The organism is Mesobacterium hydrothermale, assembly GCF_035818635.1.
Lineage (GTDB): Bacteria > Pseudomonadota > Alphaproteobacteria > Rhodobacterales > Rhodobacteraceae > Mesobacterium_A > Mesobacterium_A hydrothermale.
Genome location: NZ_JAYLLH010000002.1, coordinates 109,065 through 165,516, shown reverse-complemented (window position 1 = coordinate 165,516; position 56,452 = coordinate 109,065). Strand labels below are relative to the sequence as shown.

The window sequence follows — 56,452 nt, the reverse complement described above, 5'->3', positions numbered from 1 at the left end:
CAAAGCACGGATCCAAAGATGTTTGAGAGTGACTGATCCTCAATTCCTGCAATAAGGTCCGCCGTCACGATCGGTGCGGGGCCATTGTTGTGGGCGTCCACAAGCCGCTGCACGACGCGCAACCTCTGTTCTCCCGATATGTCGATGGATCCCTTTCCTGGCACAAACAGCTTTCCGGAATTTTCGCCGGTGAGTTCAAGCTGTACGGTGAGACCGCCTCGCGCCAGAGATTGGTCGCGTCGGAAGATCGCCTTGAGCTTGTCCGCAACCAGGGTGATTTCCGGTCCTTCGGTTTCGATGTGATCAGCGAGAGGCGTCAAGACATTCGCAGCGAGACACGCGCCCGCCGTGTTTCCAGCCTGAAGCACCAGTCCAATCCCAAGGTCGCTACGCGCCCTCAACTCACTGTCGACCGAAGCCCTGGCTTTTTCCTGGTCCAGACTGCGAGCCAGATAGATCGGGACATCCCGATCGTTGATCTCGAGCGTGCCGAGATACAGCAGGTGTTTGTTCAATTCCTCGATCGCAGATGCATCCAGCACATCTGACAATCGGGCGCGAAGATGCTCCTCGACCCAGCCATCGCGCACTCGATAGATTCTATAGCGGTCTGGACTGCCGCCACTGGGAGCAACATGGCCCTCCGCGACTTTGAGATCGACTTTGTCTGGTTGCGCGACGACATCGGCCGCTACCGGGCCAATTCCGTCTTCGTCGTCGATCAGGTCATCGCCTTCCCAGCCCGCTGGCACAAGGAAACCCAACTCTGTCAGAAGAGCCGGATCGATTCCGCGATCGAGAAGCCATGCACCTGCAATCCTGTCTGTACCGATATCCCAGATGGAGAGCAGCGCAGGCACAATGGTCATGCCTTCAGCAGCACCCGGGGCACGCCCCTCTTGCAAGATGTTCCAATGCCGAAGCAATTTATGACCGAGCACGCGCTCGAAATGGTCGTCCACGCTGAGAAGGCTGCTCGTATTGCGGTCGGTCAAAGTGAAGTTGAGCGTTTTCTCAGCGGCAGAGTCTACGCGGCGATACCTGACTGCAATCTCGACGAAACGGATCGCGACGGCGCGAGAGAAAATGCGGTCCAGACCGGGTTGAGAACCGATAACGGCCGATATGTCCTGATTGATGGTCGTCGAAAGCGACAGGCGGTTTGCCAAATTGCCAACGCTGATCTCAGCTCGGATCACCTGGGCACGCAGGATTGCCGCATCATCCAATTCGGGCGAATCTAGATCAAAACCCGACAGGAATCGCGAAATATCGTAGGCCTGAAAATCGACCGGTTGGTTCGAGTACGTCTGATCCAATGCGGTCTCGATGAATCGCTCGGCGATGGTGTGTCGCAGCGTTCTGGTACCAGCCCGAACATGAACCCGGCCAGTCGACGGCGTATAGACGATCATCGCCTCTCCAGGTGGTCGAAAGTAAATGCGTGACCGATTGCCAGAATCGTCAATCTCCCGAACGCTGGTTGGAGGGTCAGGATGAAACAGCAGATACATCTCTGCGTCCGGTTCATCCCCATCCTCCGGAATATCGAAACGGTCGATGCTGTAACCGTCGCCTCGATCCAACTCGGTGCTTAATTGAGCAAGCAGCGCGTCGAGAATTTCGCCACCTGAGTCTGGACCGCCATCTGTGGACGGGTCTGCCATAAACGTTTGATAATGCTTGTCGTACCGACGGTACATGCGGAGGTGTAGGCTGTTTTCGGCCGCCTCAAAAACGCTGTGTTCGCGTGCGTAGGCCCAAAGGCTGCGCGCAAGCTGGTCCCGCTGGTTCATAAGTTCCCGGCAGCGCTCCGGTTCGAGCTTTGTCCTTGCCAAGCCTTCGAGAACGAATTGACCACGGTCGGATGTCAAAGTGACAATGCGCGAAGCCTCCGCCTCGAGCGGGTTAAGGCGGTCCTTGTTTTCTTGATGCAACATATCGGCCGCTGATGCTGGACCTTCATGATCGTCAGGCTCGAACTGATAATTCGCCAGCCAATTCAGCCTTCCGAAGGACCTGCTTTGCAAAAACGCCGATAGCAACGAAGGCTCCGCCTCGTTGAGCAGACGAAAAAGGTTTGAACAGGTCTTGGCTGGGGTGCGAACCATTTAAATCTCCAAAAGAATTATGTGATCTCAAATCTATGAGCGCGGCGCCCTATTTTGAATTCGAAATTGGTTGTCCTGTTGGGCAATAGGAAACAGGACCGCCGAATTGTAATGCTGGATCCGATCGCATTTGCTATCCGCGCCAAGATACCACCTCAATGAACGCTTGTTATGTGCCCGACTCAACTCCTGATAGTCGCTGACGCTTCTTTCGTTCGCAAGAGATGATGTTCTCTACTTGTTCACCTGCGGAAGTATGATAGAGGCGCTGCATGTCCCACAAGGGGCTACCAGGTGGCTTTTGGTTGGTAACGACACCAGCAAGCACGGCCACCCAAGACATGAAACGACCCAACCCTCTGCCACCCGACCAGATGACGCCCGCAGAACGCCGCGCCGAGCTATGCGGCCTGCTGGCTCTCGGGCTGGTTCGGTTGCGGATGCGTGATCGGGCGGAAGTATCTGACGATACTGGAGAAAGTGGACTACACTATCAGGCCGACGAATGGCGTCATGCAACTCCAACTCACCGGAGAAATGCATGACCAAACAAGATCCTATTCCGGCCCGCCTGGCCGCACTCAAGACGACCTCGACGCCTGAGCTGAAGGCTCAGTGGCGCGATCTGTTCGACAGCGAACCGCCCCCGTTCAACCGCCGCTATCTTGAGAGCCGACTGGCCTACCGCATCCAGGAGCTGGCCTATGGCGGCCTGAAGCCGGAAACGGTGAAAAGGCTGGAGGCCTTGGGCGAGCAGCTTGATGGCGGTGATCGCAAAAAGAGCCGCGTCCGCGCTGACTTGACGCCCATTGTCGGTACGCGGCTGATCCGTGAATGGAAGGGCGTTGAGCATGTTGTCACCGTCACCGCCGACGGTTTTGACTGGCAGGGCCGCCCCTACAAATCGCTCTCCGCGATTGCTCGCGCCATCACTGGCACACGCTGGAACGGCTGGGTCTTCTTTGGACTGAAAAAACACCGGAGGGGCGCATGACCAAGCCGATTGTCCGGAAGCTCCGCTGCGCGATCTACACGCGCAAATCCTCCGAGGAAGGGCTGGAGCAGGAGTTCAACTCGCTGCATGCCCAGCGTGAGGCCTGCGAGGCGTTCATCGCCAGCCAGCGCTCTGAGGGCTGGGTGCTGATCCGCGATCAGTATGACGACGGTGGTATCTCCGGCGGCACGCTGGAACGACCCGGATTACAACTGCTGATGGCGGACATTGAGGACGGCCTCGTCGACGTGGTGGTAGTTTACAAAATCGACCGCCTCAGCCGCTCGCTGGCCGATTTTGCCAAGCTGGTCGAGGTGTTCGACCGCAATGAAGTGACCTTTGTCTCGGTGACGCAGTCGTTCAACACGACCACGTCGATGGGGCGGCTGACGCTCAACATCCTGCTCTCCTTCGCCCAGTTCGAGCGTGAGGTCACCGCCGAACGCATCCGCGACAAGGTCGCGGCCAGCCGGAAGAAGGGCATGTGGATGGGTGGCGTCCCACCTTTCGGCTACCGAGTTGAAAATCGCAAACTGATCATCGACGACGAGCGCGCCCCACATGTCCGCTGGATCTTCGCCCGCTTCCTCGAGATCGGCTCTGGGACGGAGCTGGCGCGGGAGGTGGCCAAACGCGGCATCCGAACGCCACGCGGCAACCGGATCGACAAGAAGTACCTGTACCGGATGCTGAACAACCGCGCCTACATCGGCGAGGCGGTGCACAAGGGCGAGAGCTATCCCGGCGAGCATGACGCGATCATCGACAGAGACGTCTGGGACAAAGTCCACGCGATTTTGAAAGAGAGCCCGCGCAAGCGGGCCGCCCGCACCCGCGCCGATACGCCCGCGCTGCTGAAAGGGCTGCTCTATGGCCCGGATGGCGCGGCGTTCTCGCCGACCCACACTCGGAAAGGCGGCAAGCTCTACCGCTACTATGTCAGCCAGACGGTACTGAAGCATGGCGCCGGATCGTGTTCCGTCGGTCGTGTGCCAGCAGGTGAAATAGAAGTCGCCGTCGTCGACCAGCTGCGCACTGTGTTCCGCCAGCCCGAAATCGTAGCAGGCACATGGAAGGCGGCGCGTGCCCACGCCGACGAAATCACCGAGGCCGACGCCCGCTCGGCCCTGCAGCAACTCGACCCGCTGTGGGACGAACTCTTCCCCGCCGAGCAGGCGCGCATCGTGGCGCTGCTGATCGAGCGCGTCGACATCGGCACGGACGGGCTCAACGTCCGCCTGCGCGTCGACGGCCTCAGTGGCATTGTGCGTGAGATGCTTGCAGGCGGCATTGAGGCGGCAGCATGACCAGCAGGACGCCGATCCCGGACATCGTGACACTGCATGTGCCATTCCGCGTCGTGAAACGCGGCGGCCGGAAGGAGATGCAGTTATCGGACGGCGTCAAGCAACCGCACCGGACCGACAGCACACTGGTCAAGGCGCTGGCTCGTGCGTTCCGCTGGAAGCGGATGCTGGAATCAGGGAAATTCATGACAATGGCGGAACTAGCGGAACACGAGGGGATTGCGTCGTCCTACATGACGCGGGTGCTCCGGCTCACGCTGCTTGCGCCTGATATCGTGGAGTCGATCCTTGACGGGACACAGGGGCCAGAGGTGACGCTGGCGGGATTATTGAAGGGCATGCCGTTGGTGTGGGATCGCCGGGAGGGGAGGTTAGACTGAACGGCGACAAAGGCCAAATCAAGCCAGTCGGCTTCGCCCATCGCCGCGTAGCAGCTCACTTGCGGCAGGACCAAGGGGCCCCCTGATGATCCTCGAAAACTCAAGCTCCGGGCGACCGAGTTACAAATCTAAGATCAAATGCAAGCCCCGTTACGAGCGGAGCGCAACAGCCGAGTAAATCAGTAGCATCAGTGCTGCGCGCGCCTACTATATATTGCGCCCTACTCGCCGTATGTGCAATGCTGGCGTAGTAGACCAATCTAAGCCCATGCCACCCAATCAGACCGAATAAATCACTACTGTTAACGCCTGAACAGTCTGCATGAGCTAAGAAACGATCCATGCCACCCGCTCATTTCCCGGCATGGCAACAAAAAAACTAAGCAGGCAGGGAGACCGCACGCATGTCATTCCGTTACATTGGCTCCAAGGCGCGTATTGTGGAAGCCATTATTGATCACATTGGCGCGCCTGACGGCGGTGTGTTCGTGGATGGCTTCTCAGGGACAGGAGCAGTTGCCGAAGCAGCGTCTCGCGCTGGCTGGCCCGTTCATGTTAACGATCATTTGGCTTCCTCGGCCATCATGTCCTACGCGCGCGTGACGTCCAACGCCGATATCCCTTTTAAGGGGCTTTCGGGCTACGACAACGCAATTGCTGCTCTTAATGAAGCAGAGCCCGTACGCGGCTTCATTTGGCGAGAATACAGCCCAGCATCATCAGGTCATTGCGACGTCTCCCGGATGTATTTCACCGAACAGAACGCCCAAAAAATCGATGGCATGCGGGAGAGGATCCGCGCCTGGCGGCAAGGCGATGTAATCACGCCACATGAAGAGCGCGTTCTCATTGCCGATTTGATGCGCGCTTCAAACCGTGTCGCAAATACTGCCGGAACCTATGGCTGCTTCCTGTCCAAATGGCAGAGGCAATCGCTAGATGCCTTGGTAATCGAGCCTGGCGAATATCTCGAAGCCTCTCCGCATGCGACCATGAGCACTCGGGACGTTCTTCAGGTGCCGTGCGCGGCGGAGGATACGGTCTATCTAGACCCCCCCTACACCAAACGCCAATACGCAGCGTATTATCATATCCTTGAAACCATCGCCCTTGGTGATGAGCCTCAAGTTGAAGGGGTGTGCGGCATTCGTCCATGGCGAGAAAAAGCATCTGACTTTTGCTATAAAGTCAGAGCCGCGAAGGCTATCGAGCGCCTTGTTTCAGAACTCCCGGCTCGCCGCATTTTCCTATCCTATAGCACCGAAGGTCACGTCCCGATCAAATCGCTTTCCGATTCTCTAGCTGGCATCGGAGAACTCAGCGTTCATTCGCTCCAGAATATTGGTCGCTATCGCCCCAACAAAGCCGCCAGCAAAGCCGCCTCCGACGTCGGAGAGCTGCTTTTCTGCATCGAGAAGACCAAGGAAGCAAAGCGCGACGCCGCATGAAACCATCCAGTACAGTCGAGGGCAAACGCCTTGCAAAGGCCGATGCCTACATAACTCAATACCTGAGACGCTATCGCGGGAACAACGACGAGTTGCGCTTCCAGCTATTGGAAGCGGTATCTGCCCGCCTTGGTGGATTTGATTTTCAAGCATTTTGCTCGAAGTTCGCTATCAAACCCTTGATGGCCCCTGAACGCCTGCTTGATGACGCGAAAGCGCTTGTTCTGCTGTTAAATGATACTGGCATCCACCCCTCGCTTTGCTTAAGCGCGCTGGCTCGGGAAGCACTTGATCACAGTGAACAACGAAATAACGGCGCGTATCACACGGACTTTCGGCTAGCCCTGCATCTCGCTCACAGTGTGGAGGTGCATTTCACGAAAGGGGCTAAGGTTCTCGATCCAGCCTGCGGTGCCGGGATATTGCTGACTGCAGTTTCCATCGTAGCCTGTGGACCGGATCGTCTACTAGCCAGCGAATGGCTTCGCGAGTCCGTTTATGCCGCCGATCTTTCACCGCTGGCTTTGCGCGGCACTCGGTTGTCACTCGCGTCGCTGACCGATGACCTGGATGCCATCGCAACGATGTGCGCCCGCTGGCGAGCACAGGACAGCCTGCTTGTACCTGACGCCACTTGGCTTGAGCTAAGCGAAGACGGTTTTGACGTCGTGATCGCAAACCCTCCTTGGGAAAAGGTCAAACTGACACGGCATGAATACGCCAAAGCGAACGGCGAAACCCGCGACTACGGAGCGAGCTACCGCCTCCAATCACTTGCTGGGTACGAAAAAGCAAAAACCGAGCGCGCCGCAATGGCGGGATCACTTATTGAGCGCTACCCGGTCCTGGCGAAAGGCGAGCCTGATCTCTACGTCGCCTTTACCGAGCTTCTCTACAAGCTGACGCGCGTAGGCGGACATGGCGCTCTCTTGGTTCCGGCAGGCCTGATCCGCTCGCTCAGCACTGAAACTCTGCGCCGGGCGCTGGTAGAAGGTACGGATGATCTTGCTTTCACCATAATGGAGAATCGTGCAAGGCATTTCGCTATTGACACGCGTTTTAAGTTTCTAGTTGTGAATTATCGCCGCAAGGCTAGTTCCAGCAAGGCACTCACGACAGTGAAGATTGGCCATGCAAGTGCCAATACCGAGCGCGTCATACCCGCACCGCAGGTACGTCTTGCGCTAAAGGATATCGGGCATTTGCGCTCCGACCTTACTCTTCCCGAAGTGCGCTCGGCAGAGGAATGGCATCTGTTCAAGAAAATGCAGTACAACGGATCGGTGATCTCATCGGGGGATTCACCTTGGTATCCTGAGTTTTGCCGTGAGATCGATATGACTCACGGCCGCCGCTATTTCGTGAAACGGCCAGAAAAAGGATGCCTTCCCGTCATTGAGGGCCGAATGGTCCAACCTCACCGTCTGGGGTGCAAGTCTTATGTCTCTGGTGAAGGAAGAAGCGCCGTTTGGTACAATCTCCCGCCAGGACAAAGCAGGGTCGCACCACAGTTCTGGCTGCCGTTGAGAGTAGCGTCCGCAGAAGCTTCGCGGCGCTCTCGGCGTATGCGCGTAGGTTTTTGTGACATTACAGGGCAAACCAACGAACGATCAATGATGGCAGCGTTGATCCCGCCAGAGGTCGTCTGCGGGAACAAGGTTCCGACGATTTCTTTCCCCAATGACCCATCGGATGATCGGCTTTTCCTTTGGCTCGCCATTGTCAACTCGCTTCCCTTCGATTGGCTGCTTCGGCGGATCGTTACGACGACAGTGAATTACTTCGTCCTGCTCTCCCTTCGACTACCCAACCTTGATATCAGTTCACTCCCCGCACAGCGCCTGATTGGCCTCGCCCAAAAATTGCATGAGCTTGACCAGTCAAAAAATTCGAGCTTTGAGAATGTTTGGCGCATTGCCGAACTGCGCTGCGAAGCGGACGTTCTGGTCGCACGCGCCTATGGTTGTTCCGAGGATGACCTACGGCTCATGTTGCAGGACTTCCCCCTGTTGGATCGCGGCCAGCCCGCAATACAGGGAGAGACATCGTCCACCGTCACAGAAGATGTCCTGCTTTCGGCTTGGCTCCGAAACGCAGAAGCGGGAAGTGAACCAAGTGCCCAACGGGTGGAATGCGCGCGCAAACTGGGCGCGATACCCTATGTCAGCTCCGAGTTCGTCAGCAGCATCCAAGAAAAATCCAACGAGGTTGTACGATGAGCAGTAGCTCGCAGACCATTGAACGGGTTCTCCTTCAAAATATCGAAGACGGAGATCGTCGAAAGTTTATCGCCAAGTCAAATGACGCCGACAGCGGGGGGGGCGCTCGCGATCTGCGTTTTCGACCGGAAACCGAGTTCTTACCATTATTTCGACGCATGTTCCCGAACAAGACAATCAAGACACGCAAGGCAAAAGGGGTTACGTCTCAAATCGAAGTTCTGAGTGGCACGGTCACTTGGAATGAACCGACTGGCGATAAGAGCGCCACGATGGAGATATGGCCTGCCACTGATGCGCGCCCGAATGAATGCCGAATAGCACGCATCTCTGAGTTTGCGCTTGATGGCTTGATCCAAAACGATCCCAATGGAGGTCGTTCGGTTTTCATGATGTTCCAGCAAGCCAACGGAGATATTTGGCTGTATTTCACGACCGAAACGAGTCTTCTTACCCAAAATTGGGACCCGAAAATCAAGAAGTTTGCGCAGGATTGGTTCGACGACGGCTGCAAGTCAGCGTTTCTAGACCTTGTAACAAAAGAACAATACCCACATGTCTGACGCCAACGACATTCTGGATCTGCTGGAAAACCGCCGCAACGTCCTGCTTGCCGGGCCGCCGGGCACGGGCAAGTCCATGCTGCTAAGTGAGGTTGCCAGCCTCTTTGAAGCTAAGGGGCACTCCAGCACGCCGATTCATAAGCCAGGTGCACCAGTCCCAATCCCGCCCACGCCTACGACAAGCCTGCCGGGGTCAATCGGGACGTCCACCAACCGGAAGGTCTTTCGCTGCGTTCTTCATCAGTCCAGCAAGTACCGTGATTTCCTGACAGGCGTGATGCCTGACGTCCGCACAGGTACACCGCCGGGTACGTTCAGAATTACCGAAGGTATTCTCTACCGTGCCAGTGAGTATGCAAAGCAGCCGGACAGCGCGGCGCTGCTTATCATAGATGAAATCAACCGCGGCCCCACCGTACAAGTTTTCGGTGGAGCTATCGTCGCCATCGAATCCGACAAGCGCCTTGCACCGGACGGCAAGTCAACGCCCGCAACACAGTTCTTCGATTTGATCAATCCGGCGGACGGCGATCTGATCGAGTATGCTTTTCCATCGAGGCTGTACATACTAGCAGCAATGAACCAGGCGGATGTCTCGGTCGAGCCGCTGGATGTAGCCTTCCTTCGGCGTTGGGCTCCTTTCAATCTGGAACCCAAGTCTTCGGTTTTGAGGGCGCATTTCGGAGTTGCCGCGACACCGATGGCAAGTTTGCCGCCGAGCCCAAGTTCCGCAGACGATGTGAGCGAGGCTGCGATTCAGGCTTTTGATGCGGTAAACCAGAGAATTGCGCTCGGACGAGGGCCAGAATTCAGGATTGGTCACGGCGTGCTCATGGCCAACAATGCCAAGCCCTCAAACGTGGCTGACGCTCTTGCCCATTTTGCGACAGCATGGCGGACGGTCAAAAATCACATCGATGAAGCGTTCTTCGGTGATGTACGCGGAACCGCCATCGCGTTGAACGCAGATCGCGGCATTGCCGGAAACCCCTACAGCTTGGAAGAGACGTCCTTCGGGGATGCACCCCGTGCCATGATCAATGGTCCGGTGAGCATTGATGCTTCGCAGGTTTATGATCTGTTCGTCGCCCTGTCCCAAAAGGCTGTTTAATCGTCATGCGCCCATGGCAGCGTTTCACAGCTGTTGAGTATGCGAAGCCTTCGGCTCTCCACGAGGAAATTGCCAAGCGTAGCGTTGTTTCGGCGTCCACCGCGCGCGAACTTTTGCTCCGTGCCGGAGACCGTTTGCGCGGGCTCCTCGGACTGGAGAGCGTTCCGCTATCCATTAATGCCGACCGCTATCAGTTTCAGAACGTGGCGGGTTTGCTTGTCCTTGCATCAGGTCTGGAACTCGAAATTGCGCCAAAATTTCTCGGCAATGCACCCGGATGGCGTGAAGATTTCTTCCTTCTGGCCACGCTTTCACATCATGGGCGACTCCTCGACAACGAGGGACTGAAATCATCGGCCCGCGCGACATCTGATCTTGCGACGCTGATCGGGCGCTCTCTGATCGAGATGTACTGGAAGAACCAGCGTAGACCGCTGCGAACCTATCGCCGCTTGTCCCACAGCGAGTTTGCCATTGAAGGGGATTTTGACCCCGAGGATTTGTCTGTTCCAACAGAGGAAGGCTTTCCGCAATCTGTTACGTCGTTCACCCGTGAAAATCCCTACAACGCGGTAGTCAGGGCGGCTGCGGCAGGTCTCGCGCCCATCGTTCCCGACGTCGAAACCCGCGTGCGTCTTGAGCGTCTTGCGCAACATCTGCCGCATCAACAGAGGCCATCACGTCTACAGGATCGCCGGTTGCCGAGCCGTTCGCGCGCTTGGCAACCAACATTTGATCTTTCTCTCGACATCCTGCGGGGTCTTGGTGGCGCCTATGATCCCAAGAATGCTCTTGCGCCAGGCTACGTCATGCAGACATGGCAGGTTTGGGAGCAGCTCGTGTCGCTATCTCTCCGCAACGCACTCTTACCCAAGAATGTGCTGCTACAGTCACCAAATAGGCTTGGGACGCGAACGCAGGATGGGGCAGTCAGGGTGCTCAACGTCGTTCCCGACGCGATTGTAACGATTCCCAATGCCACTGGTTCGCGCCGGGTCATCGTGGATGCAAAATACAAAGGGCATGTGGCTCGCTCTTCTACCTCGATTTCCAATGCCGATATCTATGAATCGTTGGCGTTCTCGCGCGCAACGGGGATTTCCGAGGTGGTGCTGGTCTATCCGCGGACAGTGGACGACGCGCCTTCCTCTCACTACGAGGTCGGACATGCAGCAGAATTTGCAAGGGCTGTAGCAGACGGTGTACTCATCCGGGCAGTTGAACTTGGTGTTTGTCGTATCTCAGAGCGTCGCGGCTTGAAGCGCTTTGCTGATGCGCTTGCCAAGAGCCTTTAGCGGTTTCTGAGGAACACTCTTCCTCGCGAAGATAGGCATTCGTCAAAGGAATTTGACGGAGCAGTCCATTCTTTCACTTGCCGATTTTTTTTGGCGAGTGTTCGATTTCTGTCCCGTTCGACCAAACGCCGCTGGCGTCGAAGTGCTCAGGTGCCGGGCACAAAATCTGTTTCGATACAGTATCTTGCAAGCTAATCACCAAAAGGGCGAAGTCATGAGGTCCGGAGAAAATCGCCCCTTAGAGACCGCTTTTGGGCCACCTGGCGCTACTGCTAGTGCTCAGCCCGACCCGCATAACCCTCGAAAACAACGGAAAAATTCGGCCGCAGCCGGCTCGGGAGAACGCTTTCGCGAGGGCAAGTGGCGGAGGAGGTGGGATTCGAACCCACGGAACGCTCTCACGCTCAACGGTTTTCAAGACCGCCGCAATCGACCACTCTGCCACCCCTCCGGTTCACTTGCTTTAGCGGGCCTCTGGCGATTCTAGAAGCAGGCTCCGGGGAAAATCCGCCGAAACCCTTGCAGCGGCTTTTCATGATGGGTTCAAACGGGTATCCTTTGGCTAAATCGTCCGCACAAAACGTGGACATGGCAGGAAAATCCGGAAAATACCGGGCCCTGCGGGGCGGACGACAGGCAGGCTAAGGGGCGAGAATGAGCGGAAAACACATTTTTCGGCAGCGGTTTGTATCGGTACCAGTGCTGCTTGCCGCAGCGTTTGCGCTGTCTGGATGCGAAGACGGCCAAATGCCCGGCTTCCTCCAACCCAAGACCGAAAGCGGGGAAAGCACCGCAGCGGCCCCGCGGCCGGGAAAGCCTGTTGAACGCGATGTCGAAGCCCCCGAGATATTCCAGACCAAGGAATCCGGGCTTTGGGACGGTCGCCCGTCGCTGGGCGGTGTCTGGACCGCGCATCCCGATGTGAAGGACCCCGAGCGCGTGATCATCCGCAACGAGGAAAACGGCAAATACGTGATTGGGGCCTTGTTCCGCAAGGAACGCGAAACCCCCGGGCCGCGTTTGCAGATCTCTTCGGATGCCGCCGCCGCGCTTGGAATGCTGGCCGGTCAGCCCGCGAAGCTCTCGGTCGTGGCGCTGCGCCGCGAAACCGCGATCGAGGAAGAGCCGATGCCGGAACCGGCAGAAGCACCGGCAACCGGTGCGCTGGATGCGCCGTCAACCGTGGCAACATCGGAAATCGACCCGGTCGCAGCCACGGCCGCCGCCGCGCTGAACGATCCCGCCCCTGCCCCGGCCGCCGCGCCGAAACCTGCGGCCAAGCCGAAGCCGAAACCTGCTGCGTCGTCGTCGATGTCGAAACCTTATCTGCAAATCGGCATCTTCAGCGTCGAACAAAATGCCAGCAATACCGCGACCGCCCTGCGCCAAAGCGGTATGGTGCCGACAGTCAAGAAACAAAGCTCCAGCGGCAAGACCTTCTGGCGTGTTCTGGTCGGCCCGGCACAAAGCAAATCCGAACAGGACACCCTGTTGAAAACCATCAAGGGCATGGGCTTTGCTGATGCCTATGCCGTGACCAACTAAGACCGATCTGCAAGGAACGCTGCCCATGTCCCTGCGCCTGACCCGATTTCTTGCCAGCTGCGCAACTGCGCTGGCTCTGGCTTTGCCCGCCCATGCGTTCGACACCCGCGCCTCTGCGGCGTTTGTGCTGGACCAGACCACGGGCACGGTGCTGCTTGCCAAACGCGCTGACGAACGGCTTCCCCCGGCGTCGATGTCCAAGCTCATGACGCTTTACATCGCCTTCGAGGCGGTGCGCGACGGCCGCCTGCGCCTGAACGAAGAACTGCGCGTATCGCAGCACGCGATGGACTACGGCGGCTCGACACTGTTCCTGAAAGCCGGAGAGCGCGTCCGGGTCGAGGACCTTCTTCGCGGCATCATCGTCCTGTCTGGCAATGACGCCTGCGCCGTGATCGCGGAGGCGCTGAGCCCGGACGGAACCGAGGCGGGCTTTGCCCGGCTGATGACACAACGCGCCCAGCAGTTGGGCATGACCAATTCGACTTTTCAGAATTCCAACGGCTGGCCCGCCACGGGCCACCTGATGTCGATGCGCGATCTTGTGCTTCTGGGCAGCCATATCATCGCGGATTTCCCGGAATTCTATCCGATGTTCGCCGAAAAAGAGTTCCTTTTCGATGAAAAGGAAAGCCAGAACCGCATGAACCGCAACCCGTTGCTGGGGCTTGGGATCGGCGCGGACGGGATGAAAACCGGCCACACGCAGGAAGCGGGCTATGGTCTTGTCGGTTCCGCCAAACAGGGCAACCGCCGGGTGATCTTTGCGATCACCGGTCTGGACAGCGCCAAGGCACGAGCCGAGGAATCGGAAGCCATCGTCAACTGGGCGTTCCGCCAGTTCGCCGAAAAAACCGTTGTCGAGGGCGGCAAGCGCGTCGCCGAGGCAGAGGTCTGGATGGGCGATGCCCCCGGCGTCGGGCTGGTGACACGGAAAGACCTGAACATGCTGCTGCCGGTCACCGGGCAGGGCGAAGTGGCGGCAGAGGTGGTCTATACCGGCCCGATCCAGGCGCCGATCAGCGCCGGCCAGCAGATCGCGGAACTGGTCATCCGCCCCGAAGGCCTGCCCGAACAGCGCGTGCCACTGGTGGCGGAAACGGCCGTCGGCAAAGGTGGCGTGCTCAAGCGCGTCACCACCGCGGCACAGGCCATTCTGCGCCAGTTCGGCATGACCCCGGACCAGGGGACGATGTGACCGGGGGTCTGTTCGTCAGCTTCGAAGGCATTGACGGCTCGGGCAAGTCCACGCAGGCCCGGCTGCTGGCCGACGCGCTGCGCGCCGAGGGATACGAGGTTGTCCTGACCCGTGAACCGGGCGGCAGTCCCGGGGCCGAGGAGATCCGCGCGTTGGTGTTGCAGGGCGATCCCGACCGCTGGTCGGCGGAAACCGAACTTCTGTTGTTCACCGCTGCCCGGCGCGACCATCTGGAACGCACGATCCGCCCGGCGCTGGCGGCTGGCAAGATCGTGATCTGCGACCGCTTCGCGGATTCCACCCGGATGTACCAAGGTCTGTCGCGCGGCAATCTGCGCGCCAAGGTCGATGCACTGCACGACCTGATGATCGGGGTTGAACCCGATCTGACCCTTCTGGTCGATATGGACCCCTCCGAGGGGCTGAAACGCGCCAAGGCGCGCAAGACCGCCGAAGAGCGGTTCGAGGATTTCGGGCTGGAGCTGCAACAGCGGATGCGGGACGGGTTTCTGGATCTGGCACGCGAATATGCGGCGCGATTCCGGGTGATCGACGGCGCCCGAACCCCGGAAACCGTTGCGCAGGACATCCGCGCCGCCCTTCACGGCCGCCTGCCATGAGCGACGACCTGCCCGAACCCGATCGCGTGTCGGGCGCGCCGCACCCGCGCGAAACCCCCCGGCTGATCGGGCAAGACCATGCCGAGCGCGAATTCCTCGAAGCTTTTGCCGGCGACCGGCTGCACCATGCCTGGCTGCTGACCGGCCCCTTGGGCGTTGGCAAGGCCACGCTGGCCTGGCGCATCGCGCGCTTTCTGCTGGCGACGCCACCGGCACAGGACGACGGGCTGTTCGGTGCCCCGCCGCCACCCGCGACACTCGACATCGGCCCCGACCATCCGGTCGTCCACCGCATCCATGCGGGCTCTGAACCCGGGCTGTTTGCCCTGCGTCGTCCCTACGACGAAAAAACCAAGCGGCTGAAGGCGCAAATCACCGTGGACGAGGTGCGCCGGCTGAAGAATTTCTTTGCCCTGTCCTCGGCCGACGGTGGCCGCCGCGTCGTGATCGTCGACAGCGCCGACGAAATGAACGTGAACGCGGCCAATGCGTTGCTGAAACTGCTTGAAGAACCGCCGGCCCGCACCACGCTGTTGCTGATCAGCCACCAGCCATCGCGCCTACTGCCGACGATCCGATCACGCTGCCGCACTCTGCGTCTGTCGCCGCTCTCGCCGCAGGATATGACCGCCGCGCTGACCCTTGCCGGGGTCGAGGTCGCGCCAGAGGCCGCGCTGGCGCTGGCCGAGCTCGCCGCCGGGTCGGTGGGTGAAGCGATCCGCCTTGAAAACCTGCACGGCCTGAAACTCTATGCCGAGTTGATCGCCCTTCTCGGCACCCTGCCCCGCATGGACCGGCCGCGCGCGCTGGCGCTGGCCGAAACCGGCGGTGCCCGGGGCAAACCCGAGGTGCTGGACCTGATGCTGTGGCTGCTGGACACCGCCCTGTCGCGAATGGCCCGCACCGGCGCCACCGGCGCGCCCCCCGCGCAGCAGGCCGCCCCGGGGGAATCCACCGTGCTTGCCCGGCTGGCCCCGCACCCGCAGCACGGCCGGCTTTGGGCCCAGATGGCGCAGGACACCGCGGAACGCACCCGCCACGCCAGGGCGGTCAACGTCGACCCGGCCAGCCTGTTGCTGGACGCCTTCCTGCGGCTTCAGGATGCGGCCGCGGCGATGGCTTGACCCTGCCTGCCCGCTCCCCCATACCGGGGCGCAAGGACAGACGGACGCACGCATGACCACGCCGCAGATCACAGACAGCCATTGCCACCTGGATTTCCCCGACTTCGACGACACCCGCGCCGAGATCATCGACCGCGCCGTGCAATCGGGCGTGCACCGCATGGTCACGATCTGCACCCGCCTGCGCAATGAACCCAAGGTGCGCGCCATCGCCGAGGCACATGACGCGGTGTTCTATGCCGCCGGCACCCACCCGATGAGCGCCGCCGAAGAACCGATGGCCACGGTGGACGACCTGGTCGCCCTGGCCCAGCATCCGAAATTCGTCGGCATCGGCGAAACCGGGCTCGATTATCATTACACCGCCGACAGCGCCGAGGTGCAGAAACAAAGCCTGCGCATCCACATCGCCGCCGCCCAGGAAACCGGCTTGCCGCTGATCATCCACGCCCGCGCCGCCGATGACGACATGGCCGCGATCCTGACGGAAGGCTATCGCACGAAACCCTATTCGTGCGTCATGCATTGTTTCAGCTCCTCGGCAGAGCTCGCCCGCGCCGCGCTCGATCTCGGTTTCTACCTGTCGATGTCGGGCATCGCCGCCTTCCCCAAAAGCCAGGACCTGCGCGATATCTTCGCCGCCGCCCCGGTCGACCGGATCCTGCTGGAAACCGACAGCCCCTACCTCGCCCCGCCGCCCTATCGCGGCAAGCGCAACGAACCGGGCTACACGGTCCATACCGCTCAGGTCGGCGCAGACCTCTACGGCCTCGACTATGCCGCCTTCGCCCGGCAGACCGAGGCGAATTTCGACCGGCTGTTTTCCAAGGTTTCCGCATGGCGGGCCGCCGCATGAGCGGAGAGCTGCGCTTCACCATCCTGGGCTGCGGATCGTCGGGGGGCGTGCCGCGGCTTGGCGGACACTGGGGCGACTGTGACCCGACGAACCCGAAAAACATCCGCCGCCGCTGCTCGATGCTGGTCGAACGCGAAACGCCCGACGGCACGACCCGCGTGCTGATCGACACCACGCCCGACATGCGCGCGCAACTTCTGGATGCCGGGGTCGGCACGCTCGACGCGGTGGTCTTCACGCATGCCCATGCCGACCACGTGCACGGCATCGACGACCTGCGCCAGATCGTCTTCAACACCCGCAAGCGTCTGCCGGTCTGGGCCGATGGCGACACCCAGAACAGCCTCTATTCACGCTTCGGCTATGCCTTCATCCAGCCCGAGGGCAGCCCCTACCCGCCGATCCTCGATATGCATACGATCGACGGCGACGTGACCGTCACCGGCGGCGGCGGCGCCGTCACGCTGCGCCCCTTCCGGGTGAACCATGGCGCCATCGACGCGCTTGGCTTCCGCGTGCAAGACCTTGCCTACCTGCCCGACGTGGCCCGCATCTACGACGACGCCTGGCCCGCGCTCGCAGATCTCGACTGTTTCATCATCGACGCGCTGCGCCGCAGCCCGCACCCGACCCATTCCCATCTCGACCAGGCGCTGGCCTGGATCGCGCAGCTGAAACCGCGCCGCGCGGTGCTGACCAACATGCACATCGACCTCGACTATGCCACGGTCGCCGCCGAAACCCCCGACAACGTCACCCCCGCCTACGACGGCATGGTGATCCGCTACCCGTTCTAGCCCGTTCCGAACAGGGCACGCCCCCCTTTTCATCTTTCTCCAAATACTCGAATTCCCCCGCCCATCCCGCAAAACCCCGGTCTGCCATGCAAGCGCTGCTCGACGTCATCATGCCCGTCTTCCTCGTGATCGGGGCGGGCTATGTCGCGGTCTGGCGCAAGTGGTTCTCCGATGACGCGGTCGACGGGCTGATGAAATTCACCCAGACCTTCGCCTTTCCGACGCTGCTGTTCCGGGCGATCTGGACGCTGGACATCGGCGCGCATTTCGACCCGGCCTTGCTGGTCAGCTTCTACACCGGTTCCGTCACCTGTTTCTTCGTCGGCCTGTTCGGCGCGCGCGTCCTGTTCGGCCGCGACTGGGAGGATGCGGTCGCCATCGGCTTTTGCTGCCTGTTCGCCAACTCGCTGATGCTGGGGCTGGCGATCACCGAACGCGCCTATGGTGCCGATGCGCTGGAAGCGAACTATGCCATCGTCGCGATCCACGCGCCGATCTGCTATGGCATCGGCATCACCGCAATGGAAATCGCCCGCGCCCACGGCACCGGGCTGCGCCGTCTGCCGCTGACCGTGGGGCGCGCGATGTTCCGCAATTCCCTGGTGATCGGCATCGGGCTGGGTGTCATCTTCAACGTGCTGAACATCCCTCTGCCCGGCCCGGCGGTCGATGCGCTGGACATGATGATCCGCGCGGCGCTGCCCGCCGCGCTGTTCGGCATGGGCGGCGTGCTGTTCCGCTACAAGCCGCAGGGCGACCTGCGCGTCATCGCCTATGTCTGCGCTGTCACCCTGGTGTTGCACCCGACGATCACCTGGACACTCGGATCGCTGTTCGGACTGCCCAAGGCGGCGTTCCGGTCCGCGGTGCTGACCGCATCGATGGCACCGGGGATCAATATCTATGTCTTTGCCAACATGTATGGCCGGGCGCGGCGGGTCGCGGCCTCGTCGGTGCTGATCGCCACGACGCTCAGCATCGGCACGATCTGGGTCTGGCTGGCAATCCTGCCGTAAGCGCGGCAGACAGGAAAGCCGGGGCACATCGCGCCCCGCCTGGCCCAAAGTTTGCAGCGGCAGGCCGGCTCAGTAGACGTCACCGTCCTTCACCCGCTTGGCAAATTCGGTTTCGCCGCCTTCGGCCAGAACCTTGGCCTGTTCGACCCAGCCGTCGCGGCTGACGCGGCCCTTGAACCCTTCGAGGTTGGCATCGACCCAGGCGACTTCATCCGCGCTCCAGGCCGCGATCTGATCGAAATGATAAAACCCCAGCCGGTTGCACAGCTGCTCCAGCTTGGGGCCAATCCCCTTGATCTGCTTCAGATCGTCGGGCTGGCCGTCGCGGGCCGCCTCCAGCGTGCTGGGCTTGATGCCTTCGTCCGTACCTTCGCGCAGGCCATCCCCGTCAAAATCCGGGGTGGGCTCGGGATCTGCCACCGGCGCAGGCTCTGCCGCCGGCGCAGGTGCAGGCGCTTTCAGCGCCGCAGCCCTTTCCATTTCCACCACCGCACGCCCTGCGGCGGGTACAGACGCCGCCGCGGTTGCCGCGACCTTGCGCGCCGCGTCGCGTTCTTCGCGCAGACTGGCCAGTTGGGTGTCCTTTTCCTCGTGCTGGCGGCGGCAGATCTCCAGATCCACACGCAGCCGGTCACGCTCGGATTCAACCTCCGGGTCGGCCTCGATCACCTTGACCTTTCCGCGCCCGGCCCAGATCAGCCAGCCCACGAACAGCCCCAGAAGCGCGGCCAGAACGATCAGGCCCATCATCTCGGACAGAAGGAATCCCCATTCACGAAACATGTTGTCGTCTCCTTCGACGGTTCAGCGGACGTCTGTCCATTCGATAGTGGTCCGGCGGTTGGCGGCACGGCCGGCCTCGGTCGCATTGTCGGCGATCGGCCGGGTTTCGCCATAGCCTTCGGCCTCGACCGCCTCCCCGGGGATGCCGCGCGCGATCAGCGCCTGCCGCACCGCCCACGCCCGGTCGAGGCTCAGCAACTGGTTGGCCTGGTCCGAGCCGACGTCGTCGGTATGGCCGCCGACGATGGCCCGCAGCCCGCCTTGCACCACGCACACCCGCATCAACGAAGTGATGCGGTTGATGTCATCGAGCGAGGCCGCGTCCAGTGTCGCCGACCCGGTGACGAAATTGATCTGCACCGCCTGCATCATCGCGTTGCCGCGCGCTTCGCAATTCGCCGGTGTCGGGTCGAACGGCTCCAGCACCGGCAGCCAGAAGCCCCCGGCAAACCTTTCGTCCTGCCCGGTCGCGGCGTTGTTGCGCAGCGTGTCGTCAGGCGGCAATTCGCTGGCATTGGCATAGCGCAGTTTCACGATCGCGCCCGGCAGCCGATCCTGCATCTGGGCGGTGATCTGGGTCACGTCGGCGCCGGGGCCGAAAACCGCGTCCAGCACCAGCACCCCGTCCTGCCATCCCAGTTTCGCGGTTTCGGTCTGCGGCAGCCAGCGGCCCAGCTCGGCCAGCGCGGCGGTCACCGCCCCGGCCTGCCCGTTGTCGACCAGCGCGGTCTGTGGCGTGCCCTGGGCATTGGTCAGCCCCAGGGCGCGGGCCACGGCGGCGGCATCCATGCCGAACGGCAGCTTGCCCGCCACCACAGCGCCATTGGCGGCGGTGTAGGTCAGGTCGAACGCGGGGGGCGCGCCGTCATCCAGCATTTGCAGGTTCGTGGTCAGGTCAAATCCGTCGGGCAGCTTGCCCAGCGCCGCCAACACGGCGTTGCGGGCAGCAGGGTCCAGCACCGTGCCGCGAAGCGTCAGCGCGGTGTCCGACAATTGCCAGTCGCCGTCGATCATCCTTGACAGCGCACCATTGGCCAGTGCCACGGCGTCGATCCAGCCAGCCGGCGCGCCGGTGGCAAGGTCCAGCCCCGCGGCGGCATCGCCAACAAGGCCACGCGCCAGTTCCGACGGGACATGGCCCCGCATCGAAAGCCCGCCGTCGGACTTCAGCGCAGATGTCGTAAAGGGCGAAATCCGGTCCAGCACGCGCAAATCGTCAATCACCGTGCCCACCCGGCCGATCCCCTGCAAGGCGGCAATCAGCGCGTCGCGCTCGTCCGGTGATCCGGCAAGTCCCGTGATCGTCACATCGCGGCCATTTACCGTGACGGTCGCGCCATGGTCTGCCCCGGCAACAATCCTTTCCGCAGCAGCGCGGATCAGCGCCGACAGCGCGGCATCGTCCAGCACAAGCGCGATATCGGTGTCCACCGTCACCCCGTCCGGCAGGCTGTCCAGCACCGCCAGCGTTTGCGCGCGTTCATCGCTGGTGGCGGCGGTGCCCATCATCCGCAGGTTGGTGTCACTCAGTTCCCAGCGGGCTTCGTTCAGCGGGGCCATGGCGGCATTGGCACGGGTCACGATCAGCGCCCAGTCCACAGGCGCGCCCGATGCCAGCGCAAGGTTTCGGGCCCCTGTAACTCCGTCCAGGTCGCGGCGCGCAGCGTCAGAGGGGGCAAAGCCCGCCATCGCCACGCTGCCATCGCTCTGGCGTTCGCCGAAACTGGTGAACGGGGATTCCACCGGCAGGATCCGGATGTTGTCATTGACCACGCGACGCCCGGGAATGCCGTTCAGCGCGGTCAGGATCTGGTCACGCTCGTTAGAACTGTCGGCCAGGCCGCTGACGGTGATATCGCGGCCCGAAACGCGCACCTGCAAACCGTGCGTGGACATGCCGGCAACGGTCACGGCCCCCTCGGCGATCTTGTGTTCCGCTCGTACAGCCTGGTGATGGGCGCCCCAATAGCCCAGACCGCCAACCCCAAGGACAAGCAAAAAGCCCCCAACAAGCCCTCGCATATTCCCCCCAAAATTTACTCAACCCGCCGGGCTGAAGCCCGCGTAGACAAGACAGCCAAATCCGCCGCGAAAGGACAGCGCAAGGGGAAAAACGCGTTGAAGACGACGCAGCGCGCACGGCCAGAGCGCGTGTTGCAGCAAAGCGGCAAAACAGATCGCGCCAAAAAAGCGGCCCGGACAAACCGGGCCGTGAAAGTCAGGCTGGGCATCGCGAAATGGGGATGTCTGGGCCCAGCCGGGTGACTGCCAGGCACCTGGGTGCCTGGCCTTTTCCGGTTATCCGGCCTTACGCAAGGTCATAGCGGTCGGCGGTCATCACCTTGGTCCAGGCGGCAACGAAGTCCTTGACGAACTTCTCCTTGTTGTCGTCCTGGGCATAAACCTCGGCATAGGCGCGCAGGATCGAGTTCGAACCGAACACCAGATCCACACGGGTCGCAGTGAACTTTGCCGCGCCGGTCTTGCGGTCCCGGATTTCATAGGTGCCATCGCCCATCGGGACCCACTTGTAGGCCATGTCCGTCAGGGTAACGAAGAAATCCGTGGTCAGCGCGCCAACGGTGTCGGTAAAGACGCCATGCGCCGTGCCGCCATGGTTGGTTCCCATCACGCGCATCCCGCCGATCAGAACGGTCATTTCGCGCGCGGTCAGCCCCATAAGCTGCGTACGATCCAGCATCAGCTCTTCCGGCGTGACGGCATAGTCCTTCTTGACCCAGTTGCGATAGCCGTCGGCGAGCGGCTCGAGCACGTCGAACGACGCGGCATCGGTCATCTCGTCGGTGGCATCGCCACGACCGGGGGCGAAGGGAACCGCCACGTCGAACCCGGCGGCCTTGATCGCCTGTTCCACGCCCACGTTGCCCGCCAGTACGATCACGTCCGCGACGCTTGCGCCATGCTTGGCCGCGATCGGTTCCAGCGCCGCCAGAACCTTGGCCAGGCGGGCAGGCTCGTTGCCGTCCCAGTCCTTCTGCGGGGCCAGCCGGATACGCGCACCATTGGCACCGCCACGGTAATCCGACTGGCGGAAGGTCCGGGCACTGTCCCAGGCGGTTGCGACCATGTCGGCCACGCTCAGGCCCGCGGCGGCGATGTCGGCCTTGACCGCATCGACATCATAGCCGGTGCTGCCGGCCGGAACCGGGTCTTGCCAGACCAGAACCTCGGTCGGGGCATCGGGGCCGACATAGCGCGTGTTCGGCCCCATGTCGCGGTGGGTCAGCTTGAACCAAGCGCGGGCAAAGCAATCGTCAAAATAGGCCGGGTCAGCGATGAATTTTTCGCAGATCTCGCGATAGATCGGATCCACTTTCATCGCCATGTCGGCATCCGTCATCATCGGCATGACACGCTTGGTCGGGTCGGTCGCGTCGACCGGCATGTCTTCTTCCTTGATGTCGATCGGGCGCCACTGGTTGGCCCCGGCGGGCGACTTGGTCAGTTCCCAGTCATAACCGAACAGCAGGTCGAAATAGCCCATGTCCCACTTGGTTGGGTTGGTCGTCCAGGCTCCTTCGACACCAGACGTCACGGCGTTGGTCGCCTTGCCGTCCATGTGCGGGTTCATCCAGCCCAGGCCCTGGTTTTCAAGCGGCGCGCCTTCCGGCTCTGCCCCAAGTGCGGCCGCATCGCCATTGCCGTGGGCCTTGCCGACAGTGTGGCCGCCCGCGGTCAGCGCCGCGGTTTCCTCGTCGTTCATCGCCATCCGGGCAAAGGTTTCCCGCACCTGCGCCCCGGTTGCCAGCGGGTCGGGATTGCCGTTCACGCCTTCGGGGTTGACGTAAATCAGGCCCATCTGCACGGCAGCCAGCGGGTTTTCCATCGTTTCGGGCTTGGATACATCGCCATAGCGGGTGTCAGATGGCGCCAGCCATTCGCGTTCCGCGCCCCAGTAGGTGTCCTTTTCCGGGTGCCAGATGTCCGTGCGGCCGAAGGCAAAGCCAAAGGTCTTCAGCCCCATCGACTCATACGCCATGGTGCCCGCAAGCAGGATCAGGTCGGCCCAGCTGAGCTTGTTGCCGTATTTCTTCTTCACCGGCCACAACAGGCGGCGCGCCTTGTCGAGGTTGCCGTTATCGGGCCAGCTGTTCAGGGGAGCGAAGCGAATGTTGCCCGCACCGCCGCCGCCGCGCCCGTCAGCCAGGCGATACGACCCGGCCGAATGCCACGCCAAACGGATCATCAAGCCGCCGTAGTGGCCCCAATCCGCCGGCCACCAGTCCTGACTGTCGGTCATCAGCGCCTTCACGTCCGCCTTGACCGCTTCGAAATCCAGGCCCTTCACCGCTTCGCCATAGTCGAAGTCCGGGTCCATCGGGTTGGTCTTGGTGTCATGCTGGTGCAGGATGTCAAGGTTCAGCGCGCTTGGCCACCAATCCATCACCGTGGTGTTCAGCGACGTATTTGCGCCATGCATCACCGGGCATTTGCCGGCTGCGATATCGTTTCCGTCCATGGTCTCCCTCCAGTTTTGTCGGTTCTTCGGGCGTGGCCTTGCGCCTGCGCCCCCTGCTTTGAACTCACTGTTCGGGTACGGCCCTCTCTGCCGCACCGGGGCCGGTTTTCCCGGCTTGGGGCAACAGTAGCGTCTTTTTTTGATTTATAAAAATTGCATTTTCGCATCACTGTGATAATCAGAGATTATGAACAACATCACGCTGCGCCAGCTTCGCTATTTCGATGCGGTCGCCCGTCACGGCCATTTCGGGCAGGCCGCCGCCGCCTGCGCCGTGTCGCAGCCCGCACTTTCCGTCCAGATCAAAGAGTTGGAAACAACACTGGGCGCCCCCCTGTTCGAACGCAATGCCCGTCAGGTCCGCCTGACCGGGATCGGAGACGCGTTTGTCACCCGGGTCCGATCCATCCTGCGCGATGTCGACGAACTGGGCGATCTTGCCCGCGCCGCGCGCAGCGGGTTGGCCGGGCGGCTGCGGTTGGGAGTAATTCCCACCATCGCGCCCTATCTTCTGCCCCGGATCATCGCACGGCTGGGGCGGGAATACCCCGGCATTGACCTTCAGGTGCGCGAAACGCTGACCGACCGGCTGATGTGCGAATTGTTGGATGGGCAGTTGGATACCGCGATTGTCGCGCTCCCCGTCTCGGAAACCGCGCTTGTCGAAACGCCTTTGTTTGCCGAAAACTTCGTGCTGGTCCGGCCCAGGGCCGATGCTGATCAACCCATTCCCAGCGCCGAGGAACTGCGCACCATGCGCCTGCTTTTGCTGGAAGAAGGCCACTGCTTCCGCGACCAGGCGCTGTCATTTTGCCAGATGCAGGCCACGCTGCCCCGTGACGGTCTGGACGGCAGCTCGCTGTCGACGCTGGTGCAGATGGTCGGCGCGGGCATTGGCGTGACCCTGATCCCGGAAATGGCGGTCGACGTCGAAAGCAACGCCGCCGCCGTGTCTGTCTCGCGGTTCACCGACACGCAACCCAGCCGAACGATCGGGCTGATCTGGCGCAAAAGCAGCCCGCTTGACCCGCAGTTGCGACAACTGGCCGAAATCCTGCGCGATTGCTGTGCCCCGAACCGGACCGGCGCGACGGCCACCGCAGCCTAGGGCGCCAGACATCCCACCCCGCGCATGTTGGCCAAGGTGCGGCGGCACCGCGCCCTTCCGGCACTGTGACAAAATCCGCACCGCACCGCAGGGGCGAGTCAGTCCAGCATCTTTCCCCAGGAGGCCAGGCTCGACAACCTGGCAAAGGTTTCAGGGCAATCACCCGCCCCGGACATTGCGCAAGGGGTCGAAAACCGCCCGAATGCGGACAGATCGGAGGAAGAGCCTCGCCCCGCGTCCGGCAAACAATCGAAATTGAAAAATGTCAGAGGAACCGATGGTGCGGGTGGAGGGACTTGAACCCCCACGCCTTGCGGCGCCAGAACCTAAATCTGGTGCGTCTACCAATTTCGCCACACCCGCACAGATGCGGCGTTCTCTAGCAAAGGCGTGCAGCGGATGCGAGTGGAAAAATCTTCCACGTCGCGCGCGGCACCGGTCGGGCAGAAAACACTGGCCGGTTAAGCCTCTGTTGCCTATGCTCGACGAAAAAGAGCAGACAAGACCACAGGACAGAAGATGGCACAGACGGGCACTTTGCGGCCGCGCGGGCCGGATGGCATGGATCGTGCACTGGTTGCGGGCACCACGGTCTATACTTCGGACGGCGCGCTGCCGGTGGAATACCTCAATCCCGGGGACAGGATCGTGACGCGGGATGCGGGCATGGCGACGCTGCGCGCTATTCGCAGCTTGCGGCTGGAGGCGGACTGCGTTTCGGTTGCGCCCGGAAGTCTTGGCAATGCCCGGCCAGAGGGGCCTGCCACGCTATTGGCAAGCTGCCCGATCCTGCTGCGCGACTGGCGCGCCAAGGCGCTGTTCGGTGCGGCACAGGTTCTGGTGCCCGCCGCGCGGATTGTAGACGGGACCCATATCCGCGCGCTTGGTCCGCAAACGGTTGACGTGCTTGGGCTGGTGTTCGATGCGCCGCATATCCTGTACGTCGACGGGGTCGAGGTCGCGGCCGGCCTGCCACACCTGACCGCCAGCCGCGTCTAACCCTCAGCCAGTTCGCGCAGGACCCGCGGGATCGCGTCAGGCAGGTCTGTGGCCACCAGCCCTGGACCAAAGCTCCGAGCCGCCTCTGTGTGCACCCAAACCCCTGCCTTCGCCGCCTTGAACGGGGTCATTCCCCGCGCCAACAGCCCCGTGATCACCCCGGCAAGAACATCGCCGGCCCCGGCCGTGGCCAACCACGGTGCGGCGCGGTCATGGCTGGCGTCGTGGACCGCCACACCCCCATCGGGGCCGGCGATCACCGTATCGGGGCCTTTTAGCAAAACGGTACATCCTGCCCGTCGGGCGGCGGCCCGCACGGCATCAACGCGGGACATTGCCGGGCCGGTCTGCGGGCGGGCGGCCAGACTCTCTGCGATATCGGGAAACAGGCGCGCGAATTCGCCGCCATGCGGTGTCAGAACGCAACGGCGGTGCAGCAGCCGCCAGGCATCGTCCATCCGGGCCAAGAGCGTCAGCGCATCAGCATCCAGAACCGTGCCGCGGTTTTCGGACAGGGTGCGCCGGACCAGCGCCGCGGCTTCCCGGCCCAAACCCAGCCCCGGACCCAGGCACAGGGCTGTGATCCGGTCATCCCCAAGCAGGTCGAACAACGCATCGGCATCCGGGACGACGCGCAGCATTTCGGCCGTGATCTGGCTGGCGACCTCTGTTGCGGCGGCGGGCGGCACCGCCAGCGTCACCAGACCAGCCCCGATGCGCAGCGCCGCGCGGGCGGACAATCGGGCCGCCCCGCTGCGCCCCGCCCCACCGGACAGGACCACGGCATGACCGTGGTCGAACTTGTGCGCGAAACAGCCTTTTCGGGCGACGTGCACCGGTGCCGCAACAAGCCGCGCATAAACAAGATCGGAACGCGAAAGGTCGGGCAACCCGATATCCTTCACCACCACCCGGCCACAAAGACGCGGACCGTCTTGCAGCACATGACCCAGACGGGGCGCGTGGAAGGTGACCGTCAGATCGGCAGCAAGCGCGTGGCCAGTGCCCAAGGACCCTGCCCCATCGTCCCAACTGCTGCTTGTCCGCAACCCGTCCCGGCCCAGCAAGCGACCGCTGTCGGCGCACAGCCCCGATGGCACATCGACCGCGACCACGCGGTCGACAACCGGCGTATCGCCGTCCAGCGCCTGCCAAAGTGCCGCATGCAGATCGTTGTCAAGCGCCCGGTTCAACCCGGTCCCGAACAGCGCGTCGATCAGCAGATCGGCCGCGACGCAATCGGTGCGCGACAGGGTGTCGATCGGCTTTACGTCGGCAAAAGGGGCACAGGTCAGCCAAAGGTCGTGATTGGCCCGCGCATCGGGGGGCAGTTTCGAAGGATCGCCCAGGACAAAGGCGGACACCGTCCAGCCCCGCTCTGCCAGCACCCGGGCGATGACGTAACCATCGCCGCCGTTGTTGCCTGGTCCGCACAGCACCACGGCGCGGCGCGCGCCCTGCTGAAGATCCGGCCATGTTTCGAAAATCGCAGCCACCACGCCTTCCCCGGCGCGGCTCATCAGTTCTGCCCCGGTGACATCGCCCGACGCCATCGCGCGCTGTTCCAGCGCGCGCATCTGTGCTGCGGTCAAAAGCTCTGACATGGCGGCATTTCCCAACGGTTGCCACCCTACCCTAGCCGTGGGTCCGGCGCCTTACCAGCCCGACGGCAACGGGCGATCAGCCAGGAAATTGCGCGCCACTGCGGCCTGGGCAGCGGGCATGTACGGCAGGCTGGCATGGACGGTGAAATAGCCGAACCCGACACCCTTTTCGACATAGGCCCAGTCAACGATCTGGCCCATGGAAAACTCGACCCGCGCGCCCGCTGCCAGATCGGGCAGCATTTGCGCATCGTTGGTCAGGGTGCCGGCAAAGCCTTCACCTTCGGTCGGCTTGAAGTCTTCGATCCAAAGCTGCTCGGTGGCCCCATTGGCGCTCAGTTCGACCAGCACCGCCTGGGTTTCCCACTGCGCGGGCTGCCGCACCGCCTGCGCCAGATAGCGCGGCAGGTATTCGCGCGCCTTGTCACGGGCGACAGTCACATCCTGCTCCATGCCTTCCTGCGACGTCGCCTGCGACGTGCCGCCGATCAGGCTGGCTTGTGCCATCATCGTATCCAGCAACCCCGCCGAATCCAGAACCAGTACCGCACCTGCCAGGCCGCCCCACACCAGCGGGCGGCCGATAATCAGTCCCAGAGCCATTGTTCTTGTCTCCTTGCCAGCAATGTACGTGTGCAAAGCACAACCTTTGCGAGGATTGTCGTGATCAAAGGCAGGAGTTGGGCGACGTCCCGTTATTACTGTGACGATCGCCCGTCATCGCCCTGTCCCCGGGGCAATTGTGCCCTGCTTTTTGCAGAACGCACAAATTTTGATCGCTGCGATTATTTTTTACCACCACCTCGGTGAATCGTTCTTGCCAGTTCGCTTTTCATGGGCGCATCTGTTGCAGCGCGTCATGCGGCGTGATCTGAGCCACCATTGAATACTGCGAGGAGACAGGGCATGAAAAAAATCGAAGCCATCATCAAGCCATTCAAGCTGGACGAGGTGAAAGAGGCTCTGCAAGAAGCAGGCATCCAGGGGCTGAGCGTCATCGAGGTCAAGGGCTTTGGCCGTCAGAAAGGCCATACCGAGCTGTACCGCGGCGCGGAATATGTGGTTGATTTCCTGCCCAAGGTGAAAATCGAAGTCGTGCTGGACGACGATCAGGTCGATGGCGCCATCGAGGCGATCATCGACGCCGCCAAGACCGACAAGATCGGCGACGGCAAGATTTTTGTCAGCCCGGTCGAACAGGCCATCCGCATCCGGACCGGCGAAAGCGGTTCGGACGCCATCTGATCCCCGGCGCGGGCCCCGGGGCACGCGCCAGATATCCCAGAACGGACCGGCACACTCCGCCGGGTCGAGATCACGAAAGACAGAAAGGGAAGAAAGAGAATGAGCAAGGAAGCAGTTCTCAAGCTTATTGCCGACGAAGATGTCGCCTATGTCGACATCCGGTTCACGGATCCGCGCGGCAAGCTGCAGCACGTCACCGTCATGTCCGACCTGGTCGACGAGGATTTCCTCGACGAAGGGTTCATGTTCGACGGGTCCTCGATTGCGGGCTGGAAGTCGATTGAAAACTCCGACATGAAGCTGATGCCCGACACCGAAAGCGTCTACATCGACCCCTTCTATGCCGAAAAGACCCTGTGCATTCACTGTTCGGTTGTCGAACCCGACACCGGCGAAGCCTATGAGCGCGACCCGCGCGGCACCGCACAGAAGGCCGAAGCCTACCTGAAGTCCTCGGGGATTGGCGACGTGTCCTACTTCGGGCCCGAAGCCGAATTCTTCCTGTTCGACGACGTGCGCATCGCCGTATCCCCGAACAAGATCGCAGCCGAAGTCGATGCCGACCACGCCGCCTGGAACACCGACACCGCGTTCGAAATGGGCAACCTTGGCCACCGTCCGGGCTACAAGGGCGGTTATTTCCCGGTGAACCCGTCGGACGACGGCCAGGACATCCGTTCCGAAATGCTGTCGACCATGAAGCGCATCGGCATGAAGGTCGACAAGCACCACCACGAAGTGGCGACCAGCCAGCACGAACTGGGTCTGGTTTTCGGGTCGCTGACCAAGCAGGCGGACGAACTTCAGAAGTACAAGTACGTCATCCAAAACGTCGCACAGGCCTACGGCCGCTCGGCCACCTTCATGCCGAAGCCGATCAAGGGTGACAACGGTTCGGGCATGCACGTGAACATGTCGATCTGGAAAGACGGCAAGCCGCTGTTTGCCGGCGACAAATACGCCGACCTGTCGCAGGAAGCCCTGTACTTCATCGGTGGTATCCTGAAGCATGCGAAATCGCTGAACGCCTTCACCAACCCGTCGACCAACAGCTACAAGCGTCTGGTCCCGGGGTTCGAAGCACCCGTTCTGCGCGCCTACTCGGCCCGCAACCGCTCTGGCTGCGTTCGAATTCCGTGGACTGAATCGCCCAAGGCCAAGCGCGTCGAAGCGCGCTTCCCCGATCCGGCGTCGAACCCCTATCTGTGCTTTGCCGCCCTGCTGATGGCCGGCCTTGACGGGATCACCAACAAGATCGATCCGGGCGAAGCCATGGACAAGAACCTGTACGACCTGCCCGCGGAAGAGCTGGCCGGCATTCCGACCGTCTGCGGCTCGCTGCGCGAAGCCATCCAGGAACTGGAAGCCGACTATGAATACCTGCTGGCCGGCGACGTGTTCACCAAGGACCAGATCGACGGCTATATCGAGCTGAAGATGGAAGAGGTGCTGGAATACGAAACCACCCCGCACCCGGTCGAATTCGCAATGTACTATAGCTGCTGATCGGCCCACCCGATCACGGCACGAAAGGCGCCCCTTGCCGGGGCGCCTTTTTTCATGCTTGAGTTGTACAAGACACCGCGAACCCGGCGATGACATGCACGTCAAACAGAAAAACCATTTGCTGTCACAGGACCGGCGCATTCTTGCGGCGATGAAGTCACTGCACGACAATCAGTCCGCCCAATTTGACAACACGCTTCACCACGCCCTTGAAACGGTTCGGAAATCTGTCAACCGACAGGTCTGGCTGCTGGCGGCTGCAAGCGTTGTGCTGGGCCTGGCGGTTGCTGCCGCTGTTGTCTGGATCGCGTTCGCGTCGGGGTCTGTGCCACAAGGTCAGGATACACGCAAAGCGGACATGGGGTACGTCGCCGACACCGCGAACCAATCCCAATCCCGCGCCCCCTCTCTGTCCCCGTCCGAGGTCGACCGGATCGCAGAGGCGCTGGCCCGCAAGATCGCAAGCCGGGAAACGGCGGCGGGGCCGACACAGAGGCCCGAGCCAGACGGCAACCCGGCATCGGGAACGGGCATGGCCGAACTGCTTCTGGCCGGCTGGTCCTTGTTGGTGTCGTTAGCGGCGGGCATTACCGCGCTGACCCTTGGCTTTCTCCTGTCCCTTCCCTTTACCGCGACGTTTCTGGGGGCTTGGCTGCGCACCCGACCGGGGACTGGCAAGCTGGGAAGCATTGTCCGCATCGTTGCCGTGATCGGCAACCTGGTGACGGTCGTCGCGCTGACCCCGAAACTGACCGCCTATTTCGAAGGCGCGCATTTCTGGCTCGTACCACCTGCGGCCTTCATGGTGACCGTTGCCAGCCTTGCGTTGACCCCAAGCCGCAACGGGTACCGGTTGGCGATCAAGTTGCTCATCGCCGGTCTGCTGATCGCCGGAACGATCTTGCTCACTTTGTATCAGGTGCCAGAGGACAGCGGCGCGAAAGGGTTTGCCTGGATCACCGCGAAAACCTCGGCCCTGCTCCTGCAAGAGGGCCTGTTGCGCGCGGCGACGGCGACCGTTTTTCTTGGTCTGACCATCGTCGCCAACATCGGTCTTGCGGTCTATTGGCTCAACCGGATCGCTCAAGACTAGGCAAGGTCGCCCGCCCTGCCCCGGTATCGCCATTGTGGCATCCTAAATTGACCATTTTACCCCCTTAGCGAGAAAGCTGCGAAAACAGCAAACCGAAGGGGGTGGCGCAATGGCAAAACAAGTCGACATTCGCAGCACGCCGCTTCGGCAACCCGCGGCGGTCGAAGCGCAGGCCGGGCCCGGTGCGCGCTTTTCCGGATGGAAGCCCGATACCGTCGCACAGCAACGCCAGGGCAACGCGATGGACGCCCAGACCTCATACCTGCGCACGATGTTCCGCACCAACCTGGCGCTGCGAATCCTTGTGCCCGCGGCGCTTGCGGGCTGGACCGGACACTACCTTGCCTTCAACGCAACCAACCGGATAATGGCCGAAATCGCCGCAAGGACAAGCGAAATCACCGAACAGCTTGAATCGAACGCGGGCCCCGCGCTCGACGCCGTGCAAAAACCCACGTTCCACGACTGAACATCCGGGCATCGCAAGAAAATTTCCTGGTCTCGGGTTTTTCAAATTCATTGCACATTCTAGACACTTTTCACCGCCATTGCTGATCCCCGGGGCACCTGGGATGGAACGGACCGATGGTCAATAAAGTAGCGCTTGCCGAAATGGGACCGCTTGGAAAAAGCGCCTACAGGCCTCGCGAAAGATCTTCAAAACAGACCGATCACGTTACCGATCACCTGGTCGCGATGTTTCGCGCCAATGTTATTCTGCAAGTAGGGGCACCGGCCTGCATCGCCGTCTTCTGCGCCTTCTCTTTGGTCGAAGATCTGAAAGATACTGCCAATGCTGCCTTTACCAGCAACACCAAGTCGTTGATGGCACAGCTCGAGTCGCATGGCGCCCCGCGTGGCGCCTATTCGCACTGACGCGCGATTTCGCGGCTTTGGTTTCCAATTGCGTGACAATCCCTGGAGGAAAACCCGGATTGCCACGCAATGATCACATTTTGTGAAAAATCAGCCCGAAATTTGCCCTATTCGCCGCCTATCCCTGTGTCCAACGTCACGCAACCATAGGGGCTTGAAGGCAATGGACGTACAGGCAACTCTTCTTTATCGCACGCTGCGGCCGGTCGACTTCGGCGCGTTGGTGGCTTGCGTCAACGACTGGATGGGCATCGAAGACATGGCGCTGGCACACAGCCCCGCCGCAGGTGATACCCATATCCTTCTGACCAACCCGAACTATCACGCGATCATCTCGGTGGTCGGGGCCAAGGTCGACGCTGGCGTACTGAACGCCGCGCTGAGCGCGCCGATCCTGGCCGCCAAAAGCTTTGACTATTCCGACGCGCTGAGCGCACACAAGATGCACGTCAGCGTCACCGTCGGCGATGGCCCGATGCACGTCACCCCGGAAATCCGGGCCTGGATGTCCCGCATGGGCAAGCACCAGGAAAGCCCGTCCTACCCACTGGACCGCAAGCTGGCAGCACTGAACGCCATCGTGCAAACGCTGGTTGCACATGACGTGCCCGAACTGGTCCACTGGGGCCAGTCCGACATGATCTTTACCCCTGACGAAGTGCTGGAAGCCAGCGACATGCTGTTCCCGCTGCCGCTGGTGGTACGTCCCGAACCGATCTTTGCCAACGCCGCCAACGGCCTTGAACAGACCGGTGTCCGCCTTGAGCATTCCGAGCTGTTCGTTGGCCGGACCCTGGTGATGGAACCCTCGGCCCTGCCTTTCCCCGAAGCGATGGGCATTGCCATGTGGCTGATGAGCCAGAAGGTCGACGGTCGCCTGATGCTCGAACACGGCGCGGCAATGGAAACCCCCGGCTTCCCGACGCTGTACCTGCGTCACGAAATGCCCGATGCACAGGATGCGCAGGGCCGGATCGTCATCACCCAAAGCCAGCCGCACCGCTATGCCGTGGCGCCGCAGTACATGGCCGCCCCGATGGCGCAGCCCGCTCCGCAGATGACCGCGCAGCCCGCGGCGGCACCGCAGCCGATCGCAGCCACAGACCCGGCACAGGGCCAGCAGTACTATGCGCCCCACCACATGCAGCAGCCGATGGTGCAGCAGCCGTATGCCCAGCCGCAGCAGCCGATGTTCATGCATCAGCCGATGGTGGCCCAGCCGCAACCGATGCCGCAGAACGTGGTTCCGATGCAGCAGCCCGCCCCGGTAGCCGAAGCCGCCCCGGAACAGGCTGCACCGGCTGCCGAACCCACCGAAGCCGCCGAAGCACCCGCCCCGGCCCCGGCACAAGAGGCCCCGGCCGCCGGTTGGCGCAATGCCGCCAAGGCACCGCAGGGTGCAACCCTGGGCGCCGCGCTGAAATCCGCAACGCCGGCGGCACGCGGCGCTGCGCCGACCGCAGCCAGCCTCAAGCCGTCGCTTCAGGCCAATGTCCTGAGCCACCACACGGTGGACGTGGCCGCGGGCCTGGTGCAGAAGGCGCAGGCCGAAGAGGCACAGCCCAAGTCGTCGCTGCTGCGCGGGATGCATCTGCGCGCCGTCAGCGGCATCGTCGCGGTCTTCCTGGTGGTCGCCGCTGGTGTCACCATGGCCCCGAAATTCATTGGCGAAGGGGTGGAGCTTGCCTCCACCTCGGCGTCCAAGCCGTCCAGCCTGTCGGTCAACGCCGGGCCGAAACTGCCGGGTCAGAACTGACAGATTTCTGTTTACGCATAACGGGTTTGCGGGCCATAGTCGGATCAGTTTCGATCCGGAGGCCTTCGAATGTCGTTTTTTCGCGCCGCAGTTCTGACCGCGGCAGTTTCGCTTTTCTCGATGCCGGCATTCGCGCTGCAATGCGGCAATACCAGCAGCGGGTTTGATGTCTGGAAGCGCGACTTTGCGCAGCTGGCCAAAAACAACGGCGTTGGTCAACGTGGCCTGAACGCCCTTGCGCAGGCCCGATACTCCACCAAGACAATCTCGGCGGATCGCAACCAGAAGGGCGTGAAATACGCCCTGAACGATTTTATCCGCATCCGATTGGGCTCGCACGACGGCTTCGCCTCGCAGGCCCGCAAGCGCAAGGCCGCCAACCCCAAGTTCTTTGCCGCCGTCGAACAGCGCTATGGTGTGCCGTCGGGGATCTTGCTGGCCATTCACGGCATGGAAACCGGGTTTGGCAAGTTCATGGGATCAGAGCCGGTGATCTCGTCCATCACGACCGTCGCCTATGACTGCCGCCGGTCTGAATTCTTCATCCCCCACGCCATCGCCGCGCTGCAAATGGTGGATCGCGGCATGTTGTCGCCCAGCCAGCTTGGCGCCTTTCACGGCGAGCTGGGTCACACCCAGTTCCTGCCCGGCAACGCGATGAAATACGGGGCCGACGGAAATGGCGACGGCGCGGTCGACTTCTACTATTGGCCGGACGCGCTGGCATCGACCGCAAATTTCCTGCGCGCGAAAGGCTGGCAGCCGGGCCAGCCCTATGGCGAAGGTACGGCCAACTTTCGCGTTCTGAACGAATGGAACGCAGCCACCGTCTACCAGCAGGCGATCGCGCTCAGCGCCGAACGGATCGACCGATAAAAACACTGTGACTGGCGGGCCGAAAGGCCCGTCGCCCCTCGCCCTGCGCCGCATTTTGACCGCAATTTTTTCCTAAAACGTTGGGAAAAAATCGTTACAGCTAAAATAGTTAACAAAAATGCAACGCGACAGCTACCTTTCGGCAGTCCTGGTTCTGCCCGACCTTCTCGACTTTGATGCGCCGCTCTATTGGCCCGCGGTCAAGCGCGCGCTTGATGAACTCGACAGCGACAAGGATCGGCAGGCAGCGCTTTCCGACGATCACTCTGTCATCGCCGGGGAAAAATATGCCGTGCGCGTCACGGCCGAGATTTCAGACGATTTCGGCCCGTCGATCCGCATCGACCTGTTTGCACAGGATACCGCTTGCCCCGGTCGCGAAGCCCGCAGGCTGTTGCGCCGCATCGTGGCCTTTGCGCTGCGCGACTGCGAGGCCGATTTCATATACTGGTCGGACGGAAAACACTTGCTGGACCGGCAAGAATTTTCCGCGTTCAGCCTTCAGCCCGACTTTGGCGGCGCCGCCCCGGAACAGACCGGCCCCGATCTGACCGACGCCGCGCACCGCCGCCTGACCGCCGCAAGCTGGATGATGACCGGGATGGTGGCCACGGTTTCGCCGCCGCTGGGGGCCGCCCTTTATGTCTATGGCGGGCTTCGCGGCCAGAACCTGCGCCGCGTCACCCAGGCGCTGTGCCTGGCTGGACTTTTCGCGCTGCTCGAGCATCGGGACCTCTTGCCGCCCGTGTACGGTGCATTCTTCTAGTCAAAAAAACAACTCAGGGCTGCACAAACACCTGCAAAACGTCCTCAATGGGTGAAAATTCCGCCACAATTCTCTCGCAAGTTTAAACTGGTTAGGGAAAAGAAACGGAGTGGCGACGATGGGTGTGCAATCTACCGACTCGATCGAAGCAACGCTCTATCTGGCGACGATGCCGGAATACGGGGCAAACGGCGCGCATATGGCGCGCCTGATACAGGGGCTGCGCAGCGATGCTGTGCTGCACCGGGGCAAGTTGCACATCCTGCGGCACATCCCCGGCAAATACATCGAATTTCAGGGCGCAGGGCTGCACGGATCGGCCATGCTGCGCGCGGCACAATGTCCGGCGGACCTGATCGAAGCGCAGACATCGGCGCTTGATGACAGCGACGCGGCGCACGATCTGCGCGCGGCTGTTGCCGGGCACGGCTGCTATCTGCATCTGTCGATCACCAGCGTCGTGAAAGGAACCGCGACCGAGGCCGCAAAACGCATCCTGAACAGTGCCCTTGGCACCTTGGCCAAAGTCACGCCGGTCGCGCTTTACTGGGGCAAGACCGATGCGTTGATGCCGATCGACGACGCAACCCGGTTCCTGCGTCCCGACCGGCACAGCACCCACCAGACACAGGCGGTGGTCGGCGAAACCGCTGCACGGCTGTTCCGTCAGGCCACCACTGCCCGGGCACAGATCAACGCCACCGGCCTGGGCCATGTCGCCCCGCAACGGGTGGCGGCGCGCAAGGCAACCACACCGCGTCCGAAGCCCAGACTGGGCAAGCGGTTGCAGGATTTCGCGGCCAACCTGCCGCAGCATCTGCCAACCCTGCCTTTCGGTGTCAGCTATGGCTCTGCTTGGCGCGTTGCGGCGGGCATGGTGCTGGGCATCATGACATCGGGATGGGTCGAGGCGACCTTCAGCGCGGACCCGGCGATGGCGACCACCACAGAAATCGTCACCCTGCAGCCGGACCCGCTGGTGCCCTGATCGCGTCGGCCCGCAGCACGAACGTGTGGATGGAAAACACCACCGCCCCGCTGCGTGGCAAGCGCACCAGGCACTGACGTTCCGACCGGAAATAAGGCGCTTTGTCCTTGTCGGTCAGCTTGCGTGATTCGACCGCAGACCGCGGCTGGTACAGTTCCGGGTCGTCGTACCACAGCGCATTGAACCGCCACAGCGGACGGCCCGGGCGGATCGCATCAAACAGGCGCTGCACGCGCCGGGCCAGATCGCTGTCATAGTCTTTCACCGGCACGTGGATCGTGGTCAGCGGGCGCATGAATTTCTCGGCCAGCCGCCAGCTTGCCGGAAAGCAGAGCGCTGCCGCCGTCAGGACGTGTTCGTCTGATCCGTCGGGTTTTTGCAGGATGCACAGATCCTCTTGCACCAGGTGCGCCAGCGTCCAGAGCGGCGCATTCCAGTCCACGACAACCGAGACCCCGTCCGGCCGCGTCACCCGATCTCCTTGCCTCGAAAACCCTGTTGGCAACCAGTCCAGCACGGTTTCCAGCAGTTCCGCGGCGGCCGTGCCGGCGCTTGGGTCCTGCACGAACACCGCGTCCCGCCGGTCGCGCAAAAGCGCCGCACGATGCGCCATCTGCGCGGCATAGGCATCGTCCACCATCAACCATTCCGCCATGGCGGTGGGGGCGATCCCCGGCAGCGGGCGGGGTGTCAGAACGTCGTAGGGCAGCACGGATTGCAGGATCATGCCTGCTTGATACCCACGCCGCGGGATGCGCAAAACCCCCAAAGCCGCGCGTGGGCCAAGGTTTTCGCGCACCGCCCGCCAAAGTCGCAAAACCGACGCCTGTCAGGTCGCAAACCTGTTCGCCACAGCCCCACCCCGCCCGCAGACTGACGCAAACAGGGGGGAGCCCATGAACCGACATTTCCGCGACACCCGCAAGATCGACCCGACCAAAGGGGCACTGACCGGCGACAACACTCCCAACGACCAGAATCGGGTGGAAATCGGGCCGACGCAGCTGACCTATGACGAATGGGCCGCCGCCGGGCTGGCCCTGCCCGATCTGCAAGAGATGCGCCGCTATCGCTGGGACAGGCTGACCCGCCACGTCGTCGACCGCGACTATGCCGGGCTGCTGATGTTCGACCCGCTCAACATCCGCTATGCCACCGACAGCACCAACATGCAGCTTTGGAACACCCACAACCCGTTCCGGGCGGTGTTGCTGTGTGCCGATGGCTACATGGTGATCTGGGACTACAAGAATTCGCCCTTCCTGTCGGAATTCAACCCGCTGGTGCGCGAACAGCGGTCCGGTGCGGACCTGTTCTATTTCGATCGCGGCGACAAGGTGGATGTGGCCGCCGACGTGTTCGCCAACGAGGTTCGCCGCCTGCTGCACGAACACGCCCCCGGCAACACGCGCCTTGCGGTGGACAAGATCATGCTGCACGGGCTGCGCGCGCTGGAAGCGCAGGGCCTGCAGATCCTGGAAGGCGAAGAAGTCACCGAGAAAGCCCGCGCCGTCAAAGGCCCCGATGAAATCAAGGCCATGCGCTGCGCGTCCCACGCCTGCGAAGTCGCGGTGGCGGAAATGGAACGCTTCGCCCGCGAGATGGGGCCGACCGGCACCGTCAGCGAAGACGACGTCTGGGCGGTTCTGCACGCGGAAAACATCCGCCGTGGCGGCGAATGGATCGAAACCCGGCTGCTGACGTCTGGCCCGCGCACCAACCCGTGGTTTCAGGAATGTGGCGGCCGGATCGTACAAAACAACGAGATCCTCGCCTTCGACACCGACCTGATCGGCAGCTATGGCATCTGTGTCGACATCAGCCGCACCTGGTGGATCGGCGACGCCCGGCCGCGCCCCGACATGGTCTATGCCATGCAGCACGCGCACGAGCATATCATGACCAACATGCAGATGCTGCGCCCCGGCGTGACCATCCCGGAACTGAGCGCGGGCACCCACGTTCTGGACGCGCAGTTCCAGAAACAGAAATACGGCTGCCTGATGCACGGCGTCGGCCTGTGTGACGAATGGCCTTTGGTGGCCTACCCCGAGCGTGCGGTGCCGGGCGCCTATGACTATGCGCTGGAACCCGGCATGGTGCTGTGCGTCGAGGCGCTGGTCAGCCCCGAGGGCGGCGATTTCTCGATCAAGCTGGAAGATCAGGTCTTGATCACCGAAACCGGGTTCGAGAACCTGACGCGCTATCCGTTCGATGCCGCGCTGATGGGGGGCTGAGGCGCGCAACGCGCGCCCGGCTCAGCCGGTCTTAACCCGTCTGCCCGCATCGTGCGGGACATCGGATCCGTCCGGGCGCTGGCCTGACACCCCACGCCCGCTTTCAACCTTGGCACCGGAACCCGCCATCGCGCGGGATCTGCGCCGCGCGCCCAGCAGAGCTTCCCGGGGGTGACGCCCCGACCTGCCGGACAGAAAGACCACCCTTGGTATGGCGCCATATCCGCCTTCCCCCGCCGGGCCCCGCCCGTTCGCGGGGTGAAGGTGCGTCAACCCGCCAGAACGCGATCCCGCATCCGCAGCAGCGACGGCTCGCGGCTGAAATCCTCGATCCGGGTCAGCGGCACCCAGGCCAGGTCGTTGGATTCCTGAGACACGGCAATCTTTCCCGCTTCGGCCCGCATCAGGAACCGCACGTCGTAATGCAGATGCGCGGGGTCCTTCGGGTTGGCCGGGATTTCGTGAATGTCCACGTCGAACACCGCATCCGACACCAGTCGCAGCCGCGCCAGCCCGCTTTCCTCATAGGCTTCTTTCAGCGCCACGAAACGGGCATCGGCGATCCCGTCGCAATGCCCGCCCAGCTGGATCCACATGTCGAGCTTGCGGTGATGGGTCAGCAGCGCCGATGTACCGTCGGGCGACAGGATGAAGGCCGATCCGGTGACATGGCCGCCGATGCGCGGATCGCGGCTGAACGCGCGCGGCTCGGCCGCGACAAACCCCGCGATCCGGTGCCAGACCTCTGCGTCGCGCGCATCGCGCGGGGCAAACGCCCCGATCCCGTCAACCTGCATCTTTTCCCCCGGTCGAAAGAAAAGGGGCAAGGCCCTGCGGCCTTGCCCCGAAATGTTCCGCAATCGCCGCAGCGTCAGCCGCGCGCGCGGCCCACCAGCTTCCATGCGGCGGGCAGCACCAGCGCGGCCAGCGCCAGCTTCAGCGCGTCACCGGCCAGGAAGTTGCCCATGCCATATTGCAGCACCCAGGCCATGCCCTTGTCGGCGGCAAACAGATAGCTCATCCAGGCCAGGCCGAACGCATAGATCGTGGCATTGCCCAGCAGCATCGCCCCCACCATACCGCCAAACGACCGGTCCCAGCCACGCCGCGCCAGAATGCCCATCAGGCCCGCGGCGACGGCAAAGCCCAGCAGGTAGCCACCGGTCGGGCCAGTCATGTAAGCCAGGCCGGCCGAGGAACCGGTGAACACCGCCGCACCGGCAGCCCCAAGCGCAAGGTAGCCCAGCAGCGTCACAAGACCCAGGCGCAGGCCGAACGCGGCGCCGATGGTCAGCACGGCAAAGGTCTGCATGGTCACCGGAACCGGCCACATCGGCACGCGGATCTTGGCGGCAATCGCCAGCGCGGCAATACCGGCGACCACAAGGGCGGCCTGTTTCAGGCGCAGCGCGGTGCCTTCCTTGGCGCCGAAAGCTTCGGCCAGAACGATGCGGGTTGCGGCAATGCTCATCGAGTGATCCTCTCTCGTGACGTAAACTTGTCGAGTGTTCTGCCCGATGTGCTGCGCCGCCGCAAGGCTTTGCTGCGGTCCGGGGCCGCGACAACGGGGCATTTGCGCTAACATCGCCCTTGCACCCTGCCGCGGGCCACGCCAATCATGCGGCATGAGCAGGCGCCCCACCTACCCCGGCGGGATTTCGGCCGTGCTGGCCCAATGGGACGGCCGGCGCGATCCGATCGACTTTGGCCCGGGCGAAGCGCTGCCCGCGCCCGACATCGACCTTGAACCGCTGACCGCCCAGATCGTGGCAGACCCCGACAGCGACGCCGGCGAACAGACCACGTCGAAAACCAGCTATGCCTGGAAACGCCGCGCCCTGCGCCGCGAATTTACCGGCCAGCCGGAGCTGTGTTTCCTGAACGGGCTGTTGATCACCTGCCTGCGCAAACGGGCCTGGCCCGAACACGCGCCCGCGCTGTTCCACCGGCTTTGGGCCGAACAGGGGGCGTTCCTGCTGGCGCATCTCAATCCACGCTGGCTGGTGTCGTCGGCCACCACCTTCGGCGATGCCGGGCTGACACCGGTGCAGCGCAGCACCGGGCTGGCACTGACCGCGCTGTTCGGCACGATGAAACTGTACGAGGCCGAGCGGCTTTATTCCGGTCAGCCCTCCGACACGCCGCACACCCTGGGTCACAAGGCCCAGGGTCCCCTGCCGCTGGAGATGGACGATTTCTCGCTCAGCTCGGGCGGGCTGGATGTGAACCTGCTGGCGCGGCTGTGGCAAGAGGCCGAAGGCGACGCCGTTATCGCCCCGTTGGCGCATCACCTGATCGACCTGGCCATTCACGACGACCGGACGGTGTTCCGCCGCCTGCGCGTGATGCGCACCCGCAAGGAACGGCGCCACGCCCGCGCTGCCAGCCGCAGCGCGCGCTGGGGCGTGGTGACCACGATCAAGGCCCCGCTGGACGCCATCGAACGTTTTGCCGCGCATCACCTGGAACAGGGGGCCGGGCATCTTTATCTCTATCTCGACGATCCCCAGCAAGGCGTGGCAGAGGCGCTGAACACCCATCCGCAAATCACCGCGACGAACTGTGACGCCGGCTATTGGCAGGCGTTCGGCGAACGGCCCGACAAGCACCAGGTCCGCCAGACCCGCAATGCCCAGCACGCCAACCGGTCAGGGCCGGACCTGGACTGGCTGACCCATATCGACGTGGATGAATTCCTGATGCCGCGCGATGGCACCCCGATTGCCGACACCCTGGCCGCGCTGCCGGCAGAGGCGTTTTGCGCCCGCGTCCGTCCGGTGGAATCGCTGGCCCCCGGCGACGGTACTGCGCCGGGCGAAACCGCGTTCAAATCCTTTCACATCGACGCGCAGGCCCGGACCGAGGCCGGGGCGCGCATCTATCCGAAATGGGGTCGGTACCTGCCTGCGGGCATGCTCAGCCATGTCGCGGGCAAGCTGTTTTTCCGCACCGGGCGACCCGGGCTGCGCATTCGCATTCACAACCTGACGCTGGCCAAGCAAGACAACCCCGGCGAAGTCGCGCTGTCGCAGATCGACCTGTGCCACATGCACGCGCCAACATGGGACCAGTTCCTGGACTCCTACCGCTATCGCCTGACGCAGGGCGCCTATCGCGCCGATCTGGGGCCGCACAGCAAATCCGGCGAGGCGGTCAGCCACCACGTGCTGTTCTCCACCATCGAGGCCGAAGGCGGCGAACCCGCCCTGCGCGCCTTCTACGACGAGGTCTGCCTGGGCAGCCGCGCGCTGTGCGACCGGCTGGAGGCCGAAGGGCTGCTGCGCCGCTACATGCTGAACCTGGACGCGCTGCGCGACCGGCATTTCCCCCCGTGACAATTCTGCCCTTTTGCCGGTGCAGCGCAGGGGTGCGACCGGCGTTACATTGACGAAAACATATATTTTGGCTATAGCGCCCCTGCCGGTCCACCAGTTGGGGTTTCCCAGGGCCATAGGGGTCCGACCGGCATCAGATGTGCGGGCCGAGAGTTGTGTCCGCAAATGACGGATACATATGACCAAATTTTCTGACCTGAACCTCAACCCGAAGGTTCTGAAAGCCATCGCCGAAGCCGGCTATGAAACACCCACCCCGATCCAGGCCGGGGCCATCCCCGCCGCGCTGGAAGGCAAGGATGTTCTGGGCATCGCCCAGACCGGGACCGGCAAGACGGCCAGCTTTACCCTGCCGATGATCACCGCGCTGGCCCGTGGCCGCGCCCGCGCGCGGATGCCGCGGTCGCTGGTGCTGTGCCCGACCCGCGAACTGGCGGCGCAGGTGGCGGAAAACTTTGACACCTATGCCAAGCATGTGAAGCTGACCAAGGCGCTGCTGATCGGCGGCGTGTCGTTCAAGGAACAGGACGCGCTGATCGACAAGGGCGTTGACGTGCTGATTGCCACCCCCGGACGTCTGCTGGACCATTTCGAACGCGGCAAGCTCTTGCTGACCGGCGTGCAGATCATGGTGGTGGACGAAGCCGACCGCATGCTCGACATGGGGTTCATCCCGGATATCGAGCGTATCTTCAGCCTGACGCCCTTTACCCGCCAGACGCTGTTCTTCAGCGCCACCATGGCGCCGGAAATCGAGCGGATCACCAACACCTTCCTGTCCGCCCCCGCGCGGATCGAAGTGGCCCGCCAGGCGACCGCGTCGGAAACCATCGAACAGGGCGCGATTTTCGTGAAACCCACCCGCCGCGACCGCGAAGGCAGTGAAAAGCGCACGGTTCTGCGCAAACTGATCGACGCCGAGGGCGACAAGTGCACCAACGCGATCATCTTTTGCAACCGCAAGGTCGATGTCGATATCGTTGCCAAATCGCTGTCGAAATACGGCTATGACGCCGCGCCGATCCACGGCGACCTGGACCAGAGCCAGCGGACCCGCACGCTGGACGGGTTCCGGGAAGGCAAGCTGCGGCTGCTGATCGCCTCGGACGTGGCGGCGCGCGGGCTGGACGTGCCCTCGGTCAGCCATGTGTTCAATTACGACGTGCCCAGCCATGCCGAGGATTACGTTCACCGCATCGGCCGCACCGGCCGCGCCGGGCGCGATGGCAAGGCGTTCACCATCGTGGTGCCGAAGGACGAGAAATACTTCGACGCGGTGGAAAAGCTGATCCAGAAAGAAATCCCGCGGGTCGAGAACCCGCTGAAATCCAGCGCCCCCGAAGACCTGGCGGCGCCGGCCGACAGTCGCGCCGAACCTGCCAAGCCCGAACGCCGCAGCCGCCCGGCGAAGCCCGACGCGCGGCGGAGCGAAACCCGTTCGGAGCCACGCGAGGACAAGCCGCGCGACGACCGGGGCCGCAACGCCCGTCGCGGCAATGACACGGTGATCGGCATGGGCGACCATATGCCCGATTTCATCGCCCGCAGCTTCGAAGAGCGCATGGCAAGCTGACCGCTGTTTCGGATCGCCTGCGCGATCCGACCGGCGCGATTTTTCGTCGAAAAATCGCGAGGGGGCGCTGCCCCCTCTTGGCCTTTGGCCAATTCACCCCTGGAGTATTTTCGGAAAGATGAAAGCGGAAGGCCGCGCGGATGGCGCGGCCCTTTTCTTGTCAATCGGCCGGGGCTGGTCCGGTGTCAGGCCAGGCGACTGATCACCACGGTGACTTCGGGTTTCTTGCCGATCTCGTTCAGGCAACTGTTGCGCACCAGGCGTTTCAGGCCCTCTTCCAGCTTGTCGTCGTCGCGCAGGGTCTTTTCCCCGGCGCGGCCCATGAACTGGCTGAGGTCTTCCTCGAGGATGTCGGTGAGCGGGACGTGGCTGCGGCCGACCTCGGCCAGGCCCATCATGTCGCACCAGGGATCGCCCAGCGGTTCGTCCTCTTCGTCGAGGATGACCGTCACGATGACATGGCCATTCAGCGCCATGCGGATGCGGTCGCGCACGATGCCGTCGAGCGCGCCGATCTGTACCGAGCCGTCGAGATAGGTGCGCCCGGTTTCCACGAAGCCCGCCACCGTCGGGGCGTTGCCGCTGAGATCGACCATCGTGCCGTTCACGGCGAGCACGCCGGCGCGGCCCTTTTTCTGCGCCAGCCGCGTGTGTTCGCGCAGGTGGCGATGTTCGCCGTGCATCGGCACCACGATCTGCGGGTTCACGATGTCCTGCAGCTGTTCGAGATCGGGCCGGTTGGCATGGCCCGAGACGTGGTAGAGCCCGCCGCTGTCGTCGACCACGTCGACGCCCATTTCCGACAGGTTGTTCATGATGCGGATGACTTCCTTTTCGTTCCCCGGGATGGTTTTCGACGAGAACAGGAACAGGTCGCCCTCTTTCAGGGTGATGCCGTTATACTTGCCGCGGCTGAGCTGGGCGCTGGCGGCGCGGCGTTCGCCCTGGCTGCCGGTGACGATCAGCATGACGTTTTCCCGTGGCAGCGAACCGACATCTTCGGGGGCGATGACCTTGGGAAAGCCCGTCAGCACGCCGGTTTCCACCGCCGCCTCGATCATGCGGCGCATGGCCCGGCCCAGCAGGCAGATCGAGCGCCCGGCGCGGTCGCCGGCCTCGGCCAGGGTTTTCAGACGGGCGACGTTGCTGGCAAACGTGGTGGCGACGACCAGGGCCTTGGCATCGGCGACCAGCGCCTCGATCGGCTGGGACAGCGTTGCTTCTGACCGGCCGGGGGCCGGGGAAAACACGTTGGTGGAATCGCAGATCAGCGCCTTCACGCCCGGTTTCGACACCTCGGCCCAGAGGTCGGGATCGAAGGCCTCGCCCACCACCGGCTGCGGGTCGAGCTTGAAGTCGCCGGTATGGATCAGCCGTTCACCGGCCACGTCGATGACCAGCGCGCTCGATTCTGGGATCGAATGCGAGATCGGCAGGAACCCCACCGTGAACGGCCCAGCTGCCACGGTTTCCGGCCAGGCCGAGACCGTCCGCACCGTTTCGGGGCCGTACCCGTGTTCGTCCATCTTGCGGCGGGCCAGGTTGGCGGTGAAGGCACGGGCATAGATCGGCGCACCCAGCGATTCCCACAGATGTCCCACCGCGCCGATGTGATCCTCGTGCGCGTGGGTGATGAAGATCGCGTCGATCTGGCCCCGGCGGTCCTTCAGCCAGGTGATGTCGGGCATGATCAGGTCCACCCCCGGCGTGCCGTCCATGTCGGGAAAGGTCACGCCCAGGTCGACGACGATCAGCCGCTCCTTGTCGGGCGCGCCATAGCCGTAGACATAGCAATTCATGCCGATCTCGCCGGCGCCCCCCAGCGGGAGGTAGATGATACGCTTGCTGCTCATGCCTTATCCTTGTGTCGTGTTGTAATCGTGAATCACGGTCAGACCGTGCATCGTCAAATCGTCTTCGAAGGTGTCGAACAGGTCGACGTTGGACTGGAACAGCGCCGCCAGCCCGCCGGTTGCAATGGTTTTCATCGGGCGGCCGTATTCGGCCCGGACGCGGTCGCAGATGCCCTGCACCAGCCCGACATAGCCCCAGAAGATGCCCGACTGGATGCATTGCACCGTGTTGGTGCCGATCACCTTGTCAGGCATGGAAATATCCACATGCGGCAGCGCCGCGGCCCCCATGTGCAGCGCCTCGAGGCTGAGGTTCACCCCCGGCGCGATGACCCCGCCCACATAAGCGCCGTCCGCGGCCACCACGTCGAAGGTGGTGGCGGTGCCGAAATCGACCACGATCAGGTCGCCGCCATGGCGATCAAAGGCCCCCGCCGCATTGACCAGCCGATCCGGCCCCACCGTGGTGCCCGCATCGACCCGTGGCGGGATCGGCAGGGCGCATTCCGGCTTGCCCACCACCAGCGGGCGGCAGCCAAAGAACCGGTCGGCAAAGACGCGCAGGTTGAACACCACCCGCGGCACGGTCGAGCTGATGATGACATCGGTGATCTTGGCGTCGATCCCGTAATGGCTCACCAGCGTCGAATACCAGGTGAAATAGGCATCCGCCGTGCGCGCGTGATGGGTCGAGGTGCGCAGCGTGCACAGGAACCGCGTGCCGTCCCAGATGGAAAACACGGTATTGGTGTTGCCGCAGTCGATGCACAGAAGCATGTACGCCCCTTTCAGAAGAACACATCCGCCGCCGCGATGGCGACACGCCCCTTGGGGGTCTTTAGGACAAGATTGCCGGTGTCGTCCACCGTCTCGAAACTGCCTGTGGTCTCGGTTGTGCCGGTGCGGGCGGTGATGACCGCGCCCAGCCGCGCCGCCCGGCTCAGCCAGGCGGTGCGCACCGGACCAAAGCCATAGGTCACGAACCGCGCCTCCCAATCGGCATAGGCCAGCGCCAACGCGGTCAGGAAGTCCTCGGGCGTCACCGCCGTGCCGGTCTCCGCCACCAGCGACACCGGCCGCACGGCGCCCGGCTCGAGCTCTTCGGCGCCGGGCGCCGCGGCCAGGTTGACGCCGATGCCGATGGCCAGATGCGCCACCCCCTGCCCCGTGCCCAGGCTTTCCAGCAGGATCCCCGCCACCTTGCCGCCGTTCAGCAAGACGTCGTTGGGCCATTTCAGCGCCAGCCCCCCGGTCCGCCCGGTCACCGCGACAAAGGCATCGTACAGCGCCAGCGACGCCACGAAACTGCGCAACGCCACCTGCCCCGGCGCCTCGGTCGGGCGCAGCACCAGCGTGGCGGCGAAATTCCCCTTCGGCATGACCCAGGGGCGGCCGCGCCGTCCGCGCCCCGCGGTTTGCGCCAGCGCCAGCACCCAGGCCGGCCCGGCCAGCGCCGGCGCGCGCCGCGCCGCTTCGGCCATGGTGCTGTCGACCTCGTTCAGAACAATGCGGTCATACCCGTCCGGCCAGCGCATCCGCGATCCCCTGTCTTTGGTTTTCCAAATACCTCCGCCGGAGGCACGCGCCCGCAGGGCGCCAAAAACAAGCGACGCGCCCCGTGGGGCGCGTCACCTTTCGTCGAACCGGCCAGGGCTCAGTTCACCAGAACCGCTGCCGCCGTCTGCGCGGCGCCCTCGATCCCGAACAGGTTCACGATGCCAACCACCATGATCAGCGCCGAGGCCATCAGGATCCCGTAGAGCAGCGGCGATTTCGCGGTTTCCAGCGCGTCGTCACGCTCGGTCCCGAAATACATGTAGTAAACGATCCGCAGGTAGTAGAACGCCCCGATGACCGACGCCACCACGCCGGCCACCGCCAGCCAGACCAGCCCGGCCTCGTAAGCGGCATTCAGCACGTAAAGCTTTCCGAAGAACCCCACCATCGGCGGCACCCCGGCCAGGCTGAACAGCAGCACCAGCATGGCCAGCGCCCGGCCCGGCTCGCGCTTGGCATACATGTTCAGAGACTGGATATCGGTCACCGGCTGGCCGTCGCGTTCCATCGTCAGGATGAAGGCGAATGTGCCCAGGTTCATGGTGACATAGATCGCCATGTAGACCAGCAGCGCCTGAACCCCGGCCTCGGTGCCCGCGGCAAGACCCATCATCGCATAGCCCATGTGGGCGATCGACGAAAACGCCATCAGGCGCTTGATGTTGGTCTGGCCAATCGCGGCCACGGCGCCCAGGAACATCGACAGCACTGACAGCAGCGCGATCACCTGGCTCCAGTCCTGCACCGCGCCACCGAAGGCGTCATGCATCACCCGGGCGAACAGGCCCATCGCCGCCATCTTCGGCGCGGTGGCAAAAAACGCGGTGATCGGGGTGGGCGAGCCTTCGTAGACATCCGGCGTCCACATGTGGAACGGCACGGCCGAAACCTTGAACGCCATGCCCGAGATCATGAACACCAGGCCCAGCAAAAGGCCGATCCCGATCGGACCCTCGCCCGCCGCCGCCATGATGCCGGCAAACGACGTGGTGCCGGAATAGCCATAGGTCAGCGACGCGCCGTACAGCAGCAGGCCCGACGACAGCGCGCCCAGCACGAAATACTTCAGCCCGGCCTCGGTCGACTTGGCACTGTCCCGGCGGATCGAGGCGACGACGTAAAGCGCCAGCGATTGCAGTTCCAGCCCCATGTACAGCGACATCAGGTCCCCGGCGCTGACCATCATCATCATGCCGACAACCGACAACGCCACCAGCAGAGGGTATTCGAACCGCAGGATACTGCGGCGGCTCATGTAGTCCTGGCTCATGATCAGGACCAGCGCCGCGGCCAGCAGGATCGCGACCTTGGCAAAGCGCGAGAACGCGTCGTCGATGAACATGCCGTGGAAGGCCTGCGTCGCGCCTGCCCCGGTCGAAGCGATCCAGAAGGCCAGCGCGGCCATCACCGCGGCGGTGGCCCAGACCAGCGGCGCGGCCAGCTTGTCCTTGCCGGTATAGACCGCCCCCAGCAGCGCGAGCATGGCGTACAGCGACAGGACGATCTCTGGCAGGATGGTATTGAGGTCAGCGGAAATCATGTGACGTCATCCCTTAGTGGCTGGCAGCGACCTGCACGGCGTCACTCGCCGCGGCCAGGGCCGTCTGGTAGTTGGAAACAAGCGCCTCGACCGACGGGCCGGTGATATCCAGCACCAGCGACGGATAAACGCCCAGAAGCAGGGTCATCACCACCAGCGGCGCAAAGATCGCGCGTTCGCGGGTCGACATGTCGGAAATCGTCTTCAGGCTTTCCTTGATCAGGTCGCCAAAGACCACCCGGCGATAGAGCCACAGCGCATAGCCCGCCGACAGGATCACGCCGGACGTCGCCACCGCGGCCACCCAGGTGTTGGCCTGGAACACGCCCATCAGGGTCAGGAATTCGCCGACAAACCCGCTGGTCCCCGGCAGGCCGACATTGGCCATGGTGAACAGCATGAAGATCAGCGCATAGGCCGGCATCCGGTTGACCAGGCCGCCATAAGCGTCGATCTCGCGGGTGTGCATCCGGTCATAGATCACGCCGACGCACAGGAACAGCGCGCCCGACACGAAGCCGTGGCTGATCATCTGGAAAATCGCGCCATCGACCCCCTGCTGGTTGGCGGCAAAGATACCCATGGTGACATAGCCCATGTGCGCCACCGACGAATAGGCGATCAGCTTTTTCATGTCCTCCTGCACCAGCGCCACCAGCGAGGTATAGACGATGGCGATGGCCGACATCCAGAACACCAGCGGCGTCAGCAACTCGGCCCCGATCGGGAACATCGGCAGGCTGAACCGCAGGAAACCGTAGCCGCCCATCTTCAACAGGATTGCCGCCAGGACGACCGACCCGGCGGTCGGCGCCTGAACGTGCGCGTCGGGCAACCAGGTGTGCACCGGCCACATCGGCATCTTGACCGCGAAGCTGGCAAAGAAGGCCAGGAACAGCATGGTCTGCATCCCGCCCATCACGTGCACGCCAAGGATGCTGAAGCTTTCGGACGAGAACTGGTGCGTCAGCAGCGTCGGGATGTCGGCGGTGCCAGCATCGACATACATCGCCACCATCGCCACCAGCATCAGCACCGAACCGAGGAAGGTGTAGAGGAAGAACTTGAACGACGCGTAAATGCGTTCCTTACCGCCCCAGATGCCGATGATCAGGAACATCGGGATCAGGCCGGCCTCGAAGAACAGGTAGAACAGCACCAGGTCCAGCGCCATGAACACACCCAGCATCAGGGTTTCCAGAAGCAGGAAGGCGATCATGTATTCCTTGACCCGCTTTTCCACCTTCCAGCTGGCGGCAATGGTCAGCGGCATCATAAAGGTGGTCAGCAGCACGAACAGAACGCTGATCCCGTCAACGCCCAGCTTGTATTTCAGGCCGAAGATCCAGTCGCGTTCCTCGACCATCTGAAAGCCGGTGTTGCCGGCGTCGAACTGCGCCAGGATGAACAGCGACACCACGAAGGTGGCGGTGGTCGCGATCAGCGCCAGCCATTTGGCGTTGCGGTCGGCTGCCTCGGTCCCGCCTTTCAGAAAGACGGCGAGGATCAGCGCGGCCAGCGCCGGCAGGAAGGTGACAATGGAAAGAAGGTTATCCATTACTGCGCTCCTCCGCTGAGCGTCATCCAGGTGATCAGCACCGCGATGCCGATGACCATGGCGAAGGCATAGGTAAAGATGTAGCCGGACTGCACGCGCCCCGCGAGCCGGGTGAAGAACGGGATGATCCCCATGGCCACGCCGTTGATCGACCCGTCGATGACCGTGCCATCCCCCTTCTTCCAGAACAGGCGGCCCAGGGCGCGCGCGGGCTGGATGAAGACCACGTCATAGATTTCGTCGAAATACCACTTGTTCAGCAGGAACAGGTACAGCGGACGCTGGTTCTCGGCCAGTTTCTTGGGCAGCGCCGGGTTGATCAGGTAGAACCAGACCGCAACCGCCAGCCCCAGAAGCATGGCAATGAACGGGCTGAGCTTGACCCAGACCGGCGCGTGGTGCGCATCGTCCATCACGGTGTTGTCGGCCGCCATGAAGATCGCCCCTTGCGGCGCGGTTCCGGTGTGATGGTCCATCACCGTTGCGCCATGTGCCGGGTCGGCATGGGCGGCGGCGGGGTCCATCTCTTCGCCATGGCCTGCGTCGGCCGCAGCGTGGGTATCTGCTGCCGCCCCGCGACCGGCCTCGGCCGTTTCACCATGACCGGCATCGGCCACCGCGTGATGCGCCGGCATGCCGAAGAAGGCGGTGACCTTGTCGTGGTCGCCGAAGAACGGCTTGTACCAGACCATCCCGGCAAAAATCGCCCCGATCGCCAGCGCGCCCAGCGGGATCAGCATGACGGTCGGGCTTTCATGGGCATGTTCGTGGGTGTGCTTGTCGCCCCGGGCCTTGCCATAGAAGGTCATGAACATCAGCCGCCAGCTGTAGAAGCTGGTGAACAGCGCCGCGATGACCAGCATCCAGAAGGCATAGCCGCCGTTGGTGCCGGCCCAGGCGCTTTCGATGATCGCGTCCTTGGACACGAAGCCGGCAAAGCCGATCCAGCCGGTCAGCGGGATGCCGACGCCGGTGATCGCCAGGGTGCCGATCATCATCGCCCAGAAGGTATAGGGGATCTTCTTGCGCAGGTTGCCATAGTTCCGCATGTCCTGCTCGTGGTGCATCGCGTGGATGACAGAGCCCGCGCCCAGAAACAGCATCGCCTTGAAGAACGCGTGGGTCAGCAGGTGGAACATGGCCACCGAATAGACGCCCACGCCGGCGGCCACAAACATGTAGCCCAGCTGCGAACAGGTCGAATAGGCGATCACGCGCTTGATGTCGTTCTGCACCAGCCCGACGGTGGCGGCAAAGAACGCCGTGGTCGCGCCCAGGAAGGTGATGAAGGCGGTGGCCTGCGGTGCGTATTCCATCAGCGGCGACATCCGGCAGACCAGGAAGACACCGGCGGTCACCATGGTCGCGGCGTGGATCAGCGCCGACACCGGCGTCGGGCCTTCCATCGCGTCGGGCAGCCAGGTGTGCAGGAACAGTTGCGCCGATTTCCCCATCGCGCCGACGAACAGCAGGAAGGCCAGCAGGTTGGCCGCGTTCCAGTCCGTCCACAGGAAGGTGATCCGGGTTTCCGCCAGCGCGGGCGCGGCGGCGAACACATCGTCAAAGCGGATCGAGTCGGTCAGGTAGAACAGGCCGAAGATGCCAAGCGCAAAGCCGAAATCCCCCACCCGGTTGACCACGAAGGCCTTGATCGCGGCGGCGTTGGCGCTGGGTTTCTTGTAGTAGAACCCGATCAGCAGGTAGGACGCGACGCCCACGCCTTCCCAGCCAAAGAACATCTGCACCAGGTTGTCGGCCGTGACCAGCGACAGCATGGCGAAGGTAAAGAACGACAGGTAGGCAAAGAAGCGCGCCTTGTAATGCTCGCCATGCTTCCAGTTGTCGTCATGCGCCATGTAGCCCATCGAATACAGGTGCACGAGCGCCGAGACCGAGGTGACCACGATCAGCATGATCGAGGTCAGCCGGTCCAGCCGGATCGACCATTCGGTCGACAGCGACCCGCTGTCGATGAAGCGCAGGATGGTGATGTGCTGGGTTTCCGGCCCGTGGGTCAGGAAGACAATCCAGGAAAAGGCGCAGGCCACGAACAGCAGGCCGGTGGTGATCCACATGGCCCCGCGTTCGCCGGTCAGCTTCCAGCCGAACCCCGCGATCAGGCTGCCCACGAGGGGGGCGAAAAGGATAAGCGACTCCATCGGATCAGCCTTTCATCACGTTGACGTCTTCCACGGCAATTGTGCCGCGGTTGCGGAAGAAACAGACCAGGATGGCCAGGCCGATCGCGGCCTCGGCGGCGGCGACGGTCAGCACGAACAGCGTGAACACCTGCCCCGTCAGATCGCCCAGGAAGGACGAGAACGCGACAAGGTTGATGTTCACCGCCAGCAGCATCAATTCGATGCTCATCAGCAGGATGATCACGTTCTTGCGGTTCAGGAACAGCCCGAAGATGCCGATCACGAATAAGACCGCGGCCACGGTCAGGTAATGTTCAAGTCCGATCATCCCTCATCTTCCTCCTTGAGCTTGCACAGGCAGGTGCGGGTGTCGAACCGCATCACGCGGGCCTGTCTGCCCAGTTCTTTTTCGACGTCCACGACGTCCTGCATTGAAAAGCGGGTTTCGCTTTCGATCATCTGGCGGAAATGCGTCTGCACCGCCGCCTCGTAGAATTCCATCTTTTCGGTCGTCACCACGACCTGCTGGCCGGTCCGGCAGGACGCCAGCACATAGGTATAGCCCGCCCCCTGATCCAGCGGCCCGCCCTGCACATGGGCCGACCGCCAGCCGCCGCCGTGGAACAGCACGTCGTAGTACTCGGCCCCGGTGTCGTCGGAACAAACCGGCGGCACGATCGACAAGGCCTGCGCCGACACCGGCAGCAGAAGCGCCAGAAGGATATGCGGCAGTCTTGGCGTCACAGGCCCTGCCCCGGTTTCACGTCGCGCAGTTCCAGCGCCTTGGCCGGATCGCGGTACATCTGGGCCAGCACGTCCTGCCGCTTGATGTCGGTGCGGTGGCGCAGGGTCAGCACGATGGCGCCGATCATGGCGACCAGCAGGATCAGACCCGACAGCTGGAACAGCAGGAAGTAACGGTCATACAGGATCAGACCAAGCGCAGCGGTGTTGGTGGTGCCTTCGGGCGCGGGGTTGGCCAGCTGGCCGCCGGCCACGTCGGACGCCTGCCACGCGCCATAGGCCATGCCCAGCTGCATCAGGATCACCACCCCGATCAGCAGCGCCAGCGGCAGGTATTTCGCCATCTCGGCCTTCAGCTCGGCGAAATCGACGTCCAGCATCATCACCACGAAGAGGAACAGCACCGCCACCGCGCCGACATAGACGATGACCAGCAGCATCGCGACGAATTCCGCGCCCAGCAGGACGAACAGCCCCGCCGAGGACAGGAAGGCCAGGATCAGCCACAGCACCGAATGCACCGGGTTGCGGCTGATCACCGTGAACAGCCCGCCCGCGATGGCGCAGAGCGCGAAGAGGTAGAAGGCGAATACCATCATGTCTGATCGTCCTTTTTATCTTCCATCACCTCGCGCGCCAGTTCCATGGCGCGGGTCATGGCCGGAATGCCGGCGAACATCGACATCTGTGCGATGGTCTCGGCGATTTCATCCTTTGTGGCGCCCGCTTCCAGCGCGTGGCGCACGGTCATGCGCAGCGGCGTGTCGGCCTGTGCGCCCTGCATCGTCAGCCCGGCCAGCGTCAGCAGCAGCCGGGTCTTGGCGTCCAGCCCGTCCTTGCTGACGCCCTTGCCGAACCACATTTCCATGAAGTCCTTGGGCATCGTCGGCCAAAGCTTTTCGAACCCCTTCGGGTTGAAGGATTCCAAGGCGGGATTGAAGGCTTTCGCCATCTCCTGCGCCTGTTCCATCATCAGTTCGAAGGGGGTTTTCGCGGTCATGCCGGCACCCCCATCGTGTCAATTGTATCCGACAAGGTGGCCATCGTGCGGCGATAGCCGGCGGCAACTTCGGGATCGGTGCCGAGATATTCAAGCAACCCGGCCTTGATCTCGTGCCCGAGAACGTCGCGTGTCGCCCGGACCTCGTCCAGCGGGGTGTCGTCGCGCACCCGGTCCAGCGTGGCGCGATCCAGCGCCGCCCGCACCGTATCCGCCCCGACGACCGCCGCGCCATGCGCGACCGCCACGATGGTCAGCGCAGCAGCGCCTTGTTCCAGTTCGATGATATCGAAATTCCCGTCCTGCCCTTCCTGGATGCAGCGCGCAAAGGTCGAGCGCAGACCGTTCGCGCCAAAATCGCGGACGGTCTGAAGCGCTTCGCCCGCGGCGTAGCCTTGCATCGGGTTGAAGGTGCGGGGGGCGAGTGTCATCGGTACGGCGCGTCCAGTTCGAGGTTGCGGGCGATCTCGGCTTCCCAGCGTTCGCCGTTGTCCAGCAGCTTGGCCTTGTCGTAGAACAGCTCTTCGCGGGTTTCGGTCGCGAATTCGAAGTTCGGACCCTCGACGATGGCATCGACCGGGCAGGCTTCCTGGCAGAAGCCGCAGTAGATGCATTTCGTCATGTCGATGTCATACCGCGTGGTCCGGCGGCTGCCGTCGTCGCGCGGTTCGGCGTCAATGGTGATCGCCTGCGCGGGGCAGATCGCCTCGCACAGTTTGCAGGCGATGCAGCGTTCCTCGCCGTTGGGATAGCGACGCAGCGCGTGTTCGCCGCGGAACCGGGGCGACAGCGGCCCCTTTTCATGCGGGTAGTTCAGCGTTGCCTTGGGCGCGAAGAAGTATTTCAGCCCCAGCTGGAACCCCTTGATGAAATCCGCCAGCAGGAAATATTTCGCCGCGCGGCCATAGTCGATCTGTGTCATGTGTCAGGCCCCCGTCGTCCAGCGCGCGAAGGCGCCCCAGAACCAGTCGAATTTCGCGGCGAAGGCAACGAACACCACCCAGAACAGGCTGAACGGCAGGAACACCTTCCAGCCCAGGCGCATCAGCTGGTCATAGCGGTAGCGCGGGGTGATCGCCTTCACCATGGCGAAGATGAAGAAGAAGAACGCCATCTTGCCCACCATCCACAGCACGCCGTCGGGCAGGCCCGGGATCGGCGACAGCCAACCACCGAAGAACAGCAACGACACCAGCGCGCACATCAGGAAGATCGCGATGTATTCGCCGGCCATGAACAGCAGGAAGGGCGTGGCGGAATATTCCACCTGGTAGCCCGCCACCAGTTCCGATTCCGCCTCTGGCAGGTCGAAGGGCGGGCGGTTGGTTTCGGCCAGCGCCGAGATGAAGAACAGGAAGACCATCGGGAAATGCGGCAGCCAGTACCAGCTGAAGAAGCCGAACGATCCGTCCTGCGCCCGCACTATATCGCCGAAGTTCATCGACCCGGTGGACAGGATCACCCCGATGATGATGAGGCCGATCGACACCTCGTAGGAAATCATCTGTGCAGCAGAGCGCAGCGAGCCAAGGAACGGATACTTGGAGTTCGACGCCCAGCCGCCCATGATCACGCCGTAGACCTCGAGCGAGGAGATGGCGAAGACGTACAGGATGGCGACGTTGATATCCGCCAGAACCCAGCCGTCGTTGAACGGGATCACCGCCCAGGCCACCATCGCCATGACGAAGCTGACCAGCGGCGCCAGCATGAACACCGCCTTGTCAGAGCCGGCGGGAACCACCACCTCTTTGACGACGTATTTCAGCGCATCGGCCACGGATTGCAGGATGCCATAGACGCCCACGACGTTCGGCCCCCGGCGCATCTGCACCGCGGCCCAGATCTTGCGGTCGCCATAGACCAGGAACAGGAGCGAGATCATCACAAAGGCCACGACAGCCAGGCATTGCGCCAGGATGATCACGAACGTCCCAAGGGGTGTGGTAAAAAATTCAGCCATCAGGTCCTCACACCATCGGTATTCCGTTTGCTGCGCAGTTGGCGACGACAACCTCGGCGTCGATCGTCTTCAACCCGCGAGGCAGCGCTGGCGAGATGGTGTAAACCGCATCTGCCCGCCAGAGGCCAGCCTCTTCGTATACATTTGTGCGCAAATGGCGCGCAAAACCGTAGCCGCGGATCAGCGCGTATTGCGCAGCCGCGCATTCGGCGTAGTCGTCCACGTCCTGTCCGGTGCGCGCCCCGCGCATTTCCACCAGGAAACTCACCAGGTCGTCCTCCAGCAGC

Annotated in this window: 53 protein-coding genes and 2 tRNA genes (2 of these 55 only partly in view); 30 read left to right on the top strand and 25 right to left on the bottom strand. The window is 62.8% G+C overall.

Annotation, left to right across the window (positions count from 1 at the left end):
• A protein-coding gene (locus VK792_RS02265; RefSeq protein WP_326295723.1) for a hypothetical protein crosses the window boundary here: on the bottom strand, positions 1–2,111 show its 5' portion. 64 nt of this gene lie to the left of the window's left edge; only the first 2,111 of its 2,175 coding nucleotides appear in the window; the start codon lies at positions 2,109–2,111; its stop codon lies off the left edge, out of view.
• A gap of 541 nt (positions 2,112–2,652) precedes the next feature.
• On the opposite strand from VK792_RS02265, the gene VK792_RS02260 reads away from it, so the two are divergent.
• From VK792_RS02260 to VK792_RS02225, 8 genes are all read left to right on the top strand, one after another.
• Positions 2,653–3,105: a DUF2924 domain-containing protein gene (locus VK792_RS02260; protein ID WP_326295722.1), complete on the top strand. Its 453-nt coding sequence runs from the start codon at positions 2,653–2,655 to the stop codon at positions 3,103–3,105.
• The gene (locus VK792_RS02255) at positions 3,102–4,412 is read left to right on the top strand and encodes a recombinase family protein (RefSeq protein WP_326295721.1); all 1,311 of its coding nucleotides are present in this window, start codon (positions 3,102–3,104) and stop codon (positions 4,410–4,412) included. Before VK792_RS02260 ends, VK792_RS02255 begins: the two co-directional genes overlap by 4 nt.
• The gene (locus tag VK792_RS02250) at positions 4,409–4,792 is read left to right on the top strand and encodes a hypothetical protein (protein WP_326295720.1); all 384 of its coding nucleotides are present in this window, start codon (positions 4,409–4,411) and stop codon (positions 4,790–4,792) included. The genes VK792_RS02255 and VK792_RS02250 overlap by 4 nt, the downstream gene beginning before the upstream one ends.
• A 404-nt stretch (positions 4,793–5,196) precedes the next feature.
• Positions 5,197–6,240 carry a DNA adenine methylase gene (locus VK792_RS02245; RefSeq protein ID WP_326295719.1) on the top strand — a complete coding sequence of 348 codons (1,044 nt, stop codon included), beginning with the start codon at positions 5,197–5,199 and terminating at the stop codon, positions 6,238–6,240.
• On the top strand, positions 6,237–8,459 hold the full coding sequence (locus tag VK792_RS02240) for an Eco57I restriction-modification methylase domain-containing protein (RefSeq protein ID WP_326295718.1): 2,223 nt from the start codon (positions 6,237–6,239) through the stop codon (positions 8,457–8,459). The genes VK792_RS02245 and VK792_RS02240 overlap by 4 nt, the downstream gene beginning before the upstream one ends.
• The gene (locus VK792_RS02235; protein WP_326295717.1) at positions 8,456–9,022 is read left to right on the top strand and encodes a hypothetical protein; all 567 of its coding nucleotides are present in this window, start codon (positions 8,456–8,458) and stop codon (positions 9,020–9,022) included. The genes VK792_RS02240 and VK792_RS02235 overlap by 4 nt, the downstream gene beginning before the upstream one ends.
• The gene (locus VK792_RS02230) at positions 9,015–10,133 is read left to right on the top strand and encodes an AAA family ATPase (RefSeq protein ID WP_326295716.1); all 1,119 of its coding nucleotides are present in this window, start codon (positions 9,015–9,017) and stop codon (positions 10,131–10,133) included. The genes VK792_RS02235 and VK792_RS02230 overlap by 8 nt, the downstream gene beginning before the upstream one ends.
• A gap of 5 nt (positions 10,134–10,138) precedes the next feature.
• Positions 10,139–11,428 (top strand): 5-methylcytosine restriction system specificity protein McrC, encoded by a 1,290-nt coding sequence (locus VK792_RS02225; RefSeq protein ID WP_326295715.1) that lies wholly within the window; start codon positions 10,139–10,141, stop codon positions 11,426–11,428.
• 361 nt (positions 11,429–11,789) lie between these two features.
• Here VK792_RS02225 and VK792_RS02220 read toward each other — a convergent pair.
• Positions 11,790–11,879, bottom strand: a tRNA-Ser gene (locus VK792_RS02220).
• A 296-nt stretch (positions 11,880–12,175) separates the two neighbouring features.
• Here VK792_RS02220 and VK792_RS02215 point away from each other — a divergent pair.
• The 7 genes from VK792_RS02215 to VK792_RS02185 all read left to right on the top strand — a co-directional run bounded on the left by VK792_RS02215 (position 12,176) and on the right by VK792_RS02185 (position 18,584).
• Positions 12,176–12,973 (top strand): SPOR domain-containing protein, encoded by a 798-nt coding sequence (locus tag VK792_RS02215; protein ID WP_326295714.1) that lies wholly within the window; start codon positions 12,176–12,178, stop codon positions 12,971–12,973.
• A gap of 25 nt (positions 12,974–12,998) precedes the next feature.
• Positions 12,999–14,171, top strand: a complete 1,173-nt coding sequence (locus VK792_RS02210) for a D-alanyl-D-alanine carboxypeptidase family protein (protein ID WP_326295713.1) — start codon at positions 12,999–13,001, stop codon at positions 14,169–14,171.
• Positions 14,168–14,791, top strand: a complete 624-nt coding sequence (gene tmk / locus VK792_RS02205; RefSeq protein WP_326295712.1) for a dTMP kinase — start codon at positions 14,168–14,170, stop codon at positions 14,789–14,791. The genes VK792_RS02210 and tmk overlap by 4 nt, the downstream gene beginning before the upstream one ends.
• Entirely contained in the window at positions 14,788–15,915 is a 1,128-nt protein-coding gene (locus tag VK792_RS02200) for a DNA polymerase III subunit delta' (RefSeq protein WP_326295711.1), read from the top strand. The genes tmk and VK792_RS02200 overlap by 4 nt, the downstream gene beginning before the upstream one ends.
• Positions 15,916–15,967: 52 nt before the next feature.
• On the top strand, positions 15,968–16,771 hold the full coding sequence (locus tag VK792_RS02195) for a TatD family hydrolase (RefSeq protein ID WP_326295710.1): 804 nt from the start codon (positions 15,968–15,970) through the stop codon (positions 16,769–16,771).
• Positions 16,768–17,568: an MBL fold metallo-hydrolase gene (locus tag VK792_RS02190; RefSeq protein ID WP_326295709.1), complete on the top strand. Its 801-nt coding sequence runs from the start codon at positions 16,768–16,770 to the stop codon at positions 17,566–17,568. Before VK792_RS02195 ends, VK792_RS02190 begins: the two co-directional genes overlap by 4 nt.
• Positions 17,569–17,654: 86 nt before the next feature.
• Positions 17,655–18,584: an AEC family transporter gene (locus tag VK792_RS02185; protein ID WP_326295708.1), complete on the top strand. Its 930-nt coding sequence runs from the start codon at positions 17,655–17,657 to the stop codon at positions 18,582–18,584.
• Positions 18,585–18,653: 69 nt separating this feature from the next.
• Here the strand turns inward: VK792_RS02185 and VK792_RS02180 are convergent, their stop codons facing one another.
• The gene (locus VK792_RS02180; protein WP_326295707.1) at positions 18,654–19,367 is read right to left on the bottom strand and encodes a helix-hairpin-helix domain-containing protein; all 714 of its coding nucleotides are present in this window, start codon (positions 19,365–19,367) and stop codon (positions 18,654–18,656) included.
• A gap of 21 nt (positions 19,368–19,388) precedes the next feature.
• Positions 19,389–21,263: an OmpA family protein gene (locus VK792_RS02175; RefSeq protein ID WP_326295706.1), complete on the bottom strand. Its 1,875-nt coding sequence runs from the start codon at positions 21,261–21,263 to the stop codon at positions 19,389–19,391.
• Here VK792_RS02175 and VK792_RS02170 point away from each other — a divergent pair.
• Entirely contained in the window at positions 21,252–21,632 is a 381-nt protein-coding gene (locus tag VK792_RS02170; RefSeq protein WP_326295705.1) for a hypothetical protein, read from the top strand. The two genes, VK792_RS02175 and VK792_RS02170, sit on opposite strands and share 12 nt — an antisense overlap.
• Positions 21,633–21,675: 43 nt before the next feature.
• Here VK792_RS02170 and katG read toward each other — a convergent pair whose 3' ends face one another.
• Positions 21,676–23,847, bottom strand: a complete 2,172-nt coding sequence (gene katG / locus VK792_RS02165) for a catalase/peroxidase HPI (RefSeq protein ID WP_326295704.1) — start codon at positions 23,845–23,847, stop codon at positions 21,676–21,678.
• A 187-nt stretch (positions 23,848–24,034) separates the two neighbouring features.
• On the opposite strand from katG, the gene VK792_RS02160 reads away from it, so the two are divergent.
• Positions 24,035–24,955 (top strand): hydrogen peroxide-inducible genes activator, encoded by a 921-nt coding sequence (locus VK792_RS02160; RefSeq protein ID WP_326295703.1) that lies wholly within the window; start codon positions 24,035–24,037, stop codon positions 24,953–24,955.
• A 278-nt stretch (positions 24,956–25,233) separates the two neighbouring features.
• Here VK792_RS02160 and VK792_RS02155 read toward each other — a convergent pair.
• Positions 25,234–25,318 (bottom strand) — tRNA-Leu (locus VK792_RS02155).
• Positions 25,319–25,474: 156 nt separating this feature from the next.
• On the opposite strand from VK792_RS02155, the gene VK792_RS02150 reads away from it, so the two are divergent.
• Complete coding sequence (locus VK792_RS02150; RefSeq protein WP_326295702.1) at positions 25,475–25,954, top strand: Hint domain-containing protein; 480 nt, start codon at positions 25,475–25,477, stop codon at positions 25,952–25,954.
• On the opposite strand, the gene VK792_RS02145 is transcribed toward VK792_RS02150, so the two are convergent.
• Together VK792_RS02145 and VK792_RS02140 are read right to left on the bottom strand one after the other, a co-directional pair.
• Positions 25,951–27,558, bottom strand: a complete 1,608-nt coding sequence (locus VK792_RS02145) for an NAD(P)H-hydrate dehydratase (protein ID WP_326295701.1) — start codon at positions 27,556–27,558, stop codon at positions 25,951–25,953. The two genes, VK792_RS02150 and VK792_RS02145, sit on opposite strands and share 4 nt — an antisense overlap.
• 51 nt (positions 27,559–27,609) lie before the next feature.
• Positions 27,610–28,161 carry a DUF2314 domain-containing protein gene (locus VK792_RS02140; RefSeq protein ID WP_326295700.1) on the bottom strand — a complete coding sequence of 184 codons (552 nt, stop codon included), beginning with the start codon at positions 28,159–28,161 and terminating at the stop codon, positions 27,610–27,612.
• A gap of 303 nt (positions 28,162–28,464) precedes the next feature.
• On the opposite strand from VK792_RS02140, the gene VK792_RS02135 reads away from it, so the two are divergent.
• The 9 genes from VK792_RS02135 (at position 28,465) to VK792_RS02095 (ending at position 36,664) form a co-directional block, all read left to right on the top strand.
• Positions 28,465–28,803 carry a P-II family nitrogen regulator gene (locus tag VK792_RS02135; RefSeq protein WP_326295699.1) on the top strand — a complete coding sequence of 113 codons (339 nt, stop codon included), beginning with the start codon at positions 28,465–28,467 and terminating at the stop codon, positions 28,801–28,803.
• Between the two features lie 99 nt (positions 28,804–28,902).
• Positions 28,903–30,309 (top strand): type I glutamate--ammonia ligase, encoded by a 1,407-nt coding sequence (gene glnA / locus VK792_RS02130; RefSeq protein ID WP_326295698.1) that lies wholly within the window; start codon positions 28,903–28,905, stop codon positions 30,307–30,309.
• 94 nt (positions 30,310–30,403) lie between these two features.
• Entirely contained in the window at positions 30,404–31,402 is a 999-nt protein-coding gene (locus tag VK792_RS02125) for a hypothetical protein (protein WP_326295697.1), read from the top strand.
• A 109-nt stretch (positions 31,403–31,511) separates the two neighbouring features.
• Positions 31,512–31,871 carry a hypothetical protein gene (locus VK792_RS02120; RefSeq protein ID WP_326295696.1) on the top strand — a complete coding sequence of 120 codons (360 nt, stop codon included), beginning with the start codon at positions 31,512–31,514 and terminating at the stop codon, positions 31,869–31,871.
• A 116-nt stretch (positions 31,872–31,987) separates the two neighbouring features.
• Positions 31,988–32,278 (top strand): hypothetical protein, encoded by a 291-nt coding sequence (locus tag VK792_RS02115; protein ID WP_326295695.1) that lies wholly within the window; start codon positions 31,988–31,990, stop codon positions 32,276–32,278.
• Positions 32,279–32,441: 163 nt separating this feature from the next.
• Positions 32,442–34,034, top strand: a complete 1,593-nt coding sequence (locus VK792_RS02110; protein ID WP_326295694.1) for a hypothetical protein — start codon at positions 32,442–32,444, stop codon at positions 34,032–34,034.
• 69 nt (positions 34,035–34,103) lie between these two features.
• Positions 34,104–34,910, top strand: a complete 807-nt coding sequence (locus tag VK792_RS02105) for a lytic murein transglycosylase (protein WP_326295693.1) — start codon at positions 34,104–34,106, stop codon at positions 34,908–34,910.
• Positions 34,911–35,028: 118 nt separating this feature from the next.
• On the top strand, positions 35,029–35,676 hold the full coding sequence (locus VK792_RS02100) for a hypothetical protein (RefSeq protein WP_326295692.1): 648 nt from the start codon (positions 35,029–35,031) through the stop codon (positions 35,674–35,676).
• A 118-nt stretch (positions 35,677–35,794) separates the two neighbouring features.
• A complete protein-coding gene (locus VK792_RS02095; protein ID WP_326295691.1) occupies positions 35,795–36,664 on the top strand; it encodes a hypothetical protein in 870 nt (289 codons plus the stop codon).
• On the opposite strand, the gene VK792_RS02090 is transcribed toward VK792_RS02095, so the two are convergent.
• Complete coding sequence (locus tag VK792_RS02090; protein WP_326295690.1) at positions 36,633–37,391, bottom strand: heme-dependent oxidative N-demethylase family protein; 759 nt, start codon at positions 37,389–37,391, stop codon at positions 36,633–36,635. The genes VK792_RS02095 and VK792_RS02090 overlap by 32 nt on opposite strands.
• A 169-nt stretch (positions 37,392–37,560) precedes the next feature.
• On the opposite strand from VK792_RS02090, the gene dddP reads away from it, so the two are divergent.
• Entirely contained in the window at positions 37,561–38,901 is a 1,341-nt protein-coding gene (gene dddP / locus VK792_RS02085; protein WP_326295689.1) for a dimethylsulfonioproprionate lyase DddP, read from the top strand.
• Between the two features lie 269 nt (positions 38,902–39,170).
• Here dddP and VK792_RS02080 read toward each other — a convergent pair whose 3' ends face one another.
• Positions 39,171–39,698 (bottom strand): NUDIX hydrolase, encoded by a 528-nt coding sequence (locus tag VK792_RS02080; protein WP_326295688.1) that lies wholly within the window; start codon positions 39,696–39,698, stop codon positions 39,171–39,173.
• Positions 39,699–39,772: 74 nt separating this feature from the next.
• Positions 39,773–40,372: a biotin transporter BioY gene (locus tag VK792_RS02075; protein ID WP_326295687.1), complete on the bottom strand. Its 600-nt coding sequence runs from the start codon at positions 40,370–40,372 to the stop codon at positions 39,773–39,775.
• A gap of 154 nt (positions 40,373–40,526) precedes the next feature.
• Here VK792_RS02075 and VK792_RS02070 point away from each other — a divergent pair, with 154 nt between their 5' ends.
• A complete protein-coding gene (locus tag VK792_RS02070; RefSeq protein WP_326295686.1) occupies positions 40,527–42,236 on the top strand; it encodes a glycosyltransferase family 2 protein in 1,710 nt (569 codons plus the stop codon).
• A gap of 178 nt (positions 42,237–42,414) precedes the next feature.
• Positions 42,415–43,809: a DEAD/DEAH box helicase gene (locus tag VK792_RS02065; RefSeq protein WP_326295685.1), complete on the top strand. Its 1,395-nt coding sequence runs from the start codon at positions 42,415–42,417 to the stop codon at positions 43,807–43,809.
• 185 nt (positions 43,810–43,994) lie between these two features.
• Here VK792_RS02065 and VK792_RS02060 read toward each other — a convergent pair whose 3' ends face one another.
• From VK792_RS02060 to VK792_RS01995, 14 genes are all read right to left on the bottom strand, one after another.
• Complete coding sequence (locus VK792_RS02060; RefSeq protein ID WP_326295684.1) at positions 43,995–45,662, bottom strand: ribonuclease J; 1,668 nt, start codon at positions 45,660–45,662, stop codon at positions 43,995–43,997.
• Between the two features lie 3 nt (positions 45,663–45,665).
• On the bottom strand, positions 45,666–46,439 hold the full coding sequence (locus VK792_RS02055) for a type III pantothenate kinase (protein ID WP_326295683.1): 774 nt from the start codon (positions 46,437–46,439) through the stop codon (positions 45,666–45,668).
• An 11-nt stretch (positions 46,440–46,450) separates the two neighbouring features.
• Complete coding sequence (locus tag VK792_RS02050) at positions 46,451–47,197, bottom strand: biotin--[acetyl-CoA-carboxylase] ligase (RefSeq protein ID WP_326295682.1); 747 nt, start codon at positions 47,195–47,197, stop codon at positions 46,451–46,453.
• A gap of 119 nt (positions 47,198–47,316) precedes the next feature.
• Positions 47,317–48,759 (bottom strand): NADH-quinone oxidoreductase subunit NuoN, encoded by a 1,443-nt coding sequence (gene nuoN, locus VK792_RS02045; RefSeq protein WP_326295681.1) that lies wholly within the window; start codon positions 48,757–48,759, stop codon positions 47,317–47,319.
• 13 nt (positions 48,760–48,772) lie between these two features.
• The gene (locus tag VK792_RS02040) at positions 48,773–50,317 is read right to left on the bottom strand and encodes an NADH-quinone oxidoreductase subunit M (protein WP_326295680.1); all 1,545 of its coding nucleotides are present in this window, start codon (positions 50,315–50,317) and stop codon (positions 48,773–48,775) included.
• Positions 50,317–52,476, bottom strand: coding sequence for an NADH-quinone oxidoreductase subunit L (gene nuoL, locus VK792_RS02035; protein WP_326295679.1), 2,160 nt, complete (start codon positions 52,474–52,476; stop codon positions 50,317–50,319). Before nuoL ends, VK792_RS02040 begins: the two co-directional genes overlap by 1 nt.
• A gap of 4 nt (positions 52,477–52,480) precedes the next feature.
• Positions 52,481–52,786, bottom strand: coding sequence for an NADH-quinone oxidoreductase subunit NuoK (gene nuoK, locus VK792_RS02030; RefSeq protein WP_326295678.1), 306 nt, complete (start codon positions 52,784–52,786; stop codon positions 52,481–52,483).
• On the bottom strand, positions 52,783–53,202 hold the full coding sequence (locus tag VK792_RS02025) for a hypothetical protein (RefSeq protein WP_326295677.1): 420 nt from the start codon (positions 53,200–53,202) through the stop codon (positions 52,783–52,785). Before VK792_RS02025 ends, nuoK begins: the two co-directional genes overlap by 4 nt.
• Positions 53,199–53,801 carry an NADH-quinone oxidoreductase subunit J gene (locus VK792_RS02020; RefSeq protein WP_326295676.1) on the bottom strand — a complete coding sequence of 201 codons (603 nt, stop codon included), beginning with the start codon at positions 53,799–53,801 and terminating at the stop codon, positions 53,199–53,201. Before VK792_RS02020 ends, VK792_RS02025 begins: the two co-directional genes overlap by 4 nt.
• Positions 53,798–54,202, bottom strand: coding sequence for a carboxymuconolactone decarboxylase family protein (locus VK792_RS02015; protein WP_326295675.1), 405 nt, complete (start codon positions 54,200–54,202; stop codon positions 53,798–53,800). The genes VK792_RS02020 and VK792_RS02015 overlap by 4 nt, the downstream gene beginning before the upstream one ends.
• Positions 54,199–54,633, bottom strand: coding sequence for a hypothetical protein (locus VK792_RS02010; RefSeq protein WP_326295674.1), 435 nt, complete (start codon positions 54,631–54,633; stop codon positions 54,199–54,201). The genes VK792_RS02015 and VK792_RS02010 overlap by 4 nt, the downstream gene beginning before the upstream one ends.
• Positions 54,630–55,124 carry an NADH-quinone oxidoreductase subunit NuoI gene (gene nuoI, locus VK792_RS02005; protein WP_326295673.1) on the bottom strand — a complete coding sequence of 165 codons (495 nt, stop codon included), beginning with the start codon at positions 55,122–55,124 and terminating at the stop codon, positions 54,630–54,632. Before nuoI ends, VK792_RS02010 begins: the two co-directional genes overlap by 4 nt.
• Positions 55,125–55,127: 3 nt before the next feature.
• Entirely contained in the window at positions 55,128–56,165 is a 1,038-nt protein-coding gene (gene nuoH, locus VK792_RS02000) for an NADH-quinone oxidoreductase subunit NuoH (RefSeq protein WP_326295672.1), read from the bottom strand.
• 7 nt (positions 56,166–56,172) lie between these two features.
• Positions 56,173–56,452, bottom strand: partial view of a YNQ4 family lipoprotein gene (locus tag VK792_RS01995; protein ID WP_326295671.1) — the 3' portion only. Its footprint extends 125 nt past the window's final position; only the last 280 of its 405 coding nucleotides appear in the window; its start codon lies beyond the right edge, outside the window; it ends in the stop codon at positions 56,173–56,175.

What these genes read in the sequence shown, in the direction of transcription:
- VK792_RS02070 (WP_326295686.1), top strand. Translation starts at nt 40,527, where the DNA reads ATGAGCAGGCGCCCCACCTACCCCGGCGGGATTTCGGCCGTGCTGGCC.
- dddP (WP_326295689.1), top strand. Translation starts at nt 37,561, where the DNA reads ATGAACCGACATTTCCGCGACACCCGCAAGATCGACCCGACCAAAGGG.
- VK792_RS02100 (WP_326295692.1), top strand. Translation starts at nt 35,029, where the DNA reads ATGCAACGCGACAGCTACCTTTCGGCAGTCCTGGTTCTGCCCGACCTT.
- VK792_RS02250 (WP_326295720.1), top strand. Translation starts at nt 4,409, where the DNA reads ATGACCAGCAGGACGCCGATCCCGGACATCGTGACACTGCATGTGCCA.
- VK792_RS02235 (WP_326295717.1), top strand. Translation starts at nt 8,456, where the DNA reads ATGAGCAGTAGCTCGCAGACCATTGAACGGGTTCTCCTTCAAAATATC.
- VK792_RS02180 (WP_326295707.1), bottom strand. Translation starts at nt 19,367, where the DNA reads ATGTTTCGTGAATGGGGATTCCTTCTGTCCGAGATGATGGGCCTGATC.
- VK792_RS02190 (WP_326295709.1), top strand. Translation starts at nt 16,768, where the DNA reads ATGAGCGGAGAGCTGCGCTTCACCATCCTGGGCTGCGGATCGTCGGGG.
- VK792_RS02090 (WP_326295690.1), bottom strand. Translation starts at nt 37,391, where the DNA reads ATGATCCTGCAATCCGTGCTGCCCTACGACGTTCTGACACCCCGCCCG.
- VK792_RS02185 (WP_326295708.1), top strand. Translation starts at nt 17,655, where the DNA reads ATGCAAGCGCTGCTCGACGTCATCATGCCCGTCTTCCTCGTGATCGGG.
- VK792_RS02115 (WP_326295695.1), top strand. Translation starts at nt 31,988, where the DNA reads ATGGTCAATAAAGTAGCGCTTGCCGAAATGGGACCGCTTGGAAAAAGC.
- VK792_RS02230 (WP_326295716.1), top strand. Translation starts at nt 9,015, where the DNA reads ATGTCTGACGCCAACGACATTCTGGATCTGCTGGAAAACCGCCGCAAC.
- VK792_RS02175 (WP_326295706.1), bottom strand. Translation starts at nt 21,263, where the DNA reads ATGTCCACGCACGGTTTGCAGGTGCGCGTTTCGGGCCGCGATATCACC.
- VK792_RS02240 (WP_326295718.1), top strand. Translation starts at nt 6,237, where the DNA reads ATGAAACCATCCAGTACAGTCGAGGGCAAACGCCTTGCAAAGGCCGAT.
- glnA (WP_326295698.1), top strand. Translation starts at nt 28,903, where the DNA reads ATGAGCAAGGAAGCAGTTCTCAAGCTTATTGCCGACGAAGATGTCGCC.
- VK792_RS02160 (WP_326295703.1), top strand. Translation starts at nt 24,035, where the DNA reads ATGAACAACATCACGCTGCGCCAGCTTCGCTATTTCGATGCGGTCGCC.
- VK792_RS02200 (WP_326295711.1), top strand. Translation starts at nt 14,788, where the DNA reads ATGAGCGACGACCTGCCCGAACCCGATCGCGTGTCGGGCGCGCCGCAC.
- VK792_RS02245 (WP_326295719.1), top strand. Translation starts at nt 5,197, where the DNA reads ATGTCATTCCGTTACATTGGCTCCAAGGCGCGTATTGTGGAAGCCATT.
- VK792_RS02120 (WP_326295696.1), top strand. Translation starts at nt 31,512, where the DNA reads ATGGCAAAACAAGTCGACATTCGCAGCACGCCGCTTCGGCAACCCGCG.
- VK792_RS02145 (WP_326295701.1), bottom strand. Translation starts at nt 27,558, where the DNA reads ATGTCAGAGCTTTTGACCGCAGCACAGATGCGCGCGCTGGAACAGCGC.
- VK792_RS02040 (WP_326295680.1), bottom strand. Translation starts at nt 50,317, where the DNA reads ATGGATAACCTTCTTTCCATTGTCACCTTCCTGCCGGCGCTGGCCGCG.
- VK792_RS02075 (WP_326295687.1), bottom strand. Translation starts at nt 40,372, where the DNA reads ATGAGCATTGCCGCAACCCGCATCGTTCTGGCCGAAGCTTTCGGCGCC.
- VK792_RS02020 (WP_326295676.1), bottom strand. Translation starts at nt 53,801, where the DNA reads ATGATGGTATTCGCCTTCTACCTCTTCGCGCTCTGCGCCATCGCGGGC.
- VK792_RS02015 (WP_326295675.1), bottom strand. Translation starts at nt 54,202, where the DNA reads ATGACCGCGAAAACCCCCTTCGAACTGATGATGGAACAGGCGCAGGAG.
- VK792_RS02080 (WP_326295688.1), bottom strand. Translation starts at nt 39,698, where the DNA reads ATGCAGGTTGACGGGATCGGGGCGTTTGCCCCGCGCGATGCGCGCGAC.
- VK792_RS02150 (WP_326295702.1), top strand. Translation starts at nt 25,475, where the DNA reads ATGGCACAGACGGGCACTTTGCGGCCGCGCGGGCCGGATGGCATGGAT.
- VK792_RS02095 (WP_326295691.1), top strand. Translation starts at nt 35,795, where the DNA reads ATGGGTGTGCAATCTACCGACTCGATCGAAGCAACGCTCTATCTGGCG.
- nuoH (WP_326295672.1), bottom strand. Translation starts at nt 56,165, where the DNA reads ATGGCTGAATTTTTTACCACACCCCTTGGGACGTTCGTGATCATCCTG.
- VK792_RS02215 (WP_326295714.1), top strand. Translation starts at nt 12,176, where the DNA reads ATGCCCGGCTTCCTCCAACCCAAGACCGAAAGCGGGGAAAGCACCGCA.
- VK792_RS02010 (WP_326295674.1), bottom strand. Translation starts at nt 54,633, where the DNA reads ATGACACTCGCCCCCCGCACCTTCAACCCGATGCAAGGCTACGCCGCG.
- VK792_RS02255 (WP_326295721.1), top strand. Translation starts at nt 3,102, where the DNA reads ATGACCAAGCCGATTGTCCGGAAGCTCCGCTGCGCGATCTACACGCGC.
- VK792_RS02055 (WP_326295683.1), bottom strand. Translation starts at nt 46,439, where the DNA reads ATGCTTCTGTGCATCGACTGCGGCAACACCAATACCGTGTTTTCCATC.
- nuoK (WP_326295678.1), bottom strand. Translation starts at nt 52,786, where the DNA reads ATGATCGGACTTGAACATTACCTGACCGTGGCCGCGGTCTTATTCGTG.
- VK792_RS02060 (WP_326295684.1), bottom strand. Translation starts at nt 45,662, where the DNA reads ATGAGCAGCAAGCGTATCATCTACCTCCCGCTGGGGGGCGCCGGCGAG.
- VK792_RS02065 (WP_326295685.1), top strand. Translation starts at nt 42,415, where the DNA reads ATGACCAAATTTTCTGACCTGAACCTCAACCCGAAGGTTCTGAAAGCC.
- VK792_RS02195 (WP_326295710.1), top strand. Translation starts at nt 15,968, where the DNA reads ATGACCACGCCGCAGATCACAGACAGCCATTGCCACCTGGATTTCCCC.
- nuoL (WP_326295679.1), bottom strand. Translation starts at nt 52,476, where the DNA reads ATGGAGTCGCTTATCCTTTTCGCCCCCCTCGTGGGCAGCCTGATCGCG.
- VK792_RS02225 (WP_326295715.1), top strand. Translation starts at nt 10,139, where the DNA reads ATGCGCCCATGGCAGCGTTTCACAGCTGTTGAGTATGCGAAGCCTTCG.
- nuoN (WP_326295681.1), bottom strand. Translation starts at nt 48,759, where the DNA reads ATGATTTCCGCTGACCTCAATACCATCCTGCCAGAGATCGTCCTGTCG.
- VK792_RS02110 (WP_326295694.1), top strand. Translation starts at nt 32,442, where the DNA reads ATGGACGTACAGGCAACTCTTCTTTATCGCACGCTGCGGCCGGTCGAC.
- katG (WP_326295704.1), bottom strand. Translation starts at nt 23,847, where the DNA reads ATGGACGGAAACGATATCGCAGCCGGCAAATGCCCGGTGATGCATGGC.
- VK792_RS02125 (WP_326295697.1), top strand. Translation starts at nt 30,404, where the DNA reads ATGCACGTCAAACAGAAAAACCATTTGCTGTCACAGGACCGGCGCATT.
- VK792_RS02260 (WP_326295722.1), top strand. Translation starts at nt 2,653, where the DNA reads ATGACCAAACAAGATCCTATTCCGGCCCGCCTGGCCGCACTCAAGACG.
- VK792_RS02135 (WP_326295699.1), top strand. Translation starts at nt 28,465, where the DNA reads ATGAAAAAAATCGAAGCCATCATCAAGCCATTCAAGCTGGACGAGGTG.
- VK792_RS02140 (WP_326295700.1), bottom strand. Translation starts at nt 28,161, where the DNA reads ATGGCTCTGGGACTGATTATCGGCCGCCCGCTGGTGTGGGGCGGCCTG.
- VK792_RS02050 (WP_326295682.1), bottom strand. Translation starts at nt 47,197, where the DNA reads ATGCGCTGGCCGGACGGGTATGACCGCATTGTTCTGAACGAGGTCGAC.
- nuoI (WP_326295673.1), bottom strand. Translation starts at nt 55,124, where the DNA reads ATGACACAGATCGACTATGGCCGCGCGGCGAAATATTTCCTGCTGGCG.
- VK792_RS02105 (WP_326295693.1), top strand. Translation starts at nt 34,104, where the DNA reads ATGTCGTTTTTTCGCGCCGCAGTTCTGACCGCGGCAGTTTCGCTTTTC.
- VK792_RS02210 (WP_326295713.1), top strand. Translation starts at nt 12,999, where the DNA reads ATGTCCCTGCGCCTGACCCGATTTCTTGCCAGCTGCGCAACTGCGCTG.